Origin of the sequence: Mobilicoccus sp. (genome assembly GCF_032060985.1) — a bacterium.
Classification (GTDB): Bacteria; Actinomycetota; Actinomycetes; order Actinomycetales; family Dermatophilaceae; genus Mobilicoccus.
Genome location: NZ_DAMBGD010000023.1, coordinates 1 through 57,671, shown reverse-complemented (window position 1 = coordinate 57,671; position 57,671 = coordinate 1). Strand labels below are relative to the sequence as shown.

The following is a 57,671-nucleotide window of genomic DNA, read 5'->3' as shown; positions in this document are numbered from 1 at the left end:
CCCCGATAGAAGATGCAACTCGTCCTGGATGATCAGGGACGGTTGCAGAAAGGCCGTGCCCAGCCCGAGCAGACGCCCGGCGCGAGGTTCGAACTGCAGTCGGGCGAACTTGTCCACCGTCGCCAGCAGGATCGTGGGCGGTTCCTCATAGAGGCCCTCGTCGACCACCTGCAGCGGGAGATCTTCGAAGAAGGGGCAACCGGGGTCGACGCAGTGGGCGACGACCCTGTTGCCTTCGCGCTTGACGCCGTACTCATTCGCCCGCCCCTGCTGCCCGGGCAAGCTCGGGGTCTGGCACCAAGGGCAGCTCTCCACCTGGAACCCGAACGCTTCCTCCGGCCGCTTGGCCTTCAGGAGCCTTTGCAAAGAGCCGAGCGCGTCCTTGTGGCTACCCGGGGTGACCTCGTTGCCGACCCAGAGTCCGATGGAGAAGGGGGACATCCCTCGGACGCGAGGGTCGTCCCGGCGCATGAGTTCCATCGCGCAGATGAGAGCAGCCGCCCGCTGGAACTGCTGCGACGTCAGAAGCCTGAGTGTGTAGCGAGTGATGACCGCCGTACCGCCGCCCTCCGGGCCGTGGGCGAGGCGCCGGCGGAAGATCTCGATGGCCGCGAGGCCGAGGTAGGCCTCGGTCTTGCCGCCACCGGTCGGGAACCAGATCAGGTCCACAAGCTCGCGGTCGTCGTGCCTCGGGTCCAGGGTCGAGGCGAGGGCGATGAGCAGAAAGCCGAGCTGGAAGGGACGCCAGGCCGACCGGCTCTTCTGGCTGCTCAACCAGCTCCCCTGCTGCATTTGTAGTTCCATCGCCGTCATGCCGAGTGCGAAGGCGCGACGGATGTGCGGGACGCGCTGATCACGGAGGGCTTGGACGCCGTCCGCCATGCGCTGGACAGACAGCTCCGACCGCCTGACTATCCGATCGGCGACCTCGACGTCCTCGCCGAAATCGGGTACTCGGTCGCGTTGTCGTCGGACCCAAGCGTCGAACGCGTTCACGAATGCCTCGAGTGCTTGCAGCACCTCCTCGGGATCCTGCTCGATCGAGGCGAGAGTGAGTAGGTCGAGAGCCTTCGACTCGGGGGCGCCCTGCTCGAAAGTGGTTGTCTCGACGGCAGGCACTACGAAAGAGGGTACTGGGCTCAGCCAGACCCTGGTGCATGTGTCGTCCTCGACATCCCAGTCCGACGCCATCCCATGACCCACCGCGTAGACCTTGCAATTGCGGTAGCGCAGTCGGATCTCGGCAGCCTCGGGATCCGAGTCGAATCTGTGGGTCTTGTCGTACTCCAGGAAGCGGGAGCCCAGTGGTACCCGCACCGCGAGGGCAACCTGGAAGAGCATGAGGGAGATGTCCTCCCGCTCGTCGCCTGTGCTCTTGGCGGTCACGCGGACATGGACGGTGACGAGCCATTGCTCACCGTAGGCGCGCCACCGGGTACCGATCTGGATCGGGACGCCCCCGACGGTCTTCGCCAGCGGGGGCTCATCCCGAGAGAGTGCGAGCCCCGTCAGTGTGTGTGGCGTGCGTGTCCACCGCTTCGGGCCCTCGTCATTGACCTGTGCATAGGTTCCGCACTCGAAGTCGACCACCACCGACGGGGTATCGATCACGAAGCTCACGGCAACGGACGAGGGGCGCCAGTCCTCCGCAAGCGGGACGTCTGCGCCAGATTCCTCGACGTCGCCCTGTTCGACGTCCGCCGACACGGTTTGATCGTCGATGCCGGCGGCGGCCACAGACGACGGCTCGTCCCTTCCCAGCTCGATCGGAAAGAGCATGCCCACGACGTACTGTCGGTGGGGCGGATTGAGGGTCGTCTCGTGGGGGCCCTCTTCCGGCCCCACGTATGCGGCCCGCAGGTGGGCCAGCGCTTCCTCCTGCAGGGGCGTCAGGTTCATCGCTTCTCCAGTGGCTTCAGAAGTGTCATGAGAGCCCTCTTGTCTGCCTTCGACACCAGGATGTGCAGCGCAACGCGGGCCCGTGTCACGGCTACGTAAAATGCCGCGATCGACCGGTCGTCGTACTCACCAGGCAGACCGCACACGACGACGTGCTCGGCCTCCAGTCCCTTGGCGTACCGGGGGCTGGTGATGGTGACGCCCCTCGGTGATGTGTAGGGGGAGGCCGTGGATCCGACGTCGATGATCCAGATGTCGCGCTTTCGCACTCCCTGTGCAGCGAGGTCGACGGCCTTGGACTCGGCAGCCCCGAGAGGGTCAGCGGCGTCGCCGATCGTCACCCAATTGACGGCCTCACCGGCCACGATGCCCGGGTCGCCTACATCCGCTCCGAGGTACTCCTGCACCACGTGCACGATCGCCTTGGTGTTGCGCACGTTGGTGCCCAACGAGAACAACGCGCCCTCGGAGCTCACCAACTCGTGCACGTCCGGGTCGAACTCACCGTCGACGCGCGCTTGATTGTTCGGGTCGAGGAACATTCGCCACCGACCGGCTGCGCGGCCCCCCTTGACGGCGTTGTCGAAAGCGTCCATGCCTTCGGCATTCATCAGGTCTTGGGCCTCGTCCACGAAGACGACGTCATACGACGTGCCCTCGGCGAGCTCCGCAAAGGGTGTCAGGTCGATCCCGAACCCCTGGACGAGCGACCCGAAGAAACGTGTGAGTTCGGGCGAGCGGTAGGTGATGAGAACCGAACGGCCCCGTTGCGCCTCCTCGCGTGCCGCCTCTGCCAGGATCAGGGATTTTCCGGTACCTGCGCCTCCGTAGACGAGCAGGCGGGGGTTGACGGCCAGACCGGCAAGTACTCGGGCCTGGCCCTGCGTGGCGATGACCTGCTCTTCCAGTACGGCACCGCGATGCACGTCCACCACGGGGAGGCGGGTGAATTCCCCATACAGGCGGTCGCGCAACTGCCTTGCCGACGCGACCGGCACCTTCGGTGGCGTCTGGGGAGCGGCCTCGGCCACCCGGTCGAGCGCCTCGGTCAGGCCGTGGACGGTTGCTGCCTCCCGAGCCCACCAGTGCGAAGAGTCCCATTCCACACTGGGAGGTGGCGAATCGATGTCCGGGGTGAACACGACGGCCTCGGCCGCAAACCAGCCGAGACCGTCCTCTCGCAGGATCGTCTTCAAGGCATACATCCCGCCGCGCGCCTGCTCCATCGGCGATTCACGGAGCTCGTGCCAGTCTTCGCGCCGGTCGACGCTGTACCACTTGCCGTCATACTTGCGCACGCCGCCGCCCTTGACCTCGACGAGAAAGACGACGCCCTTCCAGAAGACGACGAAGTCGACCTCCGCCTGTTGTTTGAATCGGTGACTGCGCAGCTTTACGGAGTGAAACGCCACGGCATCGTCGGGACCGTCGATCCGGTGGAGAAGCTGCGCAAGGCGCGTCTCTGCCGAACTCAGGCTGTTCGATTCGATGTCTTTCAAGGCGGGGACGATGATCATCCTTGCTGTACCTTCCACAGGTCCTTGTAGTCGTGGTAGCCGAGGAAATCATTGGCGGCCCCGAAGTTGTCGGCGACATCGACGATCAGGCACTCCTCCTTACCGCCGTTCTTGGGCCCACGAAGGCCGCGGCCCGCCATCTGGATGTATGAGCTTGGGCTGAACGTCGGCCGCGCGATGTAAAGGGCCCGGACGCCTGGGGCGTCGAACCCCTGGATGAGGAGATCGCAGTTGGCCAGGATGCGGATCTCGCCCTTCTTGAACCTCTCGATCGTGTCCCTGCGTTCCTGCCGCCCGGTCTGGCCGCTCACCGCAGCAGCCGATACCCCCCGGTACCGCAGCGTCGCAGCGAGCACCTGGGCGGACAGGACACTCGGGGTGAAGACCAGCACGGGCCAGTCCGGGTCGAGGCTGAGGATATGGTCGACCAGGATCTTCAAACGTTGCTGGTCGCGGCCGAGTTTCTCCAGAACCCCACGCTGGACGAACCTCCGGTCTCGGATATCCATTTCGTCCTTCGCCGAGAGGTCGTAATCGACGCCCGGGAGCACCTCATGGCGCACCTTGGCCAGAACTCCCAGCTTCTGCAACTCCCGGTAGGCGTCTCCCTCGATCCCCTCCATACGGCGATTGTCGAATCTCGCCGCCAGTTCCTTGGTCGCTTCACTCTCTCGAGCATTGCCCTTGAACGGCGTGGCCGATAGGCCCACGAGCGGCCGGGCCCAGTTGTGCCCATCAACGCCCAGCTGTCGGAACAGTCCCGTATAACGCGTCGACCCACCCGTCCGGTGAGCCTCGTCTACGAACACTGCGCTAGGGGACCGGAGCCACTCGTATGCGGGCTCGTCCAGGACAGAGGCGAGTTTGGCATCCGTGGCCACCACGACGCTGAACTCGGTGTCGGGTTCGCGGACAGTGTTGGTCGACCACAGTCGGCCGATCGACAGGGGGCGCTCGTCCCCGAGGTGTCGCCACACCAGCCCGAATGTCTGTACTGCCTGCTCACAGAGCTCGACCGACTGCGCGATCCACAGCACCGTTCCCTTCAAGACGTCGTCCTTGAAGAGCTTGAGAAGGGTCTCCGTCGCCACGCGAGTCTTACCTGCACCCGTGGGCAGCTCCACCATGCCCTTCAGCGCACGCCCTTCCGGGGACTTCGTCGTGAGCACCTGCCGCAGCTGCTCGCTCACGTTCTTCTGGAAGTGGTGCAGATCTCCCAACCGCACCGCGCCAGGGACGAGGAACTGATCCGGCTGCCGGTCGGCAGGACGACCCGCGAAGCGGGGCGCAAACCCCATCTTGCGCAGCCAATCGATGGTCTTACCGCCTCCCACCCATTCCTCGGGGACGTCCTCGAACCCCTCCTGGACAAACTGGTCGCGGAGCTCCTTCACTGCGTCACTGCCGTATACGACGAGGAAAAGCTCGGCGACGCTGGTCCGCGTGTTCACCAGACCCTGCGCCTCCAACGCCTGCCACAGGCCGTTCGGAAGTTTCTCCCTCAGCGTGTCCTCGCCGAAGAAGATGTCGAGACGGTCCGCGTCGGACGCCGCTGCCCTGGCCTCCTGGCGCGCGCGCTCCAACATCTGGTCCACCGCGACCTGCTGGACTTTCTCCAGGTCCAGATTGGACAGACGCATCCCCAGGGCGACGTTCAGCGTCGCGAGCAACTGCTGATCCGACAGTGACTTCGGAGCGACGATGCTCGATCCGGAGCGAATCAGGTATGGGAGCACCTGATCTTCGACGCCGTCCTCGGTCGACACGCGTTTGGTGATGCTCAGCGCGCGGGTGACCACGACGCCGCGAAGCTTCTCCTGGTCGACGGCCCAGTTCGACTTGAGCCCGGGGAAGAGGTCGAAGAGAAGTTCGGGCTCCTGCTCACCTTCGACGATGGTCGAGAAGGAGAAACTGTCCTCGAACCGTTTACAGCCGCATAGACGCACGTAGTCGTCCACGAGGTCCGTCGCGACACGCAGGTACGGTCGTTGGCGGCCCGCCAAAAGCCGTTCTTGCTCATCCGTCGTCGCGAGATAGACGTTCGCCACACGCTGCCGCTCGATCGTCTGGCCCACCCGCGCCGGGACGTGGATCAAGCGACCGCCTGTGGCATCCACAGCCCGAGCACCGGCGAGTACGAATTCTGCCAGTATGTCGTCCCGCACGTTCTTGGGAAATGTTTCCCGATCAAGGGCCTCGATGAACAGGCGTGCCGGAACGTCCGTGAGTTCCCGCGGCAGATCGAGCAGGTCTTCCAAGGCCCTCGGCGCCCGGGAGAGGGTGAGCAGCCCTTCATAGCGAACCAACGAACCCGACACGATGTCCGTCGGGCGTCTCGGACCGTCATTCGACGCGACCACGCCGTAGGCGCGGATCGCCCAACACGCGGGGGAGGGGACGGTTCGCGTCCGGTGCGCCGACACATCCTCCGCTGTCCACCCCAGCTTGGGGTTCTCGGCAGCGAGGGCAGAGGTCCACTCCATGAGGATCGCGGAACCGGCATGGGCTTCCGCCAGCTGAACGAGCACGGACACCGGGCCCGGACCTGCATGCTCGTCGAAATCGACCCTCTCCGCGGCCGCCTCGCCAGGACCCAGGGTGCCGTTGAACGCCGCCAACGCCGAGATCTGATAGCGCGCGGACTCGGCCTCAAGTTCGAGGGGGAACTTGGGCACCACCTTATGGACGACGCCGGCCGCATGCGCGAGCTTGGGCACACAGAGCTCGCGGTCGAGCACGAGACTGCGCGTTCCGACCAGGGCGGGAACGTCGACGACCTCGGAGGCGGGCGCCCAGCCGCCACCCATGATGGGGACCGGGATGTCCTGATCCCTCCGCTGGAAGATCAACTCCGCCGCTCGCTTCAGCTCCACGGCGTCGATCGAGGCCCAAAAGCGCTCAGCTTCCTCCGGCGATGAATCCGGCCCGAGGCTCTCCAGGCGCCGCTCGAACACTACATGCGGATCGAGTTCCCGGAACCCCAGCCTCCTGAGGGCGGCTTCATTTCCCTCGAGAGCGAGGAAGTCGGGGTCGATGAAGGCCGCCCCCTCGAAGCTGATGTCGTCGACGGGGCGTAGGAACACGTGTCCGCAGTCTCGCGGGGTCTTGAGACCGGCGGTCGTGGGGATGATGTGCGTTTCGGCCAGTTCGGGATGCTTGCCGATCCGGTCCGCCGTCAAGGCCACAGCTCGGCTCGCACCTACAGCGCCGGACTCGGCCCAGGCGCGTAGCCAGGAGCGAAATCCTATCGACCGCACGCTGGACAGGAGACGCGTCTCGGCGCGCGGTGTCATCTCTTGGCCAGGTTCCAGAAGATCGGCCATGAAGAGCGCACGCAGGCGCGTCCTGCGAGTGTTGTCCAAGTAGCAGCTCCAGTGAGGCACCGGTTGCCCTGGACAGTCCTCCGACCATGCGCGCAGAAAGGGATGCCCGATCTCATAGTCCGCGATGTCGCCGAAATCGAGCGGAGTCAACTCGGAGGGCGAGTGGAGTTCACCGCCGGCATCGGGGATGAGCTCCCCCGCCGCCGCCAGGGGCGGCACGTGGGCCGTCATCAATCTGTCGCCGAACGACAGCACCTCCCGACCACGTGCAGGAAGAAACTCGAAGTGGGCGGCGGGGTCCGTCGGAGACGACAATTCGGGCATGAGGTCAACGAACATCTGCGCCATTCGCAGAGCGATCTCACGGTTGTACCGGTTCTGGAGGAGGGTCGTCCGGTCGTCGTTGACGCTCCAGGGAGCGTTGAAGAGGGCGGAGGCGCTGGTCTTGTCCTGCAACGGGAAGTAGGACCAGAATTCGCCGATCGGGCGGGCTGATCGTTCAACCGGGACGGCCACCGTGAGCTTGATCCGCTCCCGGGCGACCGCCTCGCCGACCTCCTTGCGCGCATCAATACTTGGGCAGAACATGTCGGTTGCGACGAGCCAGGTGCTTCCGGCCCCATCGGGGGCTTCGATGCTCAGGCGATTCGTGGTCAGCTGGCGCGAGACATGCACACGGTCGTACTGCCTGTCGTCGTCACCCACGATCCGCATACGGACTTCACCGACAGCGCCCACGAAGAGGAGAAACTCGGAGCGGAAAGCTTCGATCTCCTTCTGAAGCTTGTCGACACTCGCCGCCGCGCCCGGAAGACGGACGACGGTCGATGCCCATGAACATAGGTCCCGGAGCACGAGGTCATCCTCGATCTCTCGAGCGGGATTTGCGATCAGCGTCGCGGTGCGGAGGATAGGCAGCCTCTGTCCACGGGCCAACGGACGGACATGCTCTTGAGCCCGTGGTGAGTTGAACTCGAACGACACCGACCGGCTGAAGATCTGGGGCTGGTCAGTGATCGCCAACACCGACTTGAAGCCCAGACCGAAGCGGCCGATCTCTTCGCCGTGCTTGGCACTCAAGTGGGCGTGCATCAGCGCCGTCAGTCCGCCAGTGTCGAAGGGGGAGCCCTCGTTTGCGCAGTACAAGATGCCGCGGCCACGGTCCAGCACAATCTCCACCCGGCCGCGTGTTCCGCCTGTACTCACGGCGACGGCGTCTGCTGCGTTCTGCACGAGTTCCAGCAGGGTGCGATTGGCGTAGCCGCCGACCCTGATCGACTGTTCGAGGTTGGCATGTTCCACGATCAGGTTCGGGTTTGCCTGGTACGCCCCGATCGCAGCTGCGAAGAGTTCCTCAAGCGTCCGCGTCAACGCGCGATCGTTCAGCCAATCCCCCACGGCCATGCGACGTCCCTTCGTCAGTCTGATGCGCTGACCAGCATCGGAGAGGGCCTGGCAGGGCACCCCCTCTTCCGGTGGCGGTCGCGCCGTCCGTGCTGCGAGTGTCATGCGGCTCTCGTCGATCATTCATCAGGGTAGATCGTCCGGTTTCGGAAGAGGGTCCAATGCCAGCGAAAGATGTTGTAGGGCACGGTGACCCGCTTAGAGCGAGGGTTGCATGGAAGGACAGGCTCCCACCCACCCAGATCAGGACGCCCGCGATGCCTCCCATCTACTGAACCGTCTACCCAAGGTGTGAGTGACGACAGGCGGGGGATCGCATCGTGTGGAGTCCGCGGTTCAAGGACAGCTGGGTACCAGTGAAGACCCGGCGGAGTCAACTTCCCGCCTTCGAGAAGAACGTCCGGCCGTGCGTCAACCTCATCGGCAGCAGGATGAAGATGCCCTGGTAGGAAGTTCGCCGCGGTGCCCCTGTCTGCCCGCCATTGGGACGTCAGAGGAAGTCGATGACCGGAGGTGCGATCACACTCGGGAGGTAGCGAAGTGGAGCGGCAGTGGCCCAAACCTGGCGTTCATGCTGAGCAGGGTCCCGGGCAGAAGGGTGGAGAGTGAGGGGCGGCAGTCGATGGGACTGTCATGACCCCACGTGCCAAGGCCGAACAGCTGCCCACCGCCGGTGGGGGCGAACAAGAGCGTGCGTCAGGCTTCGAGTTGACCCTCGGGCACGTCCTCGACGCCGCGCAGATCTCGCCGGACGACGTTCTGGTCATCCGGCACACCTACAAGGAGGACGGTCTTCGAAACGCGGGCGCCCTGACCCCCGAGGTGATGCGCATCTACACGCGCGGGCAACTGGTCAAGCCAGGGAAGTTCCCGCAGAATCCGCCTTGTTGGTGGGTGGTGTTCATGGCCGAGTCGGGACGTCGCAGCCGCCTCTTCACGGTCTACGAGAACGCTGGTGAAGTCGAGGCGGAGCGCACCGCGGTCGACCGGTTCTACGACCTCCGGGAGACCAACCTGCTCGACAGCCTGCGCCGTCGGCTGCTCGTCGAATGGACCAAGGACACGATCAACTGGGCCAAGACCGGACCCCGCGCCTGGCCGTTGCCGGTCCTGGAGATCGCCGATCCGAGCGTCGTCGAGTTTCCGGGGTACGACGAACTCGTCGTCGAGTACGCGACCCTGCAGCAGGCAGTCGTCGACCCGCGATACATCAAGTGGCAGACCGCTCTCGGAGCCGTGCAGGGGATCTACGTCATCGCCGATAGCGTCACGGGTCGGCTCTACGTCGGCAAGGCCGACGGCGCTGAACGCATCCTCGGGCGATGGAAGGCGTACGCCGCCGACGGGCACGGCGGGAACGTCGCCCTGCGGGAGGCCCTGGAGGAAGATCCGCGCGCAGTTCACAACTACACCTTCAGCCTGCTGCGCGTCTTCGGTCCTCAGACGCCCCAGGCTGAGATCGACCGAGCAGAGGCCCACTACAAGCGAGCACTGCTGACTCGCCGACCCCATGGGTTCAACCGGAACTGAGGCAAGGGATGCTCCGAGCGTCTGCGCCTGGCGCAGCCGCCCGCCTCGACGAGACGTCAATGTCCCCCGGGCACGCCAGGTGCTGAAGTCGCGTGACCGAATCTCCGAGGCTTTCGCCTAGCCCGGAGATTTCACGGGGGTGGGTGACTCCTGTACGCGAGAAGTGCCCTTGACCTGCAAGGATGTCGATTGCTGAAGTCGATAACCGCAGGATCCGAAGGGCACTTCTCAGGTGAGTAAGCGTAGCGGGCTGTACCCGCGTGTCCGAGTCGACGCCGCGAGGGTGCCAGTGGTGGCGCACGCGGGAGGGGCGCTGCTGACGCGCACGGTGGGGGTCTCGGGCCTGGGTGCGGCATTGAGTGAGGCGTTGCGGCCGTGCGTAGGCCTGTGGCCAGGCACGATCCTGCGAAAGTGGTGAGCGACCTCGCCGTCTCGTTGGCGCTGGGTGGGGACGCTTGCCGCGACGCATCGCTGTTGCGGGCCGAACCGGGCGTGTACGGGGCGGTGGCCTCGGATGCGACGATCAGTCGCACCATCGCGGCCCTGGCCGGTGACATCGAGCGGGTCGAGCGGGCCATCGCCCAGGCTCGCACGGCGGCACGCTCGCACGTGTGGCGCCTGGCCGGTCGGTACGCCCCGAACCACGACGCGTCAGCGGCGAAGCCGCTGGTCATCGACCTCGATGCGACCCTGGTGACGGCTCATTCAGACAAGGAACACGCCGCAGCGACGTTCAAGCGCGGCTACGGGTTCCACCCGTTGTGTGCGTTCGTGGACCACGGCGCTGACGGAACCGGGGAGCCGCTGGCGATGCTGCTGCGGCCCGGCAACGCCGGATCCAACACGGCGACCGATCACGAGAAGGTCATCAAAGCCGCCCTGGCCGCCACCCCCGGCATCAACCCCTCACGACCAGGCAAGAAGGTCCTCATCAGGACCGATGGCGCCGGGGGCACCCGCGAACTGCTGGCCTTCCTGCACCGGCGTGGGGTGTCGTATTCGATCGGATGGACCCTGCCCGCCAACACCCCCGAGCTGTATGGGCTCGTGCCCGAGAACGTGTGGCAGCCGGCGTACAACGCCGACGGGGCCGTGTGTGAGGGCGCGCACGTGGCCGAGTTCACCGACCTGCTCACGTTGCAGAGTTACCCGCCGGGCATGCGCGTCATCGTCCGCCGCGAACGACCCCACCCCGGTGCTCAGCTACGCTTCGAGGACGTCGACGGCTACCGGCTCACCGCGTTCGTCACCAACACCTGCCGCGGTTAACTCGCTGACCTGGAGTTACGCCACCGCCGTCGCGCCCGGTGCGAGGACCGTATCCGCATCGCCAAAGACACCGGACTGAGGAACCTGCCCCTGCAGGGCTTCGCCCAGAACCGCCTGTGGCTGCTCATCATGCAGATCGCGAACGACCTCCTCGCGTGGATGGGCCTGCTCGCCCTGGCCGGGCATCCCGCGCGGCGGTGGGAACCCAAAGCCCTACGCCACCGCCTGTTCACCATCGCCGCTACACTCGCCCACACCGCACGACAACGCCTCCTGCACATCAAGAACACCGCCCCGTGGGCAGGCCTGTTCGCCACCGCGTGGAAGGCGCTGCAGGAGCTATCCCCACCCTGAGCTGAGCGGTCATCCCACCCGTCCCGACGAGCCCAGCACGCACCTCATCGTTCGTGGAAGACGACGCCCACCCGCAGCGACATGCGGGCGTCTGTCGTACCCACCTGTCAAAATCAGCCCCATCGAACGGCAACGGCGCCGGCTACGCCGACGCCCCGCCCGATGAAACATCCGGGCTAGGACGGCGCGGATCTCGTCCCCCAGGTCGTCGACCCCGCGATCCCGCTGGGCCCTCTCGCGCTCGCTCCCGCGTCTGTCGGCCGTCGCGTCGTCGGTGTTCGCGTGGTCGGTGTTCGCGTGGTCGCTGTTCGCGTGGTCGGTGTTCGCGTCGTCGGCCTCGCCGCGGTCCGCCTCCGCCCGGTCGGTCCTCTCCGCTCTCGTCGGCGTCGAGTTCCTCGACCTCCGGGCGTCCGGGGTCGGGTCCGAGGGTGACCCGCGGTCGCCCCGATCCGACCGGTCCGGGCGCGGCGGTTCCTCCTGCCGGTTCGTGCCGGCGGCACCCGGTGTCCACGCCGGCTCCGGTGCTGTCGTCCGGCCGTCGCCCGGAGTCGCGCGCACCCTCATCGGCGTCGCGCCACGGGTCGAGGTCGGGGCCAGCGGGTTCTCGAGCGCCGGTGAGTCGCCCGAGGTCGTGTCGACAACGCCGTCGACGAGCTCTGGGGCGTGTGCCTCAGCGACCGCGACGATCGAGGGGACGGTGCCGGGCGCGACGGTGTGACGGTACGCCTCGGCCGTGTGCGGCGGTGTCTCGAGAGGGGTGCCTGCGGACGGCGTGCCCGCGGACGACGCGGTCTGCCCGAGCGGAGGAGTCGATCCCGCGGCCAACGGCATCGACCCGCCGCTCGAAGCGCGGTCGGCGGTCGACGAGTCGAGGTCCGACGGCGCGGCCGCCTCGGGCGGTGAGGCCGCCTGCGCCGGTGAACTCGACTCGGCCGGAAGCGTCGGCGACGACGACACCTGCGGCGCCCCGGCGACGGCGCCCCCGCCTGGCGTCGCGTCGACCGCCGTCGGCCGAGGGTCCGCGGGTGCGGCGCGGACGGTGTCGGGCGCTGCATCGTCGAGTCGCGGCGTCGCTCCCGGGGACGTGTCCGGTGCCGCGGTCGGCGTCGGCGCGGTCGGCGTCGGCGTTGCCGGTGCCGACGTGGGGTTCGCCGTGGTCGGCCGGGGGGTGGTCGCCGCCTCGGACGTCGCCGCTTCGGACGTCGCCGCCTCGGGCGTTGCGCCCTCAGGTGTCGCCTCCTCGGGCACCGCCGACTCGGGAGCCGACTGCCGGGGGGTGTCCGACGGCTCGTCATCGACGCCGTCGCCCGCCGAGGGTGCGGACCCCCCGCGCGGGTCCTCCTGCGGGGAATCGTGCCCCGCTTCACGGCCCGTGTCATGGCCCGTGTCACGGCTGGTGTCATCGCCCGACGGAGACGCCGGCTCGGCATTCGATCCGGTGTCCACGGAGTCCGGAGGCGCGGATTCCGCGCTCTCCGATGACGACGCCTCGTGCGGGGGGTGCGACGGTGTGGGCTCCGGGGTGGAGGATGTCGGCCCGTCCTGCCCCGACTCGGACGGGACGGACGAGGAGGGCCCGGCGTGGTCCGGCTCGCCCCGGGAGGCCTGCCCGTCGGTGCCGGGGACGTCGTCGGGTGCGGGGGTGCTCACGTTCTCCGGTGCCGGCTCGCCGGGCTCCTCCGCGTGGGCGGCGTACGACGTGACGACGCCCGCGGCGAGGACCGCGATCGACGTCCCGACGGCGCGCGCGGCGAGGACGCCGAGACGACGCCCGGACGGAGGTGAGAGGGGGCGGGTCACGAGGCTCCTCCGATGGCCGGGAAGGGCGGACGTCGCGACCGTACGGCGGTGTTCGGACGATGTGGGAGGCCACAGGTCGCCCGAAAAGGAGGAAACGGACGCAAAGGTGTGATGAGCCAACGCATGTCACGATGTGAGATCCGCCGGTGGCGGCGCGGCGTCCCCGCCTCGCCACGGCGCGACGCGTCTCGAACGCCCTGGTGTCCGAGGGTCGCTCGGGTCTCAGAGGTAGTGCCGGAATCGGATGCGAACGGCCTCGCGCGTGGGGTGGTGGTCGCCGTTCTTCACGCGGATCGCGTCGGCGATCTGCTGATAGGAGAGCCCGCGTCGATGGGCGTCGCGGACCCCCTCCTTGAGGCGGAGGTCGTTGCCGGTCCGCCGGGCGTGCTCGTCCAGCTCGCTGAGCCGACGTTGGATCTGTCGCACCATGGGCTCGGAGACGTGCCGAGCCTCCCGTTGCTGCAGCCAACGGTCGATCTGCGTGGCATCCCAGAGGGTCCGCCGCCCCCACTTGCGGTCGGTCGGCGCCGGCATCTGGTCGCGGCTGGCCATGCCCCGGATGGTCGAGGCGGGGATCGAGGCCTTGCCGGTGATGCGGGCCAGCTCCTCCGCGATCATCTCCGCGGTGACGTACCCCGGCGGGGGACCGGTGGTCGCGTTCGTGGACGCCTCGCGCGTTCCGCTCTTCCCCGGCCGGCGGGAGGGCTCCCGTGGCGCCTCGGGGGTCGGAGTCGTCCACGGCGGGGAGGGGGTGGGGTCGCCGTCCGGGACCGCGGGATCGGTCGCCCGGAGGCGCGCGGCGGCGCTGCGGGCGGCGGTGGAGCGCACGGTCGCGGTCGTCGTCGCTCCGGGCCGCTCGGGGCAAGTGGCGCTCGGTGTCGTGGGCGCGCTCGGTGTCGTGGGTGCCTCGGGAGCAACGGTCATGGGGGCGGACGCCATCGACGGTGTCGGGGTGGGCAGCGCCCACTCGTGCGTCGCCATGCCCACCTCACTTCGCCGTCTCGACGTCGCGGGCCAGCCTAGCGACCCGTGGGCCCACGCCCGCACGGCATGGGTCCGTCCCCGCCCCGGCCCCGCGTCGCCGTGAACGCGGATCGCTAGGTCGACGTGGCGGCGTGCTGCGGTGGTGGGCGCCGGCAGGGGCGCGGAACGAGGAGGGGCCGGCGACGGGTGGCGACGGGGGCGCGAGTCGTCCGCCGCGACCCTCCGGCCATGCGACGACGGTCCCGTCGGCAGGTCGTCGGGACCTCGGCGGAGGGGCCGTCCGGCAAGATGAACAATGAGTGAACGAGAAGTGAACGGAGGGGGCGACTCATCGGTAACCACGAGATGGGAGTCACGTCAACCAACGCCCTGGCCACGCGAATTGGGGTTGCCCTGAATGTGGCGACGCCCTGTCCCGAAGATGGACGGTTGTTCAAGGATCAACCATTTCTGCAGGTGAAGCGAGGGTTTGGCTTGACGGAGGCAGCGCAGCGTGAACAGACTCCCCACGTTGTTCGTGAAGTCTCGAAAGGATCGTCGTGACCGTCACGCCCTCGCGACCGCTCGGTCGCCTGTCCCTCCTCGGGACAGATCGTTCCGCCGACTCCGACGCGCCCGTCGCCTCTTTCGTCGGGGAGGCGGCGTGCGCCTCCGCCCGCGCCCTCGGCATCCCACCGTCGACGTGGACGCCGGAGGTCGAGGCCGAGTCCGTCCCCGTCACGCTCATGAGGATCTGCGAGACGTGCCCGGTCTGGGCCGTGTGCCTCCGCGAGGCCGTCCGGCTCAACGACGTGGGCTATCGCGCCTCGACGACGACGAGCCAGCGGCGCCGCATGTTCCCCGAGTTCGCCGTCGACCCGACGATCGACCGCAGTCCGTGCCTGACCCTCGACGTCGACGGCGATCGTCGACCCCGCCACCCCCGCGGCGAGGGGAGTCTCTCCCGGTACCGCCGCGGCTGCCGGTGCGACGAGTGCCGTGGTCACAACGCCGCCGCCCGCCGCAAGGAGCGCGCTCGGGCGTCCTGAGCCCCGCCACCACGACCGCGCGCGACCCGCGGTCGCCCAGCCGAGGAGAGCACCGTGACGTCGTCACCACACACCACGGGCAAGCCCGTCAACCCCCGCCCCGAACCCGACGTCGTCCGGTACACGACCGGGGAACGGCCCTGGCGGCGCGAGAACACGGCCCCCGCGGCGACGCCGGTCCCGGCGGACCCCACGACGGAGACCTCCGGGGAGGCGACGCCCGACCCGGCGTCGGTCGCCTCGACTCCCGCCGTCCCCGCAGATCCCGCGCTCGGGGCCCCGACCAAGGCGGACCTGACGGCGAGGCCGACGCCGCCTCCCTCCCTCGTGGGCGAGCCTCCGGTGCGTCGAGCGGCGACGCCCCCGGTCGGATCGCCGATGGTGCGCCCGCCGACGCCGCGGCCCCGCTCGGGGTGGCAGTCCCTCGCGTTCCGGATGACCGGGGGCCGGTGGAATCCCGGCCCCGGAGAGCGGGAGCGGCGCGAACGTGAGCGCGAGGCGCAGATCGCCACCCAGTTGCGGGGCAAGCACGTCACGGCGTTCTTCTGTCTCAAGGGCGGCATCAGCAAGACCTCGACGACCGCCGCCACGTCGATCGCGCTCGCCGACCTGCGCCCCGACCCCGTCTTCGCGATCGACGCCAACCCCGACGCCGGCGACCTCGCGGAGCGCCTCGTCGGCGACAAGCTGTCCGGCATCGCCGCTCTCGCTCGTGACATCGACTCCATCGACAGCCTCGAGGCACTCGGCCGCTACACCGCGACGCGCGGTCGCCTCACCGTGCTGCCGGGGGAGCCCAATCCGACCCTCGGCGACTCGCTGTGCGCCGCGGACTTCGACGCCGTCCTCCAGGTCGTCCAGCGCTACTACTCGTTCGTCCAGGTCGACTGCGGGACAGGCGTCACCCACCCCCTCATGGAGGGCGTGCTGCGGTACACCGACACCGTCGTCATCCCCGCCGCCTGGTCGGTGACCGGCGCCAAACGTGCCGCCGAGACCATCGAATGGTTGCGGGGCAACGGATTCACGCACCTCGCCGAGACGTGCATCGTCGTGCTCACGGCCAAGGACATCGTCTCCGGCGCCGTCGACAAGGACGCCGTGCTCGACTACCTCTCCCGTGCGGGGGACGTCGTCGTCGTCCCCGCCGACCCGCACGTCGCCGACGGCGCGCTCCTCGACTGGGAGAGCCTCCAGTCCGCCACGCGAGAGGCGTACCTCGACATCGCCGCCGCCATCACCCGCCGCTTCGACTCCCGGCGCAAGGACGCGTGAGCCTCGACTCCCGCGTCACCTCCGCGGCCGGGCCCTCCGGCCGCCACCTCGCCGCCTCCCGCGTCGATCCCCGACCGCGTCGACCTCACCGCGACCCGTCCGAGGGGCGATCCCCAGACGGAGGCCCTCACTGACGACGGACCCCTTGTCGGCGGGGGCGGGGTCCGTGTAGGAACGAGACATGACGGACGCGGAGCACGCCCTCACCCGTTACACGACGTTCGACGTGCCGGTCGACGGAGGTGACCTGCGCGTCGGCCGCTGGGACCCCGAGACCACCGCCCGCGACGGCGCGCCGGTCGTCGTCGCGATCCACGGCATCACGGCCCACCATCTCTCCTGGCCGTTCGTCGCGAGGGATCTGGACTGCGGAGAGGTCGCCACGCTGGTCGCCCCCGACCTCCGGGGCCGTGGGCGCTCGCGTGACCTGCCGCCCGACGTGGGGCTCGCCGCCCACGCCGACGACGTCGCGGCCCTCATCCGTCATCTGGACCTCGCCGACGGCACTCCGGTCATCGTGCTCGGGCACTCGATGGGCGGATTCGTCGGCCTCGTCCTCGCCCACCGGCACCCCGATCTCGTCGATGCCCTCGTGCTCATCGACGGCGGCCTGCCGTTCCCGCCGGCCGACCAGGAGTCGACCGCCGCGGGGCTGGAACTCATCAAGCAGCGCCTGCAGACCTCGTTCCCCTCCGCCGAGGCCTACGTCGAGGTGTTTCGGGCACACCCCGCGTTCGCGCACGACTGGAGCGAGGTCGCCGAGGAGTACGCCCGCTACGACGCCCTGGAGGAGGAGTCGGGGTACCGGTCGAGCGCGGTGCTCGACGCCGTCGTCGTCGATCAGGGTGACGTCATGGGCGGCGCAGACCACGCGGCCGCGGCCTCGGCGTTGGGGGCGGGCGAGATCGACGTCCCCACCGTCTTCATGCGCGCGCCGCGGGGGTTCGTCGACGACCCGCCCGGGCTCTACGCCCCCGATACCGTGGCCGGGTTCGCCGCGACCTATCCCTCTGTCGACGTGCAGGAGGTCGACCGCGTGAACCACTACACCATCGTGATGGGGGAGACCGGCGCGCGCGTCGTCGCCGACACGGTGCGCGACCTCGCGGCCCGCCTCCGCCTCGCCCACTGAGGGCCACCCCGGCCGCGCGCGTCCCCACCGCACGTCACCGGGGAGGCGCGTCCGGGGTCGGCGTCGTCGACGTCCGGGCCCGCTACTTCGCGGCCCAGTTCTCGAGCTGGGTGAGGTAGGCCTGGCGCGCCTGGGGATTCTGGACGAGGGAGCAACGGCAGTAGTCCTCGCGCTCGTCGAAGTAGGTGTCGAACGCCATGATGTCGGCGTTCTCGTTCATCCACCCCATGACCCGGTTGATGAACTCGGGGTTGTCACCGCCGGAGTCGGGCGAGCCGGCGATGACCCCCCACTCCGGCACGGCGAACATCTTGCCGCGGGAGCGGGCGAAGTCGCCCCAGAAGTCCCACCCCCCGGGCTGGGTGCGGTGCTTGTGCCAGGCGCGCTCGTCGTCGTAGGGCGGGCTCCAGTCGTAGGCGTCGATGCCGATGATGTCGACGACGTCGTCGCCCGGGTAGGCCTTGGTCGCGTCGGCGAGCGAGTTGCCCTTGCCCTCGTTCGGATTGAACACGATGCGCAGCTGGGGGCCGCCCTTCTTCAGGGCGGTCGAGGCGTGCCGGAACGCCGTCTTGTACTGCTCGACGTTGTCCTCGGTGACGCGCCAGGGCCAGTTCTCGATGTTCATCTCCCAGCCCGGACGCACGTACGCGGTGGGGTACTTCGACGCGATGAGCCGCCCCATCTGCTCCCACTTGGCGTCGTCCGCGCCGCTCGCGGCCCGTTCCATCGACCCGTCCTCGGGGAACAGCGGGAGGGCGACGTTGAGGGTGCCCCGATAGCCCGGCGGGATCGTGTTGTCGGTGAGCCACCACGAGTCGAGGAGGTCCTTCCACGTGTCCCTCGTGGGGGCGATCCCGATGACGTCGACAGGACGCCCGCGAAGCTGTGCGAACTCCTGCGTCAGGTGTGCCTCGTTGTGGAAGACCCCGCTGTCCCAGGCCAGGCCGCTCTGGGTGCCACGCTTCGGAGTGCCGGGTGGCGGGGTGAACGGGGCGCGACTCGTCTGGGTCGCCTGAGGCCCCGAGGGCGCCGGTGTGCTGTCCTCGTCGTCGGCGCAGCCCGCGAGCAGCAGCATCGCGGCGGCCGCACATGCGGCGATCGCCCTGGTGGCACGAATGCCCATCGGTTCCCCCCTGTGACTGTCACGCAGCGTCATGGTAGAGGACGGAGGCGTTGCGACGGGTATCCACAGGCATCCGCGGGCACGCCCGAGCCCGGGGGCGGAGGTCACGAGTCGGCATCGGTCGATCAAACTTCCTCAGTATCCGTAACGGAGTGCCCGCCGTCACCGATCACACGGTCGACACACCCGGGGTGGAGAGCCGCACCGGGGGCGGGCTTCGGCCCGTCCCCGTCGTTGCGAGGCGCGCGGAGAAGCGCGAGCGGCCCGGCGTCCAGGTGGACGCCGGGCCGGTTCGTGTCCGGGCCCGGGTTCGGCCCGCCGGAGGGGCGTCGGCCCCCTTCAGGGGCAGACGACGACGTCGACATGCTCGGCCGCCGGGGTGCGGGCGATCCGTTCGGCGAGGGCCCGGCGCGCGGTGTCGTCGACGACGAGCAGCACCGCTCGCGCCGCAGGACGCTCGTGGCGCAGCAGGGCCAGCGTGAACACGGCCTGTGTGAGGCGCACGAGGTCGAGGTGGCCGGGCGTGCTCGCGGTGGGGACCGCCTTGACGAGCACGCTCCCGCCCTCGTCCGCGCCGTCGACCATGACCCGCGCACCGCTGTCGAGCGTCACCGACGTGGGCGCCAGCGAGATCCCCATCGCCACCGCGTACCGGTGCACCATGCTGCGCGGGGCCCGGGAGGCGCGCTGCGGATCGGCGGCGGGGTCGACGGACGTGTCGGGGGCGAGGAGCAGCGGCGAGGGCACGGGGCTCAGTCCTCTCGGGTGACGGCTGGTCGTGTGCGGTGGATCCGGTCGGAACGGTGTCGACGGGCGGCGTGCAGGGCCGGCGTCGTCGTCTCATCGGCAGGTGGCCGCCGCATCCGAGGGTGAACGCGGTGTCGCGTCGTTCCGCGATGGGCGAATCCCGGTCGGCGCGTGCGGCTCTGCGGCGAGAGCGGCGGCCGGTCTGGGAGGCGCCGTCAGGACCCGCCGGGGAAGGCCTCGGCCTGCGTTTCGAGGGGGGAAGCGGCGGGTGTGGGGGTGTGGTCCGCCGAGTTCAGAGGCCGACGACCGTTCGGGCCCGGCGGCGGTGGGCCGTGCGATCGTACGGGCGGAACCCACGAGGTAGCAGCGCCGCCGTGCGGTCGACGAGGGCGGCGGCGAGGCGCAGCAGCTCGAGCTCGGCAGCGGGAGCGGGCACGGCGCGCAACTCCTCCGCCAACTCCGGCAGCAACACCTCGGCGTACCGTCGGGCGGTCGGGCTGAGGTCGGCCGCGACCCGCAACGTCGCGAGGTCCTCGACGAAGGCGGCGAGGTCGTCGCGGGCGATGTGGGTACCGAGGAACGACGGCGCGCCGGCCGGGGCCGGGTCGAGCAACACCATGCCGCACGACGACGGACTCCACGAGGCCGGGACGCGCCCGGTGAGGAGGAGCACGGACTCGGCGATGGCCGCACCCGGGGTGACGCCCGCGACGCCGCGCAGCGTCTCGGCGAGGGTGCGGGCGGTCGAGGGCGGGACCTGCACGGGGGGAAGGGCCGCCCGGGCCATCGCGAGTCGTCGGGCGAGGCGACGCACGTCGGCGACGTCGTAGCCGATCGAGCCGGCGGCCTCCCCGATGAGCTCGACGGGATCGCGGGACCACGACACGTCGGGCTCCGGGGTCGGTGGGAGGGCGGCGAGCACGTCGAGCAGCACGAGGCGGCGGCGCTCGCACGGCAGAAGGACACCCGTGTCCCGGATCTGGTGCCGGACGCTCGTGAGGTGGGCGACGATGCGTCCGTCGGCCGCGCCGAGTCGTCGCAGTTTCTCCGTCATGAGGTGCGCGGGGGCGAGGCAGGCATCACGCAGCAGGGCGTAGCGGTGGAGCCACGCGGCGAGCTCGAGTTCGCGATCGTCGAACGTCACCGGACCGACGGGGCGCGGGATGGAACGCCTCTCCGTGCGGTGGGAGTGTTCGATCGACATGGGACACCTCCGCCTGGGGCCGGGCGGCGGGCCCGGAGCTCTCCGACATCATCGGCCACCGAGGTCCGGAATTGAGTTCTGATTTGGTCAATTCCTCGGGCGGGTCTCGGGGCAATCCCGTTGAACCAGAACGCGATAGAGCGACCCACGGCTCAGCGGCACGGCGGCTCCGGCTCAGCTGCGGAGGTGCACGACGACACCGCGACCCAGGTTGGGCGGGCGGTGCCATCGGGTGAGGGCCTCCCCGGCGACACGGAGGGCGTGAACCTCGTGCCTCCCGCCAAGGAGGCCGAGCGTCGTGGCGGCGGGGACGTCGACGGCCAGGTCCCGGATCAACGCCCGCAGCGCCGCGTCGTCGAGGAGCCGATCCCGCAGCACCGCGGCGGGTGACCCGGGCAGGCCACCGGCTCGCAGCGCCTCGAGCACGGCCCGGGCCCGTTCGTGACGGGCGGCGTCCGAGGGCAGCGTCGGCCCGGTGCCGGAGACCGTGAGTCGGAGGTGGGCGCGCAACGCGAGGCGGGGGAGCTCGGGGGTGACGTCCTCGACCGCGGCATGGAGCAACCGGCGCGACGTGGCCTCCTGGGGAGGCGCGCCGCCGTCGTCGGCGTGGAGCCAGTCGTCGAGGTCGAGCATGCCCGTCGCGGCGACGACGCGGGTGGCGCGCTCGCGCAGGGCATGACGGCCGAGAGCGGCCAGGCGATCGACGGCGTCTTCGGCGGCGAGCTCGGTGCGTTGCACGGCGGTGAGCCGGATGCCTGTCGCGTCCTGCCAGGCCGTGACGACGTCGATCGCCGTCGGAGGGGTGGGGAGGACCGACCCGGCACGCAGCCGCATCCACAGCATGTCGAGGTCGGTGATCGGGTCGGACGAGGAGGCGGTGGGCCGATCTCCGAGGAGCGTGGTGACGTGGTGACGCACGTCGGCGGGGTCGCGGTCGAGGTCACGGCACAGACGGGTCGGCGGGAGGCCCGCCTGCAGGCCGGTGACGAGGCGCCGCTGATCGAGGGACGACCACGGTCGTCGCGCACCGATCTCCCGCTCGTTCACCAGCACGCCTCACCGCCTGTTCGACGGGCGAGCCACCCCGCCCCGCTCGTCCGCCCGCGGGCCGCAACCTACCCGCGCATCCTGCGCGCCACCACTGGCCGTGGGGCATCCGGAGCGGCACAGTGGTGTCCCCACATCCCCGCAGGAGGAGCCATGACCCCGACCCGTCGTCTCATCACGATCGCCTTCGCCGTGGCCCTCGTCCCCCCGCTCGGGGCTTGCGGGGAGGGCGGATTCGGGGACTTCATCAGCGGCAGCGGCTCAGCGAACACGGCGTCGCCGACCCCCACGGCGGGTTCGCCCTCGACGGGGGAGGCCCTCGGTACGCCGAGCCCCGCCACGCCGAGCGGCTCCGGGGCCGAGACGGGGATGTCGCCGAGCCCGGACGAACCGACGGTCGAGCCGTCGATGTCACCGGGATCGGTCTCGCCGGGATCGACGGCGACGGGCTCGCCCACCACGACCGGGTCGGTGGCGCCGACGACCGCGGCCCCCACCGGTTCGCAGGGCGGTGCCGTCCAGGTGGACGGCCGCACCATCCAGGGTGTACCCGACGGCCTCGCGTTCCCCTCCGGATCCAAGGTGGAGGGCACGAACGCCTTCGAAGGGGGTGGCGGCTCGGTCGTGCTGTCCGCTCCCGCCGAGGACACGGTGTTCGCCTACTATCGGTCCACGCTGCCGGGCGCGGGCTATCGGGTCGTCAGCGACACCGACGGGCTCCTCGCCTTCACCGGCCAGGGTTTCCGGGGCACGGTCGTCGGCACCGGCACGGGCGCGGTCCTCACGTGGTCGCCGGCGAAGGACTGAACCCGTCTCACCTGCGACTTCGGCGGCCGTGCAACGAGGCCCGCGGCTTGCATTCCAGGCCGGTGGCCCGGACTTGATCAGCCGTCCAGGACGGGCGTAAAACTGTCGACGTGGCCAGCTCCGGCGGGTCGCGGGATCCGGCCCCTCTCGGAGCTCGCCACCGCTGCGGCGTGGTCTGCGGCGGATCCCTCGGGGCACGTCGCCGTCATGGGCGGCCTCTCGTCGGTGGTGACACCACACCCCGCCGGGCGTGGATCATGACGACTCGGGACGGTCCTCCGGCGTCGCCGGGCGGGGACGCCGGAAGGCCCCCCGCTCCGTCCGATGAAGGGGTGGGGACCTCTCCATCATCGTGGGGAACGTGGTGCCGTGGCGGGCGCCCGGGGCGTCGAGGTGGGGATCGAGACGCGCCGGCGGCAGGGCGTCACGCCGGTGGGGACCGACGTGACGAGTTCTCCGGAGGGCACACGCTCTCACCGCGCAGGGATGATCGGGGGCGGCGATGGGGATCGCCGCCCCCGACTCCGTGCGGAGTTCAGCCCAGGGCGCGTCGCAGGACCTCGGCGAGGTGGAGACCGGAACGGTCGGTGCCCTGCTCGATCTGGGTGCGGCAGGAGAAGCCGTCGGCGAGAACGAGGTCGTCACCGCCGCAGCAGTTCACCTTGGGGAAGAGCTCCCGCTCGCCGCAGGCCGTCGACACCTCGTAGTGGCCCGGTTCGAAGCCGAAGTTGCCGGCGAGTCCGCAACACCCGCCACCGACCTCGTCGACGTCGACCCCGAGCCGTCGTAGGACCACCCGATCGGGTTCGTAGCTGCCCTTCGCCTTGAGGTGGCAGTGCACCTGCGCGACCGCAGCGGCGTCGAGCGTGCCGAACGGCCAGGTGGAGGTACGGCCGGTCCCGTGCGCCACCTGGGCATCGGCATCCTTCCCGGCCTGCGCCGCCGCCGGGTCGCTCTCGGCGTGCGGTGCCACGACCTGCGCGAGCGTGACGACGAGCTCGGCCAGACGATGCGCCCGCGGGTCGTCGGGGAGGAGTTCGTGGGCCTCGGTGAGCATCACCGTGCACGACGGCTCGAGCCCGACGACGCGGTGTCCGGCCTCGAGGTGGGGTTCGAGGACACGGAGGGTTCGCCGCAGGACCGCCTTCGTGACGTCGAGCTGCCCCGTCGAATGCCAGGTGAGCCCGCAGCACACCCGGCCCTCCGGCACGACGACGTCGTACCCGAGGGCCTCGAGGACCTCGACCGCGGCGATGCCGACGTGGGGGGACAGGTGGTTGGTGAACGTGTCCGGCCAGAGGACGAGGGTCTCGGCGGCGCTCGTCGCGCCCGGCGACTCCACCGTGCCGGCCGCGGCTGTGCTTCGGGACGGTCCGTCGACGATCGGCGCGGCGCCCGCGACGCCCGTGGCCGTGACCGCGGGGTCGGCGCGGCCCTGACCCGTGTCGTCGGCGTCGGGCATGTCGGCTGTCGGTTCCGTGGCCGCGGGGGTGTCGTCGTCGACGGCCGTGCTCGCATCGGCGGGACTGGTGAGGTCGACCGAGGCGGTGGGATCGACCGACCCCCGAGTGGCCATGGCGGACGCGTCGGCGGGCGCTCCGGTCGGGGTGCGCTGCGGGACGCTGCCGACGTGGTGCTCGTCGTCACCGGTCCCGTTCGTGAGGTCCGGTGACGTGGGCGACTCCCCGGGGCCGAGTGGCGCCACGCGGCGGGCCCGTTCGGCGAACCACGAGGTGAACGAGAGGTGTTCGGCGAAGGAGATCATGCGCCGCCGCGACTCGACGCCGGCGGCCCTCATGACGGCGACCTCGATCGGCCGCACGCTCATGACCCGGTTGATGGCGCGGCCCAGACCGAGCGTGGTGACGGCGGTGGCGGCGAGCGGCAGCCACCCCATCGAGTAATGCGCGAACGGGCGCAGCCGACCTCGGTAGTGGTGGTGGAGGAACTCCGCCTTGTACGTCGCCATGTCGACGTTGACCGGGCACTCCGTCGCGCAGGCCTTGCAGGACAGACACAGATCGAGCGCGTCGCGGACGGCCTCGCTGCGCCATCCGTCCTCGAGGAACTCTCCGCGCAGCATCTCCGCGAGGACCCGGGACCGGCCACGCGTCGTCGCCACCTCGTCGCGGGTGGCCTGGTAGCTCGGGCACATCGCGCCGGCGTCCGAGCGGCAGGCCCCGACGCCGACGCACCGGTTGACGGCCGAGGCGATGTCGCCGCCGTCGCGGGTGAGCGCATGCACCGGAATGACGAGGTTGGTGCGGATGCCCGGCCCGGGACGCACGTCGGCGTCGATGGGCTCCGGGTCGACGAGCACGCCGGGGTTGAGGACGTTCTCGGGGTCGAAGATCGCCTTGAACCGGGCGAACAGCGCGAGCATCTGCGGGGAGTACATGCGTGAGAGCAGTTCGGAGCGCGCCCGTCCGTCGCCGTGCTCCCCGGAGACCGACCCGCCGTGGCGCGCCACGAGGTCGGCGGCCGCCTCGATGAACTCGCGGTACCCCGCCATGCCCTCGGGGGTGCCGAGCTCGAAGTCGATGCGAACGTGGATGCACCCCTCGCCGAAGTGACCGAACGGGATGCCCGCGAGACCCTGGCGCGCCATGAGGGCGTAGAGCTCGCGCAGGTACTCGGCGAGGTGTTCGGCGGGGACGGCGGAGTCCTCCCAGCCGGGCCACGCCTCGCCGCCGTCGGCACGGCGGGTGGCGATGCCGGCGGCGGCCTCGCGGATACCCCACAGGGTTCGGCTCTCGGTGCGGTCGTCGACGACGCGGACGCTCTCGGTGCCCTGCACGTCGGCCGTGGCGACGAGCTCCCGCGCGCGCGCCTGCGCCTCCTCAATGGTGTCGCCGCCCACCTCGCAGTACAGCCACGCGGCACCCCTCGGAAGGGTCGATCCCGCGTTCTGCTGACCGGGGCGAGTGCGCAGCGCCGCGATGAGGTCGCCGCCCATCCCCTCGATCGTCGTGACCCCGGGCAGACGCAGGCGGGACGCGTCCGCCGCGGCGAGGAACACGTCCTCATACCCGAGAACGACGAGGACGGTGGCCGCCGGTGGTGCGACCAACGACACCGTGAGCTGCGTGAACACCCCGCACGTGCCCTCAGTTCCCGCGAGCGCCTTCGCGACGTCGAAGCCGTGCTCCGGCAGGAGGTAGTGCAGACCGTAGCCCGACACCTGGCGGGGGAACCGGCCGAGCTCGGCGCGGATGAGGTCCTCGTTCTGCGCGACGAGCGCGCGCAGGTCGGCCTCGATGCGAGGGTCGCTGCACCCGCCTCGCGTCGCCTCGACCTCACGGCCGTCGGCGAGCACCATGCGGACCGCGACGAGGTTCTCCGCCGAGGTGCCCCACGCGACGGAATGCGACCCGCACGCGTTGTTCGCGACCATGCCGCCGATCGTGCAGCGGGAGTGCGTCGAGGGGTCCGGGCCGTACGTGAGGCCGTACCCGGCGGCGGCGACCTTGAGCGCGTCGCACACGACGCCGGGCTCGACGGTGGCCGTGCCGTGGGCCGCGTCGACGCCGATGCCGGTGAGATGCCGACTCGTGTCGATGACCAGGCCCGTACCGATCGCGTTGCCCGCGACCGACGTCCCTCCTCCGCGCGAGGTGATCGAGAGTCCCTGCGCGCGAGCCCACCTCACGGCCTCGGAGACGGCTGCCACGGTGCGTGGTTCGACGACGCCCGCGGGCACCCGGCGGTAGATCGAGGCGTCGCTGACGTAGGCGGCGCGGGTGGCGGCGTCGGTGCGCAGGCCCGGCAGGCCCTGGGGGCTCTCACGCCGGGGCGGCGAGAGGCGGGAGAGCAGGGGGAGAGGGCTCACGATTCCTCCGATCGACGCGGTCCTCAGACCGTACGTCGCCGCACCGACAGCCCGTCGGGCAGGTTCGTCACGTGAGCGGTCGGCCGGCGCAGGTGGCCGGCCGGGCCCGGGCGCTCGGGCGGGGATCCGTCAGTTCGCGCCCAGGACGATCCGGGTGAGGGCCACGGTGAACGCGCCCACCGACCCCTGCGTCGGCTTCGTCCTCGCCGCGGCGGCCGTCGTCGTCGCCGTCTTGGTGGCTTTGGTGACCTTGGCCGTCTTGGCCGCCTTGGTCGACTTCGCCGTGGCCTTCTTGCCGGTCACCGTCGCCGGAGTCGTCGCCTTCGCGTGCTTCGTCCCCGCCGCGCCCGTCGCCTTCGGGACGCTCTTGACGGCCTTCGTCTTCGTGGCCTTCGTCTTCGCGCCCTTCTTCGCGGCCTTCGTCGTTCCGGCCTGCGTCTTCGGGGCCTTGGTCCTCCCCTCGGTCGTGCCCGTCCCCGCCGCGGCCGCTCCGCCCGACGTCGTGGGGGCGTCGGTGGGCGCGGGCATGCAGGGGCCGCTGAGAGGACGTTCGGAGATGACGACGTCCTCGAATCCGGGCGTCACCGGAGGCGGCGGGAGGTCGTCGGCGGACGCGGAACCGGGTGCGACGATCAGCGCGAGCAGGACGAGACCTGCGGTCGTCAGCAGGATGCGTCCGGTGCGCGGTGTCCCGAGCCTCATGGTTCCCCCTCGTGAAGACCCCACCCGGGGTGCCTCACCTCGGTGCGTCGACGTGCCGACTCTGCCGTCTCCCGGATGGGCGTCGACCCGTGCCGGCCGTCGATGTGAATCCTTGTCGCGTGGCGTCGCCGTCCGCGACTCGACGGGCGTCCGGATCGGACGCCCACTCCTCAGGGTGCCGGGGAGATCACCATCAGGATCCCGGTCGTCTCGCCCAGCGGACCTTTGAGTGCTCCCGGATGTGATCTACGTCTCAGTGCGCCTCGAGATCGTGTGGGAGACAAGCATCTTGGACCGGATGTTCTGGACGTTCGTCCTGGACGTACGCAACCCCCGTGACGCTGCCGCGGCGCGCGGCGATAACGTCGCCGAAGCAGCGGGGCGGCCGAGGGGGATCCGTGAGGCGCCGGGGGAGGCGCGGGGGACGCGTCGGCCGGTACCCGCACCGCACCTGCCGTGAAAGGACCTCTTCGTGAAACGACTCGTCGTCTCCGCCGTCGCCGTGGCACTGGCCGCACCCACCGCGCTGCTCGTTCCCACCGGCGCCTCGGCGTCCGCCGCGTCCGCCACCGGGATGAGCGTCTCCGCCGCAGGGACGGGGGCGGTGTCCTCGACGGCCTCGAGGGGATCGTTCGAGTCGCTCGAGTCCTTCGAGTCACGCGCGGTGTCGGAGGCGCTCGCCGCGCCCGGCGCGACCACGGGGCCCTGGCGTGGGCGGCCGGGTCAGATGGCCCGCCGGTACCTCGGGACGCCGAAGTCGGGACTGCCCTGGCACAGCGGGGCATGGACCGGGGAGTACATGAGCGCCCGCAACGCCACCAAGTGGGGCACGTGGCGGGGGCGCCCCTCGGACGCGACGCCCACGTTCCCGGAGTGGCGCACCTGGCGCGACCTCGAGACGTCCGACTGGCACGTGTCCACCTACCAGGGCTTCAAGGGCACGCTCGTGTACGGCCTGCCGATGCTGCCCAAGAACGCCAAGCCCGCGCAGTTGCGCGACGTGGCGAAGGGCAAGCACGACAAGACCTACCGCACCATCGCGCGCCAGCTCCGCACGAAGTACAAGAGCGGCAAGGTCGTCGTCCGCATCGGCTGGGAGGCCAACGGGTCGTGGATGTCGTTCCGCACCACGTATGCCCAGGCGCCGCAGTACCGCGCCGCGTACCGCCGCATCGCCAAGGTCGTCAAGAAGGAGTTCCCGCAGGCCGTCATCGACTTCGACATCAACTGCGGGACGCGGCTGCCCGGTCAGCGCACCCGTCTCGACTCCCTCACCCGCCTCTACCCGGGTGACGACGTCGTCGACCTCATCGGCTGCGACACCTACGACTGGGACGTCCTCAAGGCCCGCTCCGAGCGCGAGTGGCGTCAGGCGTTGCGGCCCAGGAACTCGGTCGGCATCCAGGACGTCGCCGACTTCGCCCGAGCCCGCCGCAAGGGTCTCTCCTTCCCCGAATGGGGCCTCACCCATGCCTACGACGGCTACGGCGACAACCCCTTCTACGTGCGCAAGATGCACGCGTTCTTCCGGGCCAACAGCGACGTGCTCGTGCTCGAGAACTACTTCAACGTGCCCGATCAGCACATGAAGAACTCGCTGTGGAACGTGCGACCCCAGAACCCCAGGGCCGGTGCGGAGTACCGACGCCTCTGGTGAGGCGGGGCGACCCGCCGACGCGGTCACCGGGCACGGGGAGGCCGCGGTGACCTCGCGCGCCCCCGGGGCGGACACGGCCGCCCTCGACCCGCCGGCCCCTCGGGGCCCGGCGGGTCAGGGGGTGAGGCTGTCGACGATGTCGGCGGCGGGGGCCTCGCGTGCGGCTCGCCACCCGGCGCCGGCCCAGATGGAGACCCCGTCGATGTCACCGCGCTGCGCGGCGCGGGCCCGCAGAGGCTTGGTGAGCTGATCCACCGCCGGATAGACGGCAGGAGCGAGGGCGTCGAACCGGTCGACGAATCCGTTGCGCAGCCCGCGCGCCGGACGTCCCGAGAACGCCCGCGTGACGCACGACCCCAACCGCGGGTCGGTGAGTCCCATGCGGGTGGCGGCGGTGGTGCCGGCCTCGTCGGCGAGGAGGAACGTCGTACCCGCCTGCACAGCGACGGCGCCCGCGCCGAGCGCACGACGGGTGTCGCCGGCGGTCGTGATCCCGCCCGCGGCGATGAGCGGCACGCCGACATCGGTCATCATCGGCAGCAGCGCGAGGTGGTCCAGCTGGTTGGGGGCGTCGGTGACGCGGTGGGTGCCGCGGTGTCCGCCCGCCTCGTAACCCTGGACGACGAGGGCGTCGGCGCCCGCAGCCACCGCGGTGTGCGCCTCCTCCTCCGTCGTCACCGTGACGAGGACGCAGATCCCCGCCTCGTGGAGCCGCTCGACGACGTGCGGCTGGGGGCACCCGAAGGTGAAGGAGACGACCGCGACGCGCGCGGCCTCGACGATGTCGAGCTTGTCCTCGTAATGGTCCCGGTCGTGCCAGTCGGGCGTGGGGACGTGCACATCGGGGGCGGCCTGAACGAGCAGGTCGCGGAACGCCTCGACGGCCACCCGGTCGGCTCGATCGCGGCCCTCGGCATCGGCGACCCCGGTGGCGGCGGAGTCCGAGTCGACGCGTTCGGGGGCGCAGGAGGCGTCGGCGGGGACGAAGAGGTTGACCCCGAACGGGCCGGTGAAGCGCTCGCGGACGTCGGCGATCTCGGCGATGAGGTCCGCCGGTCGCTTGTAGCCCGCGGCGAGCATGCCGAGCGCCCCCGCCTCGCCCGCGGCGACCACGAGATCCGGCGTCGAGGGGCCTCCGGCCATGGGGGCCACGACGATCGGTCGTCGGGTCGCCGGCATCTCGATCGTTGCTGCCATGGCGCCCACTCTGCCAGAGCGGTCGACGCCGCGGTCCTCCTCACCCGCGTCGCGTCGGCTGCCGCGGACGGTGGCCCCGGGGAGGTACCCGTGCGCGGCGGGGGCAGCGGCGGAAGCGGTCGCGGCCGTGGTCGGGGCCGCGGCAGGGATTAGTCGGACTCCTCGTCCTCCTTCTTCTCGCCACGCCGCTTGAGGAACCCGGCACCCGGGAACCCGGAGATCGCCAAGGTCATCTCGTGGACGGTCTCGAGGATCTCGTGCACGTCGGGGCCGACCTGGTCGAGCTTGCCGAGCATGGGCAGCACGTCCTCCTCGAGGCTGCGCAGGAGTTGCGGCAGCTTGTCGACCATGCCCGCGAGGGCCGCCACCTCGTGGTCGTCGAGACGGTGGGCGAAGTCGGCCGCGAGAGGAGCGACCTTGCCGGCGATCGGTTCCCACGGGGCCAGGAGGCGGTCGGTGCGGCGGAGCAGGTCCTCGACGCCCACGACGGTCGCGGCCGCCGCACCCACCGTCGACACGGCGGCCTCGTTCGTCCGGTCCACGTCGACGACGGTCGCCGCCGCGGCCGCGGCGGTGCGTTCGGCTCCCGCGACGAGGACGTCGGCGCGCAGGAGGAGGGTGTTGCTCGCCACGAGCATCCCCTCGGCATCGGCGATGGCGTCCCCGCCGCGGTCGAGCAGGGCCTCACCGCGGTCGAGCAGGCCCTCGGCGCGGACGAGGAGGCGCTCGACGCGGTCGAGCATGTCGCCCGCGCGGGAGATGAGGGCGAGGACGTCCCCGACGGTCGCGGGGATGTCGAGGACGAGGTCGGTGACCTCCTCGCGGAGGGTCGAGGCGGCGGAGAGGATCGTGCTGGGACCGGGGATGCGCATGGCGACATCATGACCCGTCCGGGGCGTGGACGGGGGTCCCGTCCGCCCCGCAGCGGCGCGCTCAGAGACCACCATGGAGGGATGACGACCTTTCGCATCGCGTGTATCCCCGGAGACGGCATCGGGACCGAGGTGACCCCGGCCGCCTGTGAGGTGCTCGAGGCCGTGGGCGCCCGTCACGACCTGCGTTTTCAGTTCGAGGAGTTCGACTGGTCGTGCGAGCGGTACACCCGCGAGGGCGCGATGATGCCCGAGGACGGTCTGGATCGGCTCGCCGAGCACGATGCGATCCTGCTCGGGGCCGTGGGGTATCCCGGCGTTCCCGACCACGTGTCGCTGTGGGGGCTGCTCATCCCGGTACGCCGGGCCTTCGACCAGTACGTCAATCTGCGGCCGGTCCGGGTGTTCGACGGTGTGCCGGGCCCGCTGCGTGACGCGGCGGGCACCGACCTCGTCATCGTCCGGGAGAACACCGAAGGTGAATACAGCACGGTCGGGGGTCGGATGTTCACGGGCACCCCGCAGGAGTTCGCCGTGCAGGAGGCGGTGTTCACGCGCCGCGGCATCTCCCGGGTGGTCGACTACGCCCTCGATCTCGCCGAGGAACGCGGGCGCACCCTCACGTCGGCGACGAAGAGCAACGGGCTCATCCACTCGATGCCGTTCTGGGACCAGATCGTCGAGGAGCGATGCGCCGAACGGCCGTCGGTGACGTGGGACTCCGAGCACGTCGACGCGCTCGCCGCCAAGCTCGTCCTCGACCCGCGCCGGTACGACGTCATCGTCGCCTCGAACCTGTTCGGCGACATCCTCTCCGACCTCGCCGCCGGCGTCGCCGGGTCCATCGGCATCGCGCCCAGCGGCAACATCGACCCCGAGCGCCGCCACCCCTCGATGTTCGAGCCGGTCCACGGCTCAGCCCCCGACATCGCCGGTCAGGGCATCGCCGACCCGCTCGGAGCGGTGTGGGCCGCCGCGCTCATGCTCGACCACCTCGGCCACGACGACGCCGCCACCGAGGTCACCGACGCGATGAGCCGCCTCCTCCTCGACGGACCTCGCACCCCCGACCTCGGCGGCACGGCCACGACGACCGAGGTCACCCGCGCCCTGGTGGACCTGCTCTGAGGCCGGCGCGCGCGGGATCGCAGACAGCGATGTGGCGTCATGGTCGTGATGGCGACCACCGCACCACATCGTCGGCTGCGATCCTCGTGCCTGGCGCAGCCTGGGCGGCTGTCGGGGTGGGTCAGGCGGCGCGGAGGACGGCGACGAGGAAGTCGGAGTTCTCGAACGGACGGAGGTCCCAGCTCGCGAGGCGCAGGTCGACGGTGAGCCCGGCGCGGGTGACGTCCCGCTCGAACTGCTCGAGGTCGTAGCCGCGGCCCGCGCCGAAGCCGACGACGGCCCGGCCCTGCGGCGCGAGGTGGGCGGCGAAGCGGCGGAGGATCTCCACCTGCGTGCCGGGCGCGGCGAACGTGAGGACGTTCCCGGCGCAGACGATCGCGTCGAACGGCTCGGGGAGGCCTGCGGCGGGGAGGTCGAGCTCGGCGAGGTCCCCCTGCCGCCACGTCGCGTCGGGGAACTGTGCCTGCGCCGCGGTGACGAGCGCGGGGTCGACGTCGACCCCGACGACCGTGTGGCCGACGCTCGCGAGGTGACCGCCGACCCGGCCCTGCCCGCACCCCGCGTCGAGGATGCGCGCCCCGCGCGGGACCATCGCGTCGATCATCCGCGCCTCGCCGACGATGTCGTCGCCCGCCTCGACCATGCTCTCCCAGCGGGAGATGTACCAGGCCGAGTGATTCGGGTTCTGCGCGAGGCGCTCTTCCCACAGGGTGCGACGGCGGGTCACGGGGGTCCTTCCGGAGGCGTTCGGGGTGGTGATCCACGGTAGCCCCACCCACCCTCACCCCCCGCCCCGCCCAGGGCACCCCCCCCGGAGGGTCCCCACCCCGGGAGTCCCCACCCCGGGAGTCCTCCTACCCGGGGGGATGACGTCATCGATGGCGTCATCGCACTCCGGGGTCAGGCGACGACGTCCAGGGGTGGGGGTGTGGTGTCGTCGGGGAGGCAGGGGTCCTCGGCGATCCGGGCGAGGAGTTCACCGAGCCCGTGCGCGGCGCGGCCGGGTGTGCGACCGGAGGTCGCGACGGACGGGTGGTGCGGGGTCGCCACGCGACGCCCCGAGGCTCGGAGCGCGGCGACGAGGCCGTGTTCCTCACCGTGCTCGGGTGCCGGAAAGCCGCCCACCGCACGGTAGTCGGCGAGTCTCACCGCGAGGTTGGCGGCGTAGACGTGGCTGTGCCCGGTCGGGGTCAGCCCGGACTCGACGAGTCGGGCGTAGGCCTCTCGCGCGGCGGGGTCGGCGTGCCAGTGCTCGACGTCGACGAGCCCCGCGACGGCGGCGGCCGGCGGTCCGTCCGCGGGGCGGGCGGCGGCGAGCATCCCCGTGATCCAGTCGGAGGGCACCCGCGAATCCGCATCGGTGGAGAAGACCCACGTCGTGCCGGCGAGGTCGTCCGCGCGTTCCAGGAGGCGGTGGCGGACCGCCCCGACGGGTGTCGGTCCGTCGTCGGCGACGACCTTGCTCGTGCACCACGGGGGCAGGTCCGCGAGGGCGGCCTCGGCGCGGGCGGCGGTCGCGTCGGTGCACCGATGGGCCGAGACGAGCACCCGTGCCTCGCGGACCTCCCCCGTGCGGTGGGCGTGAGCGAGGGCCCGCAGCACGCTCGTCAGGCACGAGGCGATGAGGTCCTCCTCCTCGTGGGCGGGGATCGCGACGACGACGTCGACGGCGTCCGGTCGGGGTCGGGGAGAGGGGGGCGGGGTCTCCCGGGTCGTCGTGCGCGGAGTTCCCTCGGAGATGGCGCCGGGCGTACCGGGCGTCCCGGTCGTGCGGGTCGCGGCGCCGGTCGGGTTCGCGGCGTGACGAAGGCCTGCCTGCGCGCCGGTCCGTGCCGGTCTCGTCGCGTCTCCTTCCGCGTCTCCCGGAGGGCGGGACCGCGTGTCCCGTCGCGCGCCGGTCACGAGCTCGCCCTGCGGCCGAGGTGAGCGGCATCGGAGTCGGGGTTCTGCTGCCTCAGGTAGAGCTCGGCGTCGTGGAGGGCGGCGGTGAGGTCCTCGTCGTAGGCGAGACCCGCGGGCCCGACGAGCCGACGGGATTCCTCGGCGATGCGCAGGACGGCGGCCGCGACACCGGCCCGGACCTCCGTCGACAGGTCGTGCAGGTCGCCGACGAGCTCCTGCGGCGCGAGAACGGCCTCACCGCGCGGGCTCTCGGCGAGGAGTGTCTCGAGCCGGGGGCCGGCGGTGGTGACGAGCGCGAGGGACAGCGCGAGGTCGGTGCGCATGCGGCCGAGGCGTGGCGCCCGCGCCGGGGACGGCGGCGCCGAGGCGAGGGCCGCGGCGGTGAGGTCGATCAGCCGCGCACCGAGCCCGGCCCACACGCCCGCGACCCCGACTCCGCCGGGGAAGAACCCGGCCCGCCCGAGGTACCAGCCGTCCGGACCGACCTGCCGGGCGCTCACGCGGTGCTCGGCGACGTGGATCGTGTGGCTGTGGCTGAGGCGCATCGCGCCGGTGCGCCACGCCGAGGTGTCCGGGGTCCACTCGGTGACGGGCACGTCGAGCAGCACGCTCGTCGACTCGTCGAGCCACACCGGCACGAGCGCGCGGTCGAGCACCCCGGCGCCGGAGGCGAATCGGAGCGTCCCGTCGAGCACCCACGCGTCGCCGTGTCCACCGGCCTCCCCGCCGCCGCCGTCGTCCCCGCCGGCGCCGACGCGGCGGGCACGCAGGCCGGTGGCGTGGCTGCGCGAGGCCCACACGCCGTACGTCGCGCCCTCGACCGGGGCCACACCGGCCTCGCCGAGGATGCGGACGGCGTCGACGTGACCCTCGGTGAGACGGGAGAGCGGCACGTCGGTACGACCGAGCGCGACGAGCGCGCGGAGGAGGTCGGGCCAGTGCAGAGAGTTCCACTCGTGGGCGGCGGCGAGATGGGCCACGGCGTCGCGGAGTTCCGTGGTGGTGAGCTCGTGCCGGTGGTCCTCGCCGGGGAAGCCGGCCGGGGCGGGGACGGGGACGAGGACGGTGAGGTCGGCAGGGGTCATCGGTCGGGATCCTTCGTGGCAGGCGCCCCGGGGGTCGGGATGTGGCCCGGTGGGACGTGGAGCAGGGGGGTGGCGTGGTGGGCGAGCATCTCCGGCGGCACGATCGGTCCGATGCCGGGGATCGCGGGGTGGAGCTGACTGGCGAACGCGGACAACGCCGCCTCGCGGGCGCGCTCGTCGTCGGGGGTCGCGCTGAGGCGTCTGAGGCCGGGGTCGGCCTCGGCGGGGTCGCTCCAGTACGTCATCCACACGGGGTAGGAGAGGAACCGCGCCCCGATCTCCGCGGCGAGGGCGCTCGCGGCGCGACCGGCCGCGCGGTGATCGGGATGCGGGTCTCGCGGCCATGGCCCGAGCACCGTCGTCACATCCTCGGCGACGGGCCGCAGGGCGGTGAGCGCCTCGTCGTCGGTGAGCCCACCGTCGGGGAGTCGCCGGGGGTGGCGCTCGCGGACCCCGAGGGCCTCGAGCGCGACGTGCCATTCGGCCTCGCGGCGGTTCGCCATCCCGGACGACAGGTCGGCCGGGGCGCCCTCGTCGCGCAGGACGTCGGCGAGGTGGTCCAGGCAGGCCTCTCCCCTGGTGAGGCACACCGCACGCAGCCGCACCCCGGCACCGGCCCAATGCGCGAGGAGACGACCGGCGCCGATCGTCTCGTCGTCGGGGTGGGCGGAGACGACGAGCGTGACCCCGTCGGCGGATGCGGACGCGTCGGCCGCGGCGGGGCGGCGAGGACTGCCGATGCCGCCAGCCCCGGTCGCCGCCGTGAGCGCCCCGGACACGGAGGACGACCCATTGGACGTGCCCCCGAGGACCTCCTCGGGCGTGAGCAGCGGCGCGGCGTCGACGACGTGCGCCCACACGTGCGGGGCGTGTCCGGGAGGGGTCGCCGGTATCGTCACGATGGACCCCTACCCACGAGGCCGGAACCGCATTCATGCACCCCGCCGCGATGTGGCCGGACACATATTCGGACGCCGGTCAGCTCCGTCGCGGCTGCGCGTGGGGGGTGCCGAGGACCGGGTCGCGGCGGGTCAGGGCATCGAAGGCCGCCTTGAGGGCGGCGAGACGTTCGCGGGCGACGCCCTCCGCCCACACCGTCGGCGCTGCCGAGGCCATGGTCTCGTCCCCGACGCCGACGGCGTCGAGCCCCGCCGCCCGGGCGAGGGCGAGGGCGCGCGGCAGGTGGTAGGTCTGGCTCACGAGCGTCGCCTCTCGCACGCCGTAGACCTGCACCGCCCGCACGCACGAAGCCCACGTGTCGCGGCCCTCGGGGTCCTCGGTGATGCGGTCTGCCGGCACGCCATGGGCCAGGAGGTAGCGGCGCATCGCGCCCGGTTCGTCGTGGTGGTCGTGGCGGCCGTCGCCGGAGACGATGAGCCGGTCGACCCGGCCACGGCGCAGGAGGTCCGCGGCGACGTCGAGGCGGGCGGCGAGGAGCGGCTGCGGTCGTCCGTCGGGGTACACGCCGGCCCCGAGCACGATCGCCACGGGCCGGTGCGGCACGTCCTCGGGGCGGTGGACGCCACCGCGGGAGGCGAGGCCGACCCACGCGTTGCTCGCGCCGAGCGCCACCGCGAGCCCCGCGACCCCGGCGACGCCGAGGCGCAGCAGCCGCCGACGCCCCCTCAGCGCGCGGATGCGCACGGGGGCCCCGGCCGTGCGGTCGGAGCACCCCGAGGTCATCGCCCGGCGATCAGAGCGTCGTGCCGTCGGCGACGGTGCGCGGCTCACCCGCGTCGTCGAGGGTGCCCTGTCCCTCGACGACGACGTCGGCACCGAACGTCCAGTCCCCTTCGATCGACAGTGACCGCGCCTGCCGCAACGACGGCGCCCCCTGGGGGAAGCGCTTCTCGAAGTCGCCGATCTTCTTGTAGTACGTGGGGTCGAGGTCGATCGTCGGCGCCGACTCGGGGAGGAGGCGCAGTCGGCCGTCGGGCCGGACCTCGTACGCGTCGGAACGCAGGAGCAGCAGCTCGTTGGTCGTCTTGACGGGCAGGAACCGGGTGCGGGGCACACAGATCGCGGTCGCACCCTCGAAGACCTGGACGGCCGCGCCCATCGCGGACTCGATCTGGAAGACCTCGGGGGAGTCGGCGTCCTTGGGGTCGACGGTCTTGACGTTGCGGATGAGCGGCAGCCCGAGCACGCCGTCACGCTCGCGGAGCACCTCGGCGAGACGCTCGAGGTCGAACCACAGGTTGTTCGTGTGGAAGTAGGGGTGCCGGTTCTCGTCGGTGAAGAAATCCATCTCCTCGGGGGCCGTCTGGGCGGTCTCGCGGAGGATGAGCTGGTCGTCGGAGGTGCGGATCGCCAGGTGGCCGCCCTTGCGGTCCATCGGCGTGCGGCGGCACACCTCGGCGGCGTACGGCGCGCCGGAGGCGGCGAACCACCCGGCCAACGTCGCGTCCGGTCCCGCGCCGAGGTTGTCGGAGTTGCTCACCGTCGCATACCGGAACCCCGCCTCGATGAGCGCGTCGAGCACGCCGCTCGCGAGCAGCGAGGGGTAGAGGTCGCCGTGGCCGGGCGGGCACCATTCGAGGTGGGGGTCGGCGGGCCACTCGACGGCGGTGAGGTCGTCGGTGCGGAGCTTGGGCTCCTGGCTCTGGAGGAAGTCCAGGGGGAGATCCTCGACGGGGAGATCGGGGTACCGGGCGAGGGCCTCGAGGGTGTCGTCGCGGGTGTTGAAGCTGTTCATGAGCAGCAGGGGCAGCCGGGCCCCGTACTCGGCGCGGGCGGCGAGGACCTGCTCGACGATGAGGTCGAGGAACGTGCGGCCGTCGCGGACGGGCAGCAGCGACTTCGCCTTGGCCATGCCCATGGACGTGCCGAGGCCGCCGTTGAGCTTGATGACGACGGTCTTGGCCAACGCCTCGCGGGCCTGCTCGGCGTCGATGTCGAGTTCCTCGATCATCGGCGGCTCGGTCATCGGGCGGATGTCGTCCTCGCGGATGAGCCCCGTGGCCCCACCTTCGAGTTCGCGGTAGTAGTGGCCGAAGACGTCGATCGCCGTGCGGTGGACTCCGGCGTCGGCCATCTTCTGCTGGGCATCTCTGAGGGCCTGCTCGCTCATGGTCTCGATCGTAGTGCGCCTCGCACACGGTCCGCCCGGGCGACGCGGCCCCGGGGCGAAGGACCCCGCGGCCGCGTCGATGCTCAGCGTCTCGCGTTCGTCCGTGCCCGGGCGAGGTAGGCGGAGGCGCCGTCGGCGGCCCGACGGCGGATCTCGGGCAGGCGCCGCCGCAGATGGGTGCCGGGGCAGTCGGTGCGGGTGTTGCCGACCTGGTAGTGCCCGGGAACGACCGGCGAGGTGCGGCCGTCGAGGGTGAGGGTGCCGGCGGGGTCGAACCCGTACCGCGCGGCGGTCCAGGCGACGATGTCCACGATGGAGTTCACCGCGGCCTTCGGCACCGGGGCGGAGGAGGAGTCGCCGATGTAGGCCACTCCGAGGTAGGTGGTGTTGACGCCGCTCGCATGTGCCCCCTTGTGGGGGATGCCGATACCGCCGTACCGGCCCTCCCACACCCGGCCGAAGCGGTCGACGAGGACGTTGTAGCCGATGTCGCTCCAACCGCGGTCCCGCATGTGGAAGCGTTCGATCCCGCGCAGGACCGCCGGCACCTGAGCCGCGCTGTAGCGGTTGGTGCCGGCCGTGTGGTGGACGGTGATGCCGCGGCCGACGACGACCGGCAGCGCACGCGCCGCCGAGCTGCGCGCGGCGCCCCACGCCTCGCGCTTGGTCGGCATGGCCCGCGGGCCGGGGAGCCCGGGCGGGGCGGCGGGGAGTCCGGAGGCGCCGGAGGTGTTCGTGCCGGACGCGGCGGCGCCGGAGCTCACGGCCGACGAGCCCGAGGGGCCCGAGGAGCCCCACGACGTCGAGGCGAAGGCCCCGAGACCCGGCGGGCGTGTGGCCGTGTCACCGGCAGGGACGGCGCCGGTCGGGCCCATGATGCTCGCCGCGCCGGTCGCGCGGGGCGGGGTGGCCGGGCGGGCGTGCGTCGCCGAGGACGTGCCGGGGTCGATGACGCTGAGCTTCGGGTCGCCGACCGCCGTGCCGCGCGTGACGAGGCGGGCCTGAACGTGCGTCGCACCGACGACCGCGATGGGTTCGGAGCCGGCGCGCGTGGCGGCACCGGGGTCGGCGCAGTCGCCGCACGTCTCGACGTCGACGTCCTGCCAGGGGCCCCACTGGCCGCCGCGCTTGACGCGGTAGGCGAGGCCGAGCCCGGAACCGGTGCCCTCGGCCCACGTCACCCCGATGACGGCGAGGCGGCGGGGGACGGCGACGGTGCCGGTGTCGAGGATCCGGGGCGTGGGCGCGCCGACGGCCGAGGCGCCCTGAGCGAGGCCGCGGTCGATCGAGCGAGAGGCGAGACGAAGCGGCGCCCGACGTTCGCTCACGGTCGTGGTGGCGGCGGGGCGAGCGGTCGGTGCGGTGGCCGTCGTCCCCACGGACGCCGCGGCTGCCAGGGACGACGTGGCCGACGTGGACGAGGTAGACGGTGTGGCGGTGGGGGCGGCGGTGGCGGGGACGGGGGCGACGGCGAGGGTGGTGCCGAGCGACAGCGCGACGGCTGCGGCGATGTGACGCATGGAGACCTCTGGACGTGGTGCGGATGGGACGGGCGCCACGCTCAGGGGGGAGTCGGGGGGAAGCGGTCGACGCATGGCAGCGCACATCATGCCGGACGATCGTCCAACATCGGCCTCAGGCAACCGGTTCCGCCGTGTCTTCACCCGATGTCGCCGCATCGTTCACCCTCCGATGCCCCGGGGCCAGGCCTGCCACCGACCCGACGCCGGGCCGGGGCCCTCGTCTCCGGGCGCCATCCGGCAGCACAGGCGGAGGTGGCCGGGAGGAGAGGCCCGCGCAGGCGGGGCGCCGGCCCTAGGGTGGAGCGGGGCGAGCCGTCGCGGGGAGGGCAGGACATGGATCCGATGGTGTTGCTGGTCGGTCGAGCACTGATCGTCGTGCTCGCGGTGGTCGCGCTGTGGGTGATCGCGACCCGCCGGCTTCCCGCCGCATGGTCCTCGATCGGGTGGGGGGCGCTCGCCTTCCCGCTCTCCCAGGTGGCGAGGAGCGCCCTCCTGGTCCCGGTGGGCCTCCTCCTCACGGCGTGGCTGGGGGCGAGCTCGGCGACGCTCGCGACGGCGACGGTCGTTCTCGCGGTGCTCACGTCGGGGATCTTCGAGGAGGGCACACGCTGGATCGTCATGCGGTTCTGGGCCAAGCGGGTCCGCACCTGGGGTGAGGGTGTCGCGTTCGGTCTCGGGCACGGCGGCAGCGAGGCGATCCTCATCCTCGGGATGTCGGCGATCAACGGGGTGGTGCTCCTCGCGACGACGGAGGCCATGCGCGGGTCGGTGGCGTCCTCGGCACCCGAGCAGGTGCCCGCCCTCGACGCCCAGATCGCGAGCCTGCGGGAACTCACCCTCGGCATGACGGCGCTGGGTCTGTGGGAGCGGGTACCGGCGATCATCCTCCACGTCACGTGTGCGTTGCTCGTGATGTGTGCGGTGCGGCAGCGACATCCCCTGCTGTTGCTCGCGGCCATGGTGCTGCACTGTGCCGTGAACGCCGTGGTCGTGGGGACCGCCCAGGTCGCGGAGCCGATCGTCGTCGAGCTCGCTTTCACCGTGCTCGGGGCGGTGTCCCTCTGGGTCGTGCTCGCGGGGCCCTTGTCGCGACGCCGCGTCGACACGCTCCCCGCCGAGCCCCCCGCGTCGGTCGGGGTGCGTTGACGTGCCCCGCCACAGCGCCGGGCTGCTGCCCTACCGCCTCGACGGCGGTGAGCTCTCGGTGTTCCTCGCCCATCCGGGCGGCCCGTTCTGGGCGCGCAAGGACGCGGGGTGCTGGTCGGTGGTCAAGGGTGAGTACGACCCCGATGCGGAGGACGCGGCGCTCGCGGCCGCGCGCGAGTTCGCGGAGGAGACCGGCGCGCCGGCGCCGCGTGGGGAATGGCTCGATCTGGGCGAGGTGAGGCAGTCCTCGGCGAAGATCGTCCACGTCTTCGCGGTGACCGCGCCGACGACGCTCACCTACGTCGCCAGCAACACCGTCGAGATCGAATGGCCACCTCGTTCGGGCCGCACGACGACGATTCCCGAGGTCGACCGTGCGGAGTGGATGACCGCCGAGCGCGCCCGGCCCCGCCTCCTCGAGGCGCAGCGGGCCTTCCTCGACCGCCTGGCCGCGCACCTCGGCCTCCCTCCGGCCTGATCGGCGCTCCGGCCCGATCCCCCGATGCCGGTAGACCTCCCGGTCGCCCACGGCGTCCGGGACGTGGTGAGCGAGTGTGCCGTGGGCAGGGGAGCCGGCGGGGCGGGCGCGGGCCGGGACGTGGGCCGTCGCGGCTCCCGGGCGGCCGATGATCGAGTGCGCGCTGCTCCTGCTCGCCTACCCCCCCGGTCGGTGGGCACCGACTGAGGTGCCGACGCGAGTCCGAACGGTCGACGGTGGCGCCGGGTAGCCTCGCCCCTCGTGGACGAGCTGTTGGTGGAGGCGCGGGGACTGCGCAAGGCGTTCGGCACCGTCGAGGCGGTGCGCGGGATCGACGTCGAGGTCCGGCCCGGTGAGGTCTTCGGGTTCCTCGGGCCCAACGGGGCGGGCAAGTCGACCACGATGCGCATGATCGCCACGGTCTCCCCACCCACGGGCGGCACGTTGCAGGTCCTCGGGCTCGACCCCACGCTCGACGGTCCGCGCATCCGAGGCCGCCTCGGCGTGTGCCCTCAGGAGGACACCCTCGACGTCGAGTTGTCGGTGCGCGAAAACCTCACGGTGTACGGGCGGTTCTTCGGCATGAGCCGCAGCGCGGTGCGGACCCGCGCCGACGAACTGCTCGACTTCGTCAAGCTCACCGAGAAGGCGGGCGCCAAGGTCGACGACCTCTCCGGAGGCATGAAGCGGCGTCTCACGATCGCGCGCTCACTCGTCAACAGTCCCGACCTGCTCATCCTCGACGAGCCCACCACCGGTCTCGACCCGCAGGCCCGGCACACGTTGTGGGACCAGCTGTATCGGCTCAAGCACGCCGGCGTCACGCAGATCCTCACCACCCACTACATGGACGAGGCCGAGCAGCTCTGCGATCGCCTCGTCGTCATGCACGACGGGCGCATCTCGGCACTCGGCAGCCCGGCCGAGCTCATCCGGCGGTACTCCACGCGGGAGGTCGCCGAGCTGCGGTTCGGCGTCGTCGACCACGCCCCGTACGAGGCGCAGGTGACGGGCTGCGCCGAGCGCGTCGAGGTGCTCCCCGACCGGTTGCTCCTCTACGCCGACTCCGGCGACGCGGCCGTGTCGGCCGTCCACGCCCGCGGCCTCGAACCCGCCCAGGTCCTCGTGCGGCGCTCCTCGCTCGAGGACGTCTTCCTCACGCTCACCGGCCGAACCCTGGTCGACTGATGGGCACCCCCGACCCGCGCGAGATCGCGCCCGTCCCGGCCGCGGTCCTCGCCGACCCCGGTGAACGGCCCGGTCGCCTCACGATGATCCTGCGGCAGAGCGACTACCACTGGACCCGGCTGCGGCGCACGTGGAAGGGCTCGGTCGTCACGTCCCTGCTCACGCCGCTGCTCTACGTGTTCGCCATGGGCACGGTGCTCGGCGGCTACATCGACGCCGCGGGCACGGGCCCGGCCGGGGCACCCAGCTACCTCCATTTCGTCGCGGCGGGGTTGGTGGCGGGGCAGGCGATGACCGTCGCCGTCGGCGACTCCACCTACCCCGTCTACGGCGCGATCGTGTGGGACAAGACGTACCAGGCGCTCCTCGCGACCCCCCTGCGGGTCTCGGACGTCGTGGCCGCGCAGCTGCTCGCGATCCTCGCCCGGGTGGGGTTGAGCTGCGCGATCTTCATGCTCACGCTCGTCCCGTTCGGGGTCTACGCCAGTGCCGCGGGGGCGCTCGGCGCATTCCTCGTGGTTCTGCTCGTCGGGCTGGCCTTCGCGGCGCCGGTCTGCGCGTACTCGGTGTGGATCTCCTCGGATGCCGGATTGTCGCTCGTCTTCCGCCTCGGGGTGGTGCCGCTCTTCATGTTCTCGGGGGCCTTCTTCCCCACGTCCAACCTCGGGCCCGTCCTGGAGCGGCTCGTCATGCTCAGCCCGCTGTGGCACGGGGTCGAGCTCACGCGCGCCCTCATGCTCGGGCGCCTCCTGCCGGTCGGGGCGGTCGTGGTGCATCTCGCGGTGCTCGTCGCACTCGCGGTCGTCGGCTGGTGGCTCATGGTGCACCACCTTCGGCGGAGGTTGCTCACGTGATGGCCTGGCAGCTCGTTCTGCGCCACCTGCGGGTGTACCGGCGCAGCTGGTTCGTCTTCGTCACCGGGTTCCTCGAGCCGGTGTTCTACCTGTTCTCGATCGGCATCGGGGTCGGCGCGATGATCCCGGGGTTCGACGTCGGTGGGGTCCTCGTGTCCTACGCGGCGTTCGTCGCGCCGGCGATGCTCGCCACCTCGGCGATGAACGGCGCGATCATGGACTCGACGTTCAACATCTTCTTCCGTCTCCGGTACGCCAAGCTCTACGACGCGCTCCTCGCCACCCCCATGACCACCCTGGACGTGGCCGTGGGCGAGGTGACGTGGTCGCTGATGCGGGGCGGGATCTATGCGACGGGGTTCCTCGCCCTCATGGCGGCGATGGGGCTCGTGCAGTCCTGGGCCGCGCTGCTCGCCCTGCCCGCCTGTCTGCTCATCGGGCTCGCCTTCGCCGGGCTCGGCATGTGGCTCACGACGTTCATGCGCTCCTGGCAGGACTTCGAGTTCATCACCCTGGCCCTCGTGCCGATGACGCTCTTCTCGGGCACGTTCTTCCCGGTCACCGGGTTCCCCCCGGCGGTGCGGTGGATGGTCGAGGTGACACCGCTGTACCGCGGGGTCGTCCTGTGCCGGGAGCTCACCACCGGCCTCCTGTCGAGCGCCTCGGCGATCTCCGTGGTCTACCTCGTCGCCATGGGGATCACGGGCATGCTCCTCGCCCGTCGACGCCTCGACCACCTGCTCCTGCGCTGACCCGCGCTGACCCGCGCGCACACCCCCCACCCCCCTCTCTCCGAGACGGCAGATGGGATGGAAGCACAGCTACGGCTGGAGCGCTGGGTGAGCTGCCATCCCCTCTGCCATCTCGGTCTTGTCAGACGCGGGGGCGGGTGCGGGCGAGCCAGCGGAGGACGAGGACGGGCAGGACGGCCGGCAGGAGCAGGTATCCCGCGCCGTAGTAGCTCCACACCGAGGCCTGGGGGAACCACTCGGGCTTGAGCAGGCTGAGGGTGCCCACGGTGAGCACGCCCGCGAGTTCGACGAGGCACAGCACCCGCATCGCCGCGCGGGATCCGGGGTGACCCCAGCGCAGGAGGAGGACGAGGCCGACGACGTAGACGGCGGCCGAGAACGCCGACAGCGTGTAGGCGATGGGCGCCTCGGAGAACTTCGTCGCGAGCTCGAGCGTGGCCCGCGACGTCGCGCCCACGGCGAAGATGCCGTAGAGCAGGGTGAACAGGCGCCCCGGGCCCGCCTCCGGCGCCTGGACACCCCCCGAGGTGGCGTCGTTGGCGCCGCGGGAACCGAGGGGTGCGGAGGACGCGCGGTCAGCCGACATTGAGGTACCCGAAGAGGAATCCGAGGGTCTGCACCTGCCGCACGATCATGATGGCCGCGATGAGCGTCGCGACCGCGACGATGAGCAGCCCCCAGCGGTCGAACTTCTTGTACGTGAGCGCGAACCCGGCCGGGATGATGAGCGGCGTCGAGACGAGGTAACTGATGTGGGTCGCGAGCCGCGGGCCGGGGTGCCCGGCGACGACGTAGGCGATGTCCGCGACGACCGCGACGACCGTCGCGAGTTCGGCGACGGCGAGCAGACCGAGCGTCACGCGCCGTGGCAGGCGACCGACCGCGGCGGCGATCAGGAGGACGACGCCGACGGCGAGGGTCACCCACATCGCCCCGACGATGACGAGGAGCAGGAGGTCAACCACGGGCGGTGAGGACGATCGGGTCGCCGTCGGTGATGGCGACGGTGTGTTCGGAGTGCGCACCGCGGGAGCCGTCGACGCTGCGCAGGGTCCATCCGTCGGGGTCGGTGAGCAGCTCGTCGGTCCCCGCCATGAACCACGGCTCGATGGCGATGACGAGGCCGGGGCGGAGCTTGAGCCCCCGCTTGGCCTGGCCGTCGTTGGGCACGTGGGGATCGCCGTGCATCGTGCGACCCACACCGTGGCCGCCGAACTGGGTATTGACGGTGAGCCCGGCGGAACGCGCGACGGCACCGATCGCCGCGGAGATGTCGCCGAGTCGCTTGCCCGGCCGGGCGACGTCGATCGCGCGGGCGAGGGCCTTCTCGGTGAGGGCGATGAGGTCGAGGTCGGCCTGGTCCCGCTTCTCGCCGACGACGAGACTGACGGCCGAGTCGGCGACCCACCCGTCGACCGCGACGGCGAAGTCGAGGCTGAGGAGATCGCCGTCGGCGAGCGCGTAGTCGTGCGGGAGGCCGTGGAGCACGGCATCGTTGACGGAGGTACAGATGACGTGCCCGAACGGGGACGCCCCGAAGCTGGGGTGGTAGTCGATGTAGCAGCTCTCCGCGCCGCGACGACGGATGTGCTCGTGCGCCCACTCGTCGATCTCGAGGAGGGTGGTCCCGACCTTCACGCGGCCGGTGAGGTCGGTGAGCACCTCGCCCACGAACGTCCCGGCGGGACGCATCTGCTCGATCTCCCGAGGCGTCCGTAGCTCGATCACGTGACTCTCGTCCTCTCCGGTGGTACCGATTCGTGCGCCGCTCCGCCGTGGGTGACGCTCCGGTCATGCTAGGCGTTGCCGGTCCTGCCCGATCGAGCCGCTCCCACCTCGTCCGCCGCGGCCGTCCCCTGAGATGCCTGGGAACCGATTGGGCCCCTTGCACGTCGGGCTGATGTGGACGACCGACCCGGTCGACCGTTCGGCCGATACCCTCACGCCGCGTAAGATCGGGATGCCGCCGGCGCGGGAGCCGATGGGGATGACAGGCGGCGTCGAGCACGTGAACGGGGGGACGTAGACGCACATGGCGAACGTGATGGGACTGGCCCGAAGGGCCGGCTGGAACGTCATCGATCAGGTGATGTCGGCCTTGAGCAACATGCTGCTCATGGTCTTCGTCGCCCGCGCGCTCGACAAGACCGCGTTCGGTGCGTTCGCCATGGCGTTCGTCGCCTACGGCGTGGCGGTCGCGGTGTCGAAGGCCATGGTGGGACAGCCGCTGCAGATGCGGCACAGCGCCGATTCCCCCGAGGCGTTCCGTCGCGCCGTCCGCACCTCCCAGGGCACCGCCGCCTGGCTCGGTCTCGTCGGGTCCGTCATCTGCGTCGCCGTGTGGGCCTTCGTGCCCGGCCCGGTCGGCGCCGCGTTCCTCGCGCTCGCGCCCTGCCTCCCGGCGCTGACGATGCAGGACTCCTGCCGGATGGCCTTCTTCGCGGCCGGTCGGGCCGACCGTGCCGCCCTCATCGACTTCGTCCGCATGGTGTTGCAGTTCGCGCTGCTGTTCGGCGCGATCGCGCTCGGCTGGACGTCGGTCGGCATCCTCACGCTCACGTGGGGAATCGCCGGGCTCGTGTCGGCCGCGGTCGGCCTCGCGCTGCTCAAGTCGCCGCCCAGCCTGTTCGGCGCCGGCGAGTGGCTGGGGGAGCAGAAAGACATCACCGGCTATCTGCTGGCCGAGTACATCCTCGGGCTCGGCGCCGCCCAGTTCGGCACCCTGCTCATCGCCCCGTTGTCCTCACCCGCCGACGTGGGCGCCATGCGTGCCGTCCAGACCCTGCTCGGTCCGCTCAACATCCTCGGCACGGCGGCACTCGCGTTCGCCGTGCCCGAGCTGTCCCGCCGCGCGCACATGCGGGCGCCCAGCCGGATCAAGGCGATGATCCTCGCGAGCGGTGTGATGACGGCCGTCTCGAGCGGGTACGTCATCGTGCTGCTCCTGCTGCCCGACGGCGTGGGGCGCGCCCTCTTCACCGACTCCTGGGCGGGCGCCCAGCCCGTCCTCCTGCCGATGGGCATCAACGCGATCGCGGCCTCCGCCGGCATCGGGGCCGCGGTGACCCTCTACGGCATGGGGCTCGCCCAGAAGACCTTCAAACTCAACGTCCTCCGCGCCCCGCTCCTGCTCGGACTCATGTGCCTGGGCGCGGTGCAGTACGGCGCCGTCGGCGCGGGGTGGGCGCTCGCCACCGTCGAGCTGCTGTTCCTGCCGTTCTGGGCCGTCACCGCGGTCCGCGCGAGCCGCCGCCACGACCGGGACCGCGACGCGGCCCGCACGGCCGGCGCCTCCGCCGACCCCGACGCGACCAGCGCCGCGACGGTGACGACACGGGCCGCCACCTCCGACGGTGAGGACGCCGAGGCGTCCGTGCGTGGCGCAGACGCGACGGAGGACGTCGCGCCGGGGCAACCCGCGTCGCACGCCCCCGTCGACGACGGGGGCCGGCACACCTCCGCCGACGTCGCGACCGAGCCCGAGACCATGCTGCGCGAGCGTCGTCCCTGAGGTTCCCCCGCCCTGAGCACCCTGGGGCACACTGGCTCCCATGAACACCACGGACCTGTTCGACCGCATGGCCGGTGAGCTGGCGGCCTCGGGCGCGGTCGAGGAAGCACGCGACGGACGTCGCACCCTCACGCTCGACGGCGCCCCGTTCGCGAGGCTCGTCGACGACGGGGCGGAGGTCTACCTGCCCGACGGCAGCGCCGCGCGTGCCGACGCCCTCGCCCTGCCCGCGGTGAGCGAGGCGGGGGGCGGGTGGCTCACGGTCACCGACGGTGACGTCGCCGCCTGGCCGGTCCTGTTCGAGCAGGCGCTCGCGGGGCTGCGGCGCTGAACGGGCCGTCCGGCCGCGGGGAGGGCGCCCGGCGACGGGAGGACGCGGGAGGCGGGTACGACCGTGGTCGGATGCCGGGGTCCGACACCGGGGTGACGACGCCGGATGCCCGGCATTCCTACGGTGGGGACATGGTCGACGAGCCTCCGGTGAGTCCGCCCGTGCGAGATCCGCGGGAGCGGATCCCGTTCGCCTCGGCGCGGGAGAACCCTCAGGACACCGTTCGCCCAGGAGATCCCGTCGCTGCGGACGGCGAGGGTCGGTCAGGCTCCACCCGGCTCACCGGGCCCGCGACACCCAGCGAACCGGTCGAGCCCGTCCCGCCCGGTGTGCCCGCGACGGCACCAGGGCCGTCGGCCCTGACTCCGGTCCGCACCCTCGCCGCGGACCTGCGCCTCCTCGGCGACCGGCTCGCCGAGTTCGCGCGACGCCCATGGCCGGGGGCCGGGGTGTTCGACGTGGGCCTCGTCCTCTCCCTCGCCATGTCGGCCATCCCGCTCATGGTCCAGTCGCAGCGGGCCGCCTACGAGCCGTTCTGGGGCGTCGTCGCCGCGGTCTGCGTCGTGCTGTTCTCGGCGCCGTTCTTCTGGCGTCGCACCTACCCGATGACCGTCGCCCTCGTCGTCGCGCTCCCGCACGTGGCTCAGCTGTTCCTGCTCGACGAGCCGACGTTCGCCAACATCTCGGCGCCCATCGCCGTGTACTCGGTGGCCCGCTGGTCGGCCGACCGCCACGTTCGACGGGCCGGTCTCCTCCTCGGGGTGGTGGGCAGCACCATCGCCGGGTTCAGTTGGTCGCCCGCGACGTTCGCCGACGGGGTGCCGCTCAGCGTCTGGGTGGGATCGTTCGTCGTCATCACGATGATGTGCCTCGCGATGACGGTGACGGCGTGGCTGCTCGGAGCCCTCGTGCGTCAGCGTGCGGAGGCGATCGAGGAGACGCGGCAGCGGGCCCTCGCGGTGGAGCGGGGACGGGTCCAGAACATCCGGATCGCGGCTCAGGAGGAGCGAGCACGCATCGCCCGGGAGATGCACGACGTCGTCGCCCACTCGCTCTCGGTGATCGTGGTCCAGTCCGACGGCGCCGCCTACGCCCTCGACAGTGCGATCCGGCGCGCGAACGACGAGGACGACGTCCGGGTCGTCGCCGACGCGCTGCGGAACGCCTCGACCGTGCTCGAGACCATCGGCCGCACGGCCCGGGAGTCCCTCGCCGACACCCGCCGCCTCGTGGCCGTCCTCCGTCAGGACGAGGGCGACGCCGAGTACGCGCCCACCGGTGGGGTCGACTCCCTCGGGGACCTCATCGAGCCTCTGCGGGCGGCCGGGTTGCAGATCACGACCGACGTCACCGGCCGGCCGCGCCCACTCTCCCGCGCGACCGACCTCGCCGTGTACCGCGTCGTGCAGGAGGCCCTCACCAACGTCATCAAGCACGCCGGGGAGGCCCGGGTGTGGGTGTCGCTCGATTACCTCCCCGAGGCGCTCCTGGTGACCGTCCGCGACGACGGCGCCGGGGTCGTGACGCCGCCCGACGGGCAGGGGCACGGGCTGGTGGGGATGCGCGAACGCCTGGCGGCCAGCGGTGGCCGGTTGTGGGCCGGTGGCGCGCCGGGCGGCGGCTTCGTCGTCGAGGCCCGCATTCCCTACGATGAGGGGCACCCGAGCGGTGTCTGATCGCCAGGCTCCGCAGGGGGCCGTGACCGAGGGGTCCGGGCGGCGCACGAGTCGACGAGGTCGATCGTCGGGGTCGTCGGTCTCGTCGAAGGAGGAGGAATGAACGAGGACGGCCCGATCCGGTTGGTGCTCGTCGACGACCAGGAGTTGGTCCGCGCCGGATTCCGCATGGTCCTCGACGCCACCCCCGGGATGAGCGTCGTCGCCGAGGCGGCCGACGGTCTGGAAGCCATCGCCGCCGTCGAGGCGACCGAGTCCGACGTCGTGCTCATGGACATCCGGATGCCGCGTCTGGACGGTGTCGAGGCCACCCGCCGCATCTGCGCGCTGCCGAACGCGCCGCGGGTCGTCGTGCTGACGACGTTCGACCTCGACGAGTACGTGTTCGCCGCGCTCAAGGCGGGCGCCGCCGCGTTCCTGCTCAAGGACGCCGGTCCCTCGGAGCTGCTCGCGGCGATCCGGGCGGTGCATCGTGGCGACTCCGTCGTCGCGCCCAGCACGACGCGCCGCCTCCTCGAACGCGTCGTCCCCTCGCTCCCCGAGACCGGCGGGCGCCCCGATGCGCGACTCGAGGTGCTCACCGAGCGTGAGCGGGAGGTGCTCGAGGCCGTCGCCAAGGGCCAGACCAACGCCGAGATCGCCGCGACCCTCTACCTCGCCGAAGCGACGGTGAAGACCCACATCGGCCGCATCCTCACCAAGCTCGACCTTCGAGACCGCGTCCAGATGGTCGTCCTCGCCTACGAGACCGGCCTCGTCCGCATCGGGATGTGACGCCTCGGGGTGATCAGGGTCGGTCGTCGGTGACGGCGCCTCGGTCGTCGGCGCCGTCCTCGTGGGCGGCCTTCCTGCCGGCCTCCTCGGAGGCGGCGAGTTCGCGCTCGTAGCTCTCGGGGCTCACACCGCCGAGGCGCTTGTCGTCGTCGGCCGAGACGTCGGTGTCCTCGGGTGCGGGGGCGTCCGTGGCGAGCTTCTTGGCCGAGGTCGTGAGGATCGACGCGTCCTGGGTGAGCATGGGGAACTTGTCGTGGCCGTTGAGGTAGAGGAGCACGGTGTTCGTGATCGCCATGAACGGCACGGCGAACAGGGCGCCCGCGATGCCGAACAGGTAGGAGCCGACGGCCACGCCGAGCAACGTCGCGAGGGGGTGCAACGAGACGGCCTTGCTCATGAGGATGGGCTGCAGGAGGTTGCTCTCGATCTGCTGCACGGCGAGCACGACGGCGAGCATGATGAGCGCCGCGACCGGGCCCTTGACCACGAGGGCGAGCAGCACGGCGAGGGCACCGGAGACGACCGCGCCGACGATGGGGATCGCCGCGGCGAAGAACACGATGAGGCTCAGCGGGATGACGAGGGGAAGCCCGAGGAGGAACGCGCCGAGACCGATGAACACGGCGTCGACGGCGGCGACGACCACCTGGGTCTTGACGTAGGAACTGAGCGTCACCCACGCCCGCCGACCCGCCTCGTGGATCGGTTCGCGGACCTGTTTGGGGGCGAGGCCCACGCACCAGGACCACATGCGGTCGCCGTCGGCGAGGAAGAAGAACATCGCGAACAGGGTCATGATCGACCCGATCGCGAGGTTGCCCGCCGTCTGCCCCGCCGAGAGCGCACCGCTCGTGAGGTCACCGGCGTGGGCCTGCACCCACGTGCGGCCCTGGTCGATCGCCTGGTCGAGCTGGCCACCGAGCGGGCCGTTCGCGAGCCACGCCTGGATCTGGCTCACGCCGAGTTGCGCGGAGGTGCTGAGGCCCTGCACGCCGATGACGATCTGATTGCCCGCGAGGGTGAGCAGGCCGACGACGACCCCGACGCTGAACAGCAGCGTCGTGATGGCCGCGAGCGCCCGCGGGAACTTCAGCCGGTGGTTGAGGAGCACGGCCATCGGCATGGTCAACGCCGTGAGGAGCAACGCGATGGCGACGGGGATGACGACCATGCTCGTGCGACCGATGACCATCATGAGGCCGTACAGCGCGATCGCGATGATGACGACGCGCCAGGCGATGCCGGCACTCACCTTGAGGGCGAACGGCACGGCCTGGTCGGCGGGTCGCGCGTCGCTGTAGCTGAACGACGGTGGGGGAGACACCGGCATGTCCGGCTGCCGCGGCGGCGCGGGCAGGGCCGGGAGCGCCGGCATGCGGACCCGGTGGCGGAGGTCGTTCAGGGACGGTGGGGTCCCTCGGTTGAAGAGCTTCATCGCCTTCGAGTTTCACATGGAGTGCCCGGGAATGCATGCCCCGTCTCCGTGCGAGCACCACCGCGTTCACCTCGCGACCTGCGGTCTCGGCGCGGACCGGTGCGCGGGGTGAGGGTGGGCCCGCGATTGAGGGTGCGGCGGTCCGGGTATCTCGACGACGAGGCCGCGAGGCCCACCCGCCCACGAAGCGAGAGGCCGCACATGAACGTCGTCGAACGCCACACCACCGCCACCCCCGAAGAGGTCTGGGACGTCATCGCCGACGGGTGGACGTTCCCCTCCTGGGTCGTCGGCGCCTCCCGTATGCGGGCCGTGGAACCCGCCTGGCCGGGGGTCGGCGGCAAGCTTCATCACTCGGTCGGTGGGTGGCCTGCGCTCATCGACGACGAGACCGCCGTGCTGGAGTCCGAGCCGCGCCGCCGCATCGTCCTGCAGGCCCGCATCCGCCCGGCGGGGGAGGCCCGCGTCGAGATCACCCTCGAACCGAAGGACGGCGGCACCCTCCTGCGCATGGCCGAGGACTTCACCGACGGCCCGCTCAGGTTGCTTCCCGGCATCGCCCGGGACGTGACCATCGGCCCTCGCAACGTCGAGACCCTCCGCCGCCTCGCGTTCCTCGCCGAACGCCGCGACCTCCCCGACATCCCCGGGCGCTGAGCACACCCGTCGGGCCCGCACCCCCCCCGATGCGCGAGGGTGGCCCGACGCGTCGACGGCGTCGGGCCAGTGGCCCGGCGGTGCGCTCGCAGCGCTGCCGACTCGCAGACCGGCCATGGCCGACCTGCCGTGTCAGACCCGAGCTGTCCAGGCCGGGTGGGGTCGGTCGTGGAAGCGACGCAGCGCGGAGGTCCGCACGCGGGAGACGAGCGCGCCGGCGGCCCCGGCGTCGGCGAGGGCCGCACGAGCGGCGAGGTAACCGCACCCGCCGTGGACGCCGCCGCCGGGATGGATGGCCGCGCTTCCCAGATAGAGGCCCCGGATGTGGGTCCACGGGCCGCCGAGACCCGCGACCGGGCGCCAGATCGCCTGCTGGAGGAGCTGTTGGGTGCCGCCGCCGACACCACCGCCCCCGAGGTTCGCGTTGTCGGCCTCGAGGCCCTGCGGCGTCTGCACCCACCGGTCGATGACGAGATCACGCCAGTCGGGAGCGAACTCGTCGAGCATCTCCTCGCTGTGGCGGGTGAGGGTCTGCGCGGCCTCGGGGTCGGTGCAGCCGCGCGGCAGGTGGGTGTAGAGCCACATCGTCTCGGTCCCGTCGGGGGAGCGGGTGGGGTCGATGCTGCTCATCTGCCCGATGAGGGCGAACGGACGCTCGGGGACGAGACCCGCCTCGAGCTCGGCCGACCACTGCACGAGGCCCGGCACGTCGCGCCCGGCGTGGACGACGCCCGCGCCCCGCGCCTCCGGCGCCGACCACGGCACGGGCTCGGCGAGACGGTAGTTGAGCTTGACCGTCGGCAGGTCCCACTCGAACGCCCGTAGCCGTGCGCGCAGGCCGGGCGGCACGTCGCGGTCGTCGAGGAGGCGCTCGTAGAGCATCGGTGCGCTCGTGTCGGCGACGACGGCGCAGCGTACGTGGAGGCGGCGACCGTCGTTCGTCTCGACCCCGTGCGCCCGGCCGCCGCGGACGGCGACGCGCGTCACCGAGACCCCGGTCTCGACACGGGCACCCGCGGCCTCGGCGCGTCGGCGCAGGGCGGCGGCGAGCTCCCGGGTTCCGCCCTGCGGCGTGGGGAACCCGACGTCCTGGGCGAGCATCGTCATGAGCCACCCGTACATGCCGCTGACCGCGGCGGTCGGCGGGGCGTCGGCGTGCATCGCGTTGCCGGCCATGAGTTCTCGCCCGGCGCGACCGTGGAACAGTTCCTCCCCCATGCGGGTCGTCGGCAGGAGCGCGAACCGGAGGAAGTCGGGCAGCTCTGCGACCCCGACGGCGTGGGCGAGGCGCGCCGCCTCCGCCACCGGGGGCCACCGAGTGAGGATCGCGTCCAGCAGCGGCCCCTTGATCTCGGCGTACTGCTCGACGAGGTGCGACCACGTGCGACCGTCGCGGGGATCGTCCTCCGCGAGCAACGCCGCGGTGCTCGCCGCGTCCCGGAACACCGCGGGCGTCGGACCCGTGCCCGAGCGGGAGACGTGCGCGAGTTGCGTCCGGGCGTGGGACCACCGCAGGCCGTGGTCCTCGAGTTCGAGCGCCTGCAGGACCGGCGAGGCCAGCGCGAGCGGATGGCAGGCGCTGAACGAGTCGAGGACCCAGCCGTCGACCTCGCGGGAGTCGACGGCGCCACCGACCCGTTCGCGCTCCTCGAGGACCACGACGTCCCACCCGGCATCGGCGAGGTAGGCGGCGGCGACGAGTCCGTGGTGACCGCCCCCGATCACGACGGCGTCGACGGTCTCGACACCTCCGCCCGCCTGTCCGCCGAGCAGACGGTTCGGGGCGTCGGCGAGGTGTCTGATCGTGCGGGCCGTCCGGGATCCGATGCGCATGCGGGTCTCCTCCGCTCGGTTCGCGTCGCCCCCTGCCTGCGGGCGGCGGGTTCGCCGGGTCCTTACCCATGCTGCCCGAGGGCAACCGGGGGCGTGACCGGGGGAGTCGGCGGTGACCGTCCACTGGGCCGGCCCTCCCGCGGATCCGGCTGTGCTCGCGGGCCCGGCACCGACTCGTCCCCTCGATGGGTGGGTGACACCGAATCGATCGGGCGATCGGGATGAACCCGAATCATCGGGCGATCGGGATGAAACGGACGGCCCGTGGGTAGAGGACGACCAGACCATTGACAACCGGAGGTTCCATGTCCGAGCACACCCCGCCCACCGTCGACGAGTCCACCACGCCCGTGGACCCGCCCGCGCCCAAGCCCGACCAGGCTGCGCCGGCCCAGGTCACCGCCGGAGGGTGCCCCTTCAGCGCGCCCGGCCGAGGACAGAGCGGCCAGTACCTCACGACCGCTTCGGGCACCCGGGTCGCCGACACCGATCACTCCCTCAAGGCGGGGCGCCGCGGCCCGACCCTGCTGCAGGACCAGCACCTGCGCGAGAAGATCAACCACTTCGACCACGAGCGCATCCCCGAGCGCGTCGTCCACGCGCGCGGCGCCGGTGCTCACGGCACGTTCACGGCGTACGGCACGGCGGCGAGCATCACGCACGCGGCCTTCCTCGGCAAGGACGTCGAGACGCCGGTGTTCGTGCGCTTCTCGACGGTGCTCGGCTCACGGGGTTCGGCGGACACCGCCCGCGACACCCGCGGATGGGCCACGAAGTTCTACACGAGCGAGGGCGTCTTCGATCTGGTCGGCAACAACATCCCCGTCTTCTTCATCCAGGACGGCATCAAGTTCCCCGACGTCATCCACGCCGGCAAGCCGCACCCCGACCGTGAGATCCCCCAGGCCCAGAGTGCCCACGACACCTTCTGGGATTTCGTCTCCCTCCACACCGAGGCCCAGCACCACACGATCTGGAACATGTCCGACCGCGCCATCCCCGCGTCGTTCCGCACGATGGAGGGGTTCGGCGTCCACACGTTCCGTCTGACGAACGCCAAGGGAGACACCTCGCTCGTCAAGTGGCACTGGAAGCCCGTCGCCGGTGTGCACTCCCAGGTGTGGGAGGAGGCCCAGCTCACGCAGGGCGCCGATCCGGACTTCCACCGCCGCGACCTCGCCGACGCCATCGAGGCGGGCGCGTTCCCCGAGTGGGAACTCGGCCTGCAGGTCATGCCCGACACCGAGGACGAGACGTTCGAGGGGATCGACCTGCTCGACCCCACCAAGCTCGTCCCCGAGGAGCTGTGCCCCGTGCAGCCCGTGGGCCGTCTCGTGCTCGACGCGAACCCGACGAACTACTTCGCCGAGACCGAGCAGGTCGCGTTCAACCCGGCGCACCTCGTGCCCGGTATCGACGTCACCAACGACTCGCTGCTCCAGGCGCGGCTGTTCTCCTACCTCGACACCCAGTTGACCCGCCTCGGCGGCCCCAACTGGCAGCAGCTGCCCATCAACCGCACGCACGCACCGGTCAACGACATGTTGCGGGACGGGTTCGGTCAGCAGGCCGTCCACACCGGCACGGCCGCGTACTCCCCCAACAGCATCGACGCGAACAACCCGCTGCCCACCCCGGCGGGCGATCGCCCGTTCCTCGAGGTCGCCACCCCTGTCACGGGGACGAAGACCCGCGAGGTCTCGGCGTCCTTCGACGACCACTTCAGCCAGGCCCGGATGTTCTACCGCAGCCTCTCGGCGGTCGAGCAGGAGCACGTCGCGTCCGCCTACACCTTCGAGCTCGGCAAGTGCTACGAGGAGCCCATCCGTCGGCGTCAGCTGGCACACCTCGCCGCCATCGATGCCGACCTCGCCCGGACGGTCGCGACGGGTCTCGGCATGGAGGTGCCCGCACCGACGAGGGCCGACGTCGTCGATGTCGACCCGAGCCCGGCGTTGGCCCAGGTCAAGCCCGAGGTGACGTATCCGGTCAAGGGCCGCAAGGTCGGTGTCGTCGCCGACGACACCGCCGACGTCTCGGCCGTCGAGGCCGCGGTCGCCGCGATCGAGAAGGAGGGGATGACCGCCTTCGTCCTCTCCGGCCACGGTGGACACCTCGGTGGCCGGAAGGGCCCCGTCGTCGACCGGACCCTGCTCACCACCCGGTCCATCGAGTACGACGCGGTGCTCCTCGTCTCGGGGATCGCCCCGGCGCCCGACGCCCGCGGCGCGTTCGACGCCAAGGCCGGGGACCCGAGCGGAGTGCCGAACACGACGAGCGACCCGCGTCTGTCGATCCTGCTCGGCGAGATGTACCGCCACTGCAAGGCCCTCGCGTTCCTGCCCGACGGGGAGGCCGCGCTCGCCGCAGCGGGCATCGCGGCCGACGCCCCCGGTGTCGTGGCCGAGAAGGACGCGAAGAAGGCCGTCGACGGTCTCGTGGGCCTTCTGGGCAGCCACCGTGTGTGGGAGCGGTTCCCCACCCAGGCCTGATCGACTCGCACGGTCCGTCCACGTGGGCCCGCCGTGCTCAGTCCACACCGCCCCCGCCGCACTCGCGGCGGGGGCGGTGGGCGTCGGGGCCCGGCGCGGGTCCCGACCTTGTCGAACCGGTCCCCGAATCGTCGATCGCCCCTCAGCCCTGATCCACCGTCCTGGGGCGGGTATTCCGGCGCGTCTTGATAGACGAGGTGCCCCTTGAGCTGGGAAGATAGTGATTACCACACCATTATCTGACCAGCCGAAAGGGGCACCTCGTAAGTGCAACTCTCTCACAGTGTCCGCGCGGTTTTCGATGAGGCGAATCTCGTGTCGTGCGCGGGTCTGGTGCCCGCGTTGGCGTTGGCCGAACAGGCCGGGTGGAGTGAGCATCTGGAAGGCCTGTCGGTGCCCTCACCGAACGCCGCGGCCAAAGCCACATGCGTGGTGGCGGGGATGTTGGCCGGCGCGGACAGCATCGATGACCTGGATTTGCTGCGTCACGGCGGCATGACGCGCCTGTTCAAGGGAGTGCGGGCGCCCTCCACGCTGGGCACCTTCCTGCGGTCCTTCACCCACGGGCACGTGCAGCAACTCGACGCCGCCGGCGCCAACCTGCTCGCGGGTCTGGCCCGCAACCTCCCGGCCCTGCTCACTGGTGGCGAACCGGACGGGGTGGTGTTCCTGGATGTGGACGACACGATCCGGGAGGTCCACGGGTACGCCAAACAGGGCGCCTCTTACGGCTACAGCCGGGTGCGCGGGTTGAACCTGCAACTGGCCACCCTGTCCACCCCGGCCGCGGCGCCGGTCATCGCCCGGGCGCGGCTGCGGCGCGGGAGTGTGGCCAGCGCGACCGGCGCGGGCCGCATGCTGGCCCAAGCCATCACGACCGCGAAGGCTGCGGGTGCCTCCGGGCAGCTGTTGTGTCGGGCCGATTCGGCCTACTACGGGTGGGCGTTCGTGGGAACCGCGCTCCGGCACGGCGCGTGGTTCTCCGTCACCGCGCGCGCGAATGCCTCGATCAACCGGGCCATCACCAGCATCCAGGAGTCCGCGTGGACCCCGATCAGATACCCGCACGCGGTCTGGGACGAAGACGAGCAGCGGTGGATCTCCGACGCCGAAGTCGCCGAGGTCCCTTACGTGGC

At 71.4% G+C, this 57,671-nt stretch carries 44 protein-coding genes and 1 pseudogene (1 of these 45 running past the window's edge); 21 read left to right on the top strand and 24 right to left on the bottom strand.

Annotation, left to right across the window (positions count from 1 at the left end):
- The 3 genes in view from RT054_RS15480 to RT054_RS15470 are tightly spaced (each overlapping or abutting the next) and all read right to left on the bottom strand, a layout consistent with a single transcriptional unit that may run on beyond the window.
- Window positions 1-1,899: the 5' portion of a helicase-related protein gene (locus tag RT054_RS15480; RefSeq protein ID WP_313025355.1), read on the bottom strand. Its footprint begins 1,254 nt before the window's first position; only the first 1,899 of its 3,153 coding nucleotides appear in the window; the start codon lies at window positions 1,897-1,899; its stop codon lies beyond the left edge, outside the window.
- The gene (locus RT054_RS15475) at window positions 1,896-3,416 is read right to left on the bottom strand and encodes an NERD domain-containing protein (RefSeq protein WP_313025350.1); all 1,521 of its coding nucleotides are present in this window, start codon (window positions 3,414-3,416) and stop codon (window positions 1,896-1,898) included. Before RT054_RS15475 ends, RT054_RS15480 begins: the two co-directional genes overlap by 4 nt.
- Window positions 3,413-8,266, bottom strand: coding sequence for a sacsin N-terminal ATP-binding-like domain-containing protein (locus RT054_RS15470; protein ID WP_313025347.1), 4,854 nt, complete (start codon window positions 8,264-8,266; stop codon window positions 3,413-3,415). Before RT054_RS15470 ends, RT054_RS15475 begins: the two co-directional genes overlap by 4 nt.
- A gap of 197 nt (window positions 8,267-8,463) precedes the next feature.
- Between RT054_RS15470 and RT054_RS15465 the strand changes: the two genes are divergently transcribed.
- The 3 genes and pseudogenes from RT054_RS15465 to RT054_RS15455 all read left to right on the top strand — a co-directional run bounded on the left by RT054_RS15465 (window position 8,464) and on the right by RT054_RS15455 (window position 11,296).
- A complete protein-coding gene (locus tag RT054_RS15465; protein WP_313025345.1) occupies window positions 8,464-8,592 on the top strand; it encodes a hypothetical protein in 129 nt (42 codons plus the stop codon).
- A 184-nt stretch (window positions 8,593-8,776) separates the two neighbouring features.
- Entirely contained in the window at window positions 8,777-9,673 is an 897-nt protein-coding gene (locus RT054_RS15460) for a GIY-YIG nuclease family protein (RefSeq protein WP_313025343.1), read from the top strand.
- A gap of 232 nt (window positions 9,674-9,905) precedes the next feature.
- Window positions 9,906-11,296 (top strand): annotated as a pseudogene (locus tag RT054_RS15455) (IS1380 family transposase).
- A gap of 2,022 nt (window positions 11,297-13,318) precedes the next feature.
- Here RT054_RS15455 and RT054_RS15450 read toward each other — a convergent pair.
- Window positions 13,319-14,077: a hypothetical protein gene (locus RT054_RS15450; protein WP_312717571.1), complete on the bottom strand. Its 759-nt coding sequence runs from the start codon at window positions 14,075-14,077 to the stop codon at window positions 13,319-13,321.
- Between the two features lie 542 nt (window positions 14,078-14,619).
- Here RT054_RS15450 and RT054_RS15445 point away from each other — a divergent pair.
- From RT054_RS15445 to RT054_RS15435, 3 genes are all read left to right on the top strand, one after another.
- Window positions 14,620-15,108: a hypothetical protein gene (locus RT054_RS15445; RefSeq protein ID WP_312717573.1), complete on the top strand. Its 489-nt coding sequence runs from the start codon at window positions 14,620-14,622 to the stop codon at window positions 15,106-15,108.
- A gap of 54 nt (window positions 15,109-15,162) precedes the next feature.
- Window positions 15,163-16,383 carry a hypothetical protein gene (locus tag RT054_RS15440; protein ID WP_313025339.1) on the top strand — a complete coding sequence of 407 codons (1,221 nt, stop codon included), beginning with the start codon at window positions 15,163-15,165 and terminating at the stop codon, window positions 16,381-16,383.
- Between the two features lie 181 nt (window positions 16,384-16,564).
- Entirely contained in the window at window positions 16,565-17,515 is a 951-nt protein-coding gene (locus tag RT054_RS15435; protein WP_312717577.1) for an alpha/beta fold hydrolase, read from the top strand.
- An 82-nt stretch (window positions 17,516-17,597) separates the two neighbouring features.
- Here the strand turns inward: RT054_RS15435 and RT054_RS15430 are convergent, their stop codons facing one another.
- The 4 genes from RT054_RS15430 to RT054_RS15415 all read right to left on the bottom strand — a co-directional run bounded on the left by RT054_RS15430 (window position 17,598) and on the right by RT054_RS15415 (window position 21,636).
- A complete protein-coding gene (locus tag RT054_RS15430; RefSeq protein ID WP_313025335.1) occupies window positions 17,598-18,638 on the bottom strand; it encodes a glycosyl hydrolase in 1,041 nt (346 codons plus the stop codon).
- Window positions 18,639-18,977: 339 nt separating this feature from the next.
- Window positions 18,978-19,385, bottom strand: a complete 408-nt coding sequence (locus tag RT054_RS15425; protein WP_312717582.1) for a hypothetical protein — start codon at window positions 19,383-19,385, stop codon at window positions 18,978-18,980.
- A gap of 292 nt (window positions 19,386-19,677) precedes the next feature.
- Window positions 19,678-20,589, bottom strand: coding sequence for a hypothetical protein (locus RT054_RS15420; RefSeq protein ID WP_312717584.1), 912 nt, complete (start codon window positions 20,587-20,589; stop codon window positions 19,678-19,680).
- 174 nt (window positions 20,590-20,763) lie between these two features.
- Window positions 20,764-21,636 carry a hypothetical protein gene (locus RT054_RS15415; protein ID WP_313025332.1) on the bottom strand — a complete coding sequence of 291 codons (873 nt, stop codon included), beginning with the start codon at window positions 21,634-21,636 and terminating at the stop codon, window positions 20,764-20,766.
- A gap of 153 nt (window positions 21,637-21,789) precedes the next feature.
- On the opposite strand from RT054_RS15415, the gene RT054_RS15410 reads away from it, so the two are divergent.
- On the top strand, window positions 21,790-22,443 hold the full coding sequence (locus tag RT054_RS15410) for a hypothetical protein (protein WP_313025330.1): 654 nt from the start codon (window positions 21,790-21,792) through the stop codon (window positions 22,441-22,443).
- A gap of 535 nt (window positions 22,444-22,978) precedes the next feature.
- Here the strand turns inward: RT054_RS15410 and RT054_RS15405 are convergent.
- Window positions 22,979-26,212, bottom strand: a complete 3,234-nt coding sequence (locus RT054_RS15405) for an FAD-linked oxidase C-terminal domain-containing protein (RefSeq protein WP_313025370.1) — start codon at window positions 26,210-26,212, stop codon at window positions 22,979-22,981.
- Window positions 26,213-26,401: 189 nt separating this feature from the next.
- Entirely contained in the window at window positions 26,402-26,974 is a 573-nt protein-coding gene (locus RT054_RS15400; protein ID WP_313025328.1) for a hypothetical protein, read from the bottom strand.
- Between the two features lie 472 nt (window positions 26,975-27,446).
- Here RT054_RS15400 and RT054_RS15395 point away from each other — a divergent pair, with 472 nt between their 5' ends.
- Window positions 27,447-28,631, top strand: a complete 1,185-nt coding sequence (locus tag RT054_RS15395; RefSeq protein ID WP_312717591.1) for a hypothetical protein — start codon at window positions 27,447-27,449, stop codon at window positions 28,629-28,631.
- 114 nt (window positions 28,632-28,745) lie between these two features.
- On the opposite strand, the gene RT054_RS15390 is transcribed toward RT054_RS15395, so the two are convergent.
- The gene (locus RT054_RS15390; RefSeq protein WP_312717593.1) at window positions 28,746-29,828 is read right to left on the bottom strand and encodes a nitronate monooxygenase; all 1,083 of its coding nucleotides are present in this window, start codon (window positions 29,826-29,828) and stop codon (window positions 28,746-28,748) included.
- 149 nt (window positions 29,829-29,977) lie between these two features.
- The gene (locus RT054_RS15385) at window positions 29,978-30,700 is read right to left on the bottom strand and encodes a hypothetical protein (RefSeq protein WP_312717595.1); all 723 of its coding nucleotides are present in this window, start codon (window positions 30,698-30,700) and stop codon (window positions 29,978-29,980) included.
- An 81-nt stretch (window positions 30,701-30,781) separates the two neighbouring features.
- Between RT054_RS15385 and RT054_RS15380 the strand changes: the two genes are divergently transcribed.
- Window positions 30,782-31,828, top strand: a complete 1,047-nt coding sequence (locus tag RT054_RS15380; protein ID WP_312717596.1) for a tartrate dehydrogenase — start codon at window positions 30,782-30,784, stop codon at window positions 31,826-31,828.
- Between the two features lie 121 nt (window positions 31,829-31,949).
- Here RT054_RS15380 and RT054_RS15375 read toward each other — a convergent pair whose 3' ends face one another.
- The 7 genes from RT054_RS15375 to RT054_RS15345 all read right to left on the bottom strand — a co-directional run bounded on the left by RT054_RS15375 (window position 31,950) and on the right by RT054_RS15345 (window position 39,405).
- Window positions 31,950-32,555 (bottom strand): class I SAM-dependent methyltransferase, encoded by a 606-nt coding sequence (locus tag RT054_RS15375; protein WP_312717597.1) that lies wholly within the window; start codon window positions 32,553-32,555, stop codon window positions 31,950-31,952.
- Between the two features lie 173 nt (window positions 32,556-32,728).
- On the bottom strand, window positions 32,729-33,730 hold the full coding sequence (locus RT054_RS15370) for a hypothetical protein (RefSeq protein WP_312717598.1): 1,002 nt from the start codon (window positions 33,728-33,730) through the stop codon (window positions 32,729-32,731).
- Entirely contained in the window at window positions 33,727-34,815 is a 1,089-nt protein-coding gene (locus RT054_RS15365; protein ID WP_312717599.1) for a hypothetical protein, read from the bottom strand. Before RT054_RS15365 ends, RT054_RS15370 begins: the two co-directional genes overlap by 4 nt.
- Window positions 34,812-35,714, bottom strand: coding sequence for a PIG-L family deacetylase (locus RT054_RS15360; RefSeq protein ID WP_312717601.1), 903 nt, complete (start codon window positions 35,712-35,714; stop codon window positions 34,812-34,814). Before RT054_RS15360 ends, RT054_RS15365 begins: the two co-directional genes overlap by 4 nt.
- A 79-nt stretch (window positions 35,715-35,793) precedes the next feature.
- A complete protein-coding gene (locus RT054_RS15355) occupies window positions 35,794-36,498 on the bottom strand; it encodes an ElyC/SanA/YdcF family protein (protein ID WP_312717602.1) in 705 nt (234 codons plus the stop codon).
- Between the two features lie 10 nt (window positions 36,499-36,508).
- Entirely contained in the window at window positions 36,509-37,885 is a 1,377-nt protein-coding gene (locus RT054_RS15350; protein WP_312717603.1) for a UTP--glucose-1-phosphate uridylyltransferase, read from the bottom strand.
- A gap of 83 nt (window positions 37,886-37,968) precedes the next feature.
- Window positions 37,969-39,405 (bottom strand): peptidoglycan recognition family protein, encoded by a 1,437-nt coding sequence (locus RT054_RS15345; RefSeq protein WP_313025315.1) that lies wholly within the window; start codon window positions 39,403-39,405, stop codon window positions 37,969-37,971.
- 336 nt (window positions 39,406-39,741) lie between these two features.
- Between RT054_RS15345 and RT054_RS15340 the strand changes: the two genes are divergently transcribed.
- From RT054_RS15340 to RT054_RS15320, 5 genes are all read left to right on the top strand, one after another.
- Window positions 39,742-40,554, top strand: a complete 813-nt coding sequence (locus tag RT054_RS15340; RefSeq protein ID WP_313025312.1) for a YhfC family glutamic-type intramembrane protease — start codon at window positions 39,742-39,744, stop codon at window positions 40,552-40,554.
- A gap of 1 nt (window position 40,555) precedes the next feature.
- Window positions 40,556-41,032, top strand: coding sequence for an NUDIX domain-containing protein (locus RT054_RS15335; RefSeq protein ID WP_312722656.1), 477 nt, complete (start codon window positions 40,556-40,558; stop codon window positions 41,030-41,032).
- Window positions 41,033-41,293: 261 nt separating this feature from the next.
- Window positions 41,294-42,220 (top strand): ABC transporter ATP-binding protein, encoded by a 927-nt coding sequence (locus RT054_RS15330; RefSeq protein ID WP_313025309.1) that lies wholly within the window; start codon window positions 41,294-41,296, stop codon window positions 42,218-42,220.
- Window positions 42,220-43,074 (top strand): ABC transporter permease, encoded by an 855-nt coding sequence (locus RT054_RS15325; protein ID WP_313025306.1) that lies wholly within the window; start codon window positions 42,220-42,222, stop codon window positions 43,072-43,074. Before RT054_RS15330 ends, RT054_RS15325 begins: the two co-directional genes overlap by 1 nt.
- On the top strand, window positions 43,074-43,826 hold the full coding sequence (locus RT054_RS15320; protein ID WP_312722667.1) for an ABC transporter permease: 753 nt from the start codon (window positions 43,074-43,076) through the stop codon (window positions 43,824-43,826). The genes RT054_RS15325 and RT054_RS15320 overlap by 1 nt, the downstream gene beginning before the upstream one ends.
- A gap of 121 nt (window positions 43,827-43,947) precedes the next feature.
- Here RT054_RS15320 and RT054_RS15315 read toward each other — a convergent pair whose 3' ends face one another.
- From RT054_RS15315 to map, 3 genes are read right to left on the bottom strand one after another with little or no spacing between them, the layout of a single operon-like run.
- Window positions 43,948-44,412: a hypothetical protein gene (locus tag RT054_RS15315; protein ID WP_313025304.1), complete on the bottom strand. Its 465-nt coding sequence runs from the start codon at window positions 44,410-44,412 to the stop codon at window positions 43,948-43,950.
- Window positions 44,402-44,791: a hypothetical protein gene (locus RT054_RS15310; protein ID WP_312722663.1), complete on the bottom strand. Its 390-nt coding sequence runs from the start codon at window positions 44,789-44,791 to the stop codon at window positions 44,402-44,404. The genes RT054_RS15315 and RT054_RS15310 overlap by 11 nt, the downstream gene beginning before the upstream one ends.
- Window positions 44,784-45,554 (bottom strand): type I methionyl aminopeptidase, encoded by a 771-nt coding sequence (gene map, locus RT054_RS15305; RefSeq protein ID WP_312722665.1) that lies wholly within the window; start codon window positions 45,552-45,554, stop codon window positions 44,784-44,786. Before map ends, RT054_RS15310 begins: the two co-directional genes overlap by 8 nt.
- A 304-nt stretch (window positions 45,555-45,858) precedes the next feature.
- Here map and RT054_RS15300 point away from each other — a divergent pair, with 304 nt between their 5' ends.
- The 4 genes from RT054_RS15300 (at window position 45,859) to RT054_RS15285 (ending at window position 50,118) form a co-directional block, all read left to right on the top strand.
- The gene (locus RT054_RS15300; RefSeq protein WP_313025299.1) at window positions 45,859-47,337 is read left to right on the top strand and encodes a hypothetical protein; all 1,479 of its coding nucleotides are present in this window, start codon (window positions 45,859-45,861) and stop codon (window positions 47,335-47,337) included.
- Window positions 47,338-47,377: 40 nt separating this feature from the next.
- A complete protein-coding gene (locus RT054_RS15295) occupies window positions 47,378-47,668 on the top strand; it encodes a hypothetical protein (RefSeq protein ID WP_312722152.1) in 291 nt (96 codons plus the stop codon).
- Window positions 47,669-47,799: 131 nt separating this feature from the next.
- Window positions 47,800-49,344 (top strand): sensor histidine kinase, encoded by a 1,545-nt coding sequence (locus tag RT054_RS15290; RefSeq protein WP_313025294.1) that lies wholly within the window; start codon window positions 47,800-47,802, stop codon window positions 49,342-49,344.
- 99 nt (window positions 49,345-49,443) lie between these two features.
- A complete protein-coding gene (locus RT054_RS15285; RefSeq protein WP_312722146.1) occupies window positions 49,444-50,118 on the top strand; it encodes a response regulator transcription factor in 675 nt (224 codons plus the stop codon).
- Between the two features lie 13 nt (window positions 50,119-50,131).
- Here RT054_RS15285 and RT054_RS15280 read toward each other — a convergent pair whose 3' ends face one another.
- A complete protein-coding gene (locus RT054_RS15280) occupies window positions 50,132-51,553 on the bottom strand; it encodes an AI-2E family transporter (RefSeq protein ID WP_312722143.1) in 1,422 nt (473 codons plus the stop codon).
- Window positions 51,554-51,754: 201 nt separating this feature from the next.
- Between RT054_RS15280 and RT054_RS15275 the strand changes: the two genes are divergently transcribed.
- A complete protein-coding gene (locus RT054_RS15275; protein ID WP_312722140.1) occupies window positions 51,755-52,210 on the top strand; it encodes an SRPBCC family protein in 456 nt (151 codons plus the stop codon).
- 132 nt (window positions 52,211-52,342) lie between these two features.
- Here the strand turns inward: RT054_RS15275 and RT054_RS15270 are convergent, their stop codons facing one another.
- Window positions 52,343-54,043: an NAD(P)/FAD-dependent oxidoreductase gene (locus RT054_RS15270; protein WP_313025289.1), complete on the bottom strand. Its 1,701-nt coding sequence runs from the start codon at window positions 54,041-54,043 to the stop codon at window positions 52,343-52,345.
- A gap of 305 nt (window positions 54,044-54,348) precedes the next feature.
- On the opposite strand from RT054_RS15270, the gene RT054_RS15265 reads away from it, so the two are divergent.
- Together RT054_RS15265 and RT054_RS15260 are read left to right on the top strand one after the other, a co-directional pair.
- Window positions 54,349-56,535: a catalase gene (locus RT054_RS15265; protein ID WP_313025286.1), complete on the top strand. Its 2,187-nt coding sequence runs from the start codon at window positions 54,349-54,351 to the stop codon at window positions 56,533-56,535.
- 267 nt (window positions 56,536-56,802) lie between these two features.
- Window positions 56,803-57,671: transposase (locus tag RT054_RS15260; protein ID WP_313025283.1), on the top strand; the 869-nt coding region annotated here is incomplete at its 3' end.

What these genes read in the sequence shown, in the direction of transcription:
- RT054_RS15475 (WP_313025350.1), bottom strand. Translation starts at nt 3,416, where the DNA reads ATGATCATCGTCCCCGCCTTGAAAGACATCGAATCGAACAGCCTGAGT.
- RT054_RS15315 (WP_313025304.1), bottom strand. Translation starts at nt 44,412, where the DNA reads ATGTCGGCTGACCGCGCGTCCTCCGCACCCCTCGGTTCCCGCGGCGCC.
- RT054_RS15400 (WP_313025328.1), bottom strand. Translation starts at nt 26,974, where the DNA reads ATGAGGCTCGGGACACCGCGCACCGGACGCATCCTGCTGACGACCGCA.
- RT054_RS15470 (WP_313025347.1), bottom strand. Translation starts at nt 8,266, where the DNA reads ATGATCGACGAGAGCCGCATGACACTCGCAGCACGGACGGCGCGACCG.
- RT054_RS15365 (WP_312717599.1), bottom strand. Translation starts at nt 34,815, where the DNA reads ATGACCCCTGCCGACCTCACCGTCCTCGTCCCCGTCCCCGCCCCGGCC.
- RT054_RS15320 (WP_312722667.1), top strand. Translation starts at nt 43,074, where the DNA reads ATGGCCTGGCAGCTCGTTCTGCGCCACCTGCGGGTGTACCGGCGCAGC.
- RT054_RS15450 (WP_312717571.1), bottom strand. Translation starts at nt 14,077, where the DNA reads ATGGCGACGCACGAGTGGGCGCTGCCCACCCCGACACCGTCGATGGCG.
- RT054_RS15280 (WP_312722143.1), bottom strand. Translation starts at nt 51,553, where the DNA reads ATGAAGCTCTTCAACCGAGGGACCCCACCGTCCCTGAACGACCTCCGC.
- RT054_RS15355 (WP_312717602.1), bottom strand. Translation starts at nt 36,498, where the DNA reads ATGACCTCGGGGTGCTCCGACCGCACGGCCGGGGCCCCCGTGCGCATC.
- RT054_RS15385 (WP_312717595.1), bottom strand. Translation starts at nt 30,700, where the DNA reads ATGCGCATCCCCGGTCCCAGCACGATCCTCTCCGCCGCCTCGACCCTC.
- RT054_RS15340 (WP_313025312.1), top strand. Translation starts at nt 39,742, where the DNA reads ATGGATCCGATGGTGTTGCTGGTCGGTCGAGCACTGATCGTCGTGCTC.
- RT054_RS15435 (WP_312717577.1), top strand. Translation starts at nt 16,565, where the DNA reads ATGACGGACGCGGAGCACGCCCTCACCCGTTACACGACGTTCGACGTG.
- RT054_RS15285 (WP_312722146.1), top strand. Translation starts at nt 49,444, where the DNA reads ATGAACGAGGACGGCCCGATCCGGTTGGTGCTCGTCGACGACCAGGAG.
- RT054_RS15380 (WP_312717596.1), top strand. Translation starts at nt 30,782, where the DNA reads ATGACGACCTTTCGCATCGCGTGTATCCCCGGAGACGGCATCGGGACC.
- RT054_RS15270 (WP_313025289.1), bottom strand. Translation starts at nt 54,043, where the DNA reads ATGCGCATCGGATCCCGGACGGCCCGCACGATCAGACACCTCGCCGAC.
- RT054_RS15410 (WP_313025330.1), top strand. Translation starts at nt 21,790, where the DNA reads ATGACCCCGACCCGTCGTCTCATCACGATCGCCTTCGCCGTGGCCCTC.
- RT054_RS15265 (WP_313025286.1), top strand. Translation starts at nt 54,349, where the DNA reads ATGTCCGAGCACACCCCGCCCACCGTCGACGAGTCCACCACGCCCGTG.
- RT054_RS15275 (WP_312722140.1), top strand. Translation starts at nt 51,755, where the DNA reads ATGAACGTCGTCGAACGCCACACCACCGCCACCCCCGAAGAGGTCTGG.
- RT054_RS15325 (WP_313025306.1), top strand. Translation starts at nt 42,220, where the DNA reads ATGGGCACCCCCGACCCGCGCGAGATCGCGCCCGTCCCGGCCGCGGTC.
- RT054_RS15420 (WP_312717584.1), bottom strand. Translation starts at nt 20,589, where the DNA reads ATGTCGATCGAACACTCCCACCGCACGGAGAGGCGTTCCATCCCGCGC.
- RT054_RS15390 (WP_312717593.1), bottom strand. Translation starts at nt 29,828, where the DNA reads ATGGCAGCAACGATCGAGATGCCGGCGACCCGACGACCGATCGTCGTG.
- RT054_RS15460 (WP_313025343.1), top strand. Translation starts at nt 8,777, where the DNA reads ATGACCCCACGTGCCAAGGCCGAACAGCTGCCCACCGCCGGTGGGGGC.
- RT054_RS15295 (WP_312722152.1), top strand. Translation starts at nt 47,378, where the DNA reads ATGAACACCACGGACCTGTTCGACCGCATGGCCGGTGAGCTGGCGGCC.
- RT054_RS15300 (WP_313025299.1), top strand. Translation starts at nt 45,859, where the DNA reads ATGGCGAACGTGATGGGACTGGCCCGAAGGGCCGGCTGGAACGTCATC.
- RT054_RS15430 (WP_313025335.1), bottom strand. Translation starts at nt 18,638, where the DNA reads ATGGGCATTCGTGCCACCAGGGCGATCGCCGCATGTGCGGCCGCCGCG.
- RT054_RS15350 (WP_312717603.1), bottom strand. Translation starts at nt 37,885, where the DNA reads ATGAGCGAGCAGGCCCTCAGAGATGCCCAGCAGAAGATGGCCGACGCC.
- RT054_RS15290 (WP_313025294.1), top strand. Translation starts at nt 47,800, where the DNA reads ATGGTCGACGAGCCTCCGGTGAGTCCGCCCGTGCGAGATCCGCGGGAG.
- RT054_RS15345 (WP_313025315.1), bottom strand. Translation starts at nt 39,405, where the DNA reads ATGCGTCACATCGCCGCAGCCGTCGCGCTGTCGCTCGGCACCACCCTC.